The sequence below is a fragment of the Photorhabdus aegyptia genome (assembly GCF_000612035.1).
In the GTDB taxonomy this organism is placed as follows: Bacteria; Pseudomonadota; Gammaproteobacteria; order Enterobacterales; family Enterobacteriaceae; genus Photorhabdus; species Photorhabdus akhurstii.
This window is the reverse complement of record NZ_JFGV01000037.1, coordinates 1-51,485: the sequence shown is the minus strand read 5'-3', so window position 1 is coordinate 51,485 and position 51,485 is coordinate 1. Positions and strand designations below refer to the sequence as shown.

Annotated in this window: 42 protein-coding genes, 4 tRNA genes and 1 pseudogene; 17 read left to right on the top strand and 30 right to left on the bottom strand. The window is 42.1% G+C overall.

What is annotated here, in order from left to right:
- Both BA1DRAFT_RS22640 and BA1DRAFT_RS21315 read left to right on the top strand, forming a co-directional pair.
- Nucleotides 1-295: pseudogene (locus tag BA1DRAFT_RS22640) on the top strand (transposase); the annotation flags it as partial.
- Between the two features lie 53 nt (nucleotides 296-348).
- A complete protein-coding gene (locus BA1DRAFT_RS21315) occupies nucleotides 349-1,644 on the top strand; it encodes a hypothetical protein (protein WP_051560776.1) in 1,296 nt (431 codons plus the stop codon).
- Between the two features lie 578 nt (nucleotides 1,645-2,222).
- Here BA1DRAFT_RS21315 and BA1DRAFT_RS12735 read toward each other — a convergent pair.
- The 20 genes from BA1DRAFT_RS12735 to trxA form a co-directional block, all read right to left on the bottom strand.
- Nucleotides 2,223-2,525, bottom strand: a complete 303-nt coding sequence (locus BA1DRAFT_RS12735) for a TM2 domain-containing protein (protein WP_036779700.1) — start codon at nucleotides 2,523-2,525, stop codon at nucleotides 2,223-2,225.
- 770 nt (nucleotides 2,526-3,295) lie between these two features.
- Nucleotides 3,296-3,372: transfer RNA gene (locus BA1DRAFT_RS12730), tRNA-Pro, on the bottom strand.
- Nucleotides 3,373-3,401: 29 nt separating this feature from the next.
- Nucleotides 3,402-3,488 (bottom strand) — tRNA-Leu (locus BA1DRAFT_RS12725).
- Nucleotides 3,489-3,503: 15 nt separating this feature from the next.
- A tRNA-His gene (locus BA1DRAFT_RS12720) sits at nucleotides 3,504-3,579 on the bottom strand.
- A 75-nt stretch (nucleotides 3,580-3,654) separates the two neighbouring features.
- Nucleotides 3,655-3,731 (bottom strand) — tRNA-Arg (locus BA1DRAFT_RS12715).
- A 157-nt stretch (nucleotides 3,732-3,888) separates the two neighbouring features.
- Nucleotides 3,889-5,265 (bottom strand): bifunctional threonine/serine APC transporter ThrP, encoded by a 1,377-nt coding sequence (gene thrP / locus BA1DRAFT_RS12710; RefSeq protein WP_036779697.1) that lies wholly within the window; start codon nucleotides 5,263-5,265, stop codon nucleotides 3,889-3,891.
- A gap of 258 nt (nucleotides 5,266-5,523) precedes the next feature.
- Nucleotides 5,524-6,261: a lipopolysaccharide N-acetylmannosaminouronosyltransferase gene (wecG, locus tag BA1DRAFT_RS12705; RefSeq protein WP_036779695.1), complete on the bottom strand. Its 738-nt coding sequence runs from the start codon at nucleotides 6,259-6,261 to the stop codon at nucleotides 5,524-5,526.
- Nucleotides 6,252-7,631: an ECA oligosaccharide polymerase gene (wzyE, locus tag BA1DRAFT_RS12700; protein ID WP_036779692.1), complete on the bottom strand. Its 1,380-nt coding sequence runs from the start codon at nucleotides 7,629-7,631 to the stop codon at nucleotides 6,252-6,254. Before wzyE ends, wecG begins: the two co-directional genes overlap by 10 nt.
- The gene (locus BA1DRAFT_RS12695) at nucleotides 7,628-8,713 is read right to left on the bottom strand and encodes a TDP-N-acetylfucosamine:lipid II N-acetylfucosaminyltransferase (RefSeq protein ID WP_036779689.1); all 1,086 of its coding nucleotides are present in this window, start codon (nucleotides 8,711-8,713) and stop codon (nucleotides 7,628-7,630) included. The genes wzyE and BA1DRAFT_RS12695 overlap by 4 nt, the downstream gene beginning before the upstream one ends.
- Nucleotides 8,710-9,960 carry a lipid III flippase WzxE gene (wzxE, locus tag BA1DRAFT_RS12690; protein ID WP_036779687.1) on the bottom strand — a complete coding sequence of 417 codons (1,251 nt, stop codon included), beginning with the start codon at nucleotides 9,958-9,960 and terminating at the stop codon, nucleotides 8,710-8,712. The genes BA1DRAFT_RS12695 and wzxE overlap by 4 nt, the downstream gene beginning before the upstream one ends.
- Nucleotide 9,961: 1 nt before the next feature.
- On the bottom strand, nucleotides 9,962-11,092 hold the full coding sequence (gene rffA, locus BA1DRAFT_RS12685; RefSeq protein ID WP_036779684.1) for a dTDP-4-amino-4,6-dideoxygalactose transaminase: 1,131 nt from the start codon (nucleotides 11,090-11,092) through the stop codon (nucleotides 9,962-9,964).
- Between the two features lies 1 nt (nucleotide 11,093).
- Nucleotides 11,094-11,804 (bottom strand): dTDP-4-amino-4,6-dideoxy-D-galactose acyltransferase, encoded by a 711-nt coding sequence (gene rffC, locus BA1DRAFT_RS12680; protein WP_036779681.1) that lies wholly within the window; start codon nucleotides 11,802-11,804, stop codon nucleotides 11,094-11,096.
- The gene (rfbA, locus tag BA1DRAFT_RS12675; protein ID WP_036779708.1) at nucleotides 11,782-12,663 is read right to left on the bottom strand and encodes a glucose-1-phosphate thymidylyltransferase RfbA; all 882 of its coding nucleotides are present in this window, start codon (nucleotides 12,661-12,663) and stop codon (nucleotides 11,782-11,784) included. The genes rffC and rfbA overlap by 23 nt, the downstream gene beginning before the upstream one ends.
- 21 nt (nucleotides 12,664-12,684) lie before the next feature.
- A complete protein-coding gene (rffG, locus tag BA1DRAFT_RS12670; protein ID WP_036779678.1) occupies nucleotides 12,685-13,755 on the bottom strand; it encodes a dTDP-glucose 4,6-dehydratase in 1,071 nt (356 codons plus the stop codon).
- On the bottom strand, nucleotides 13,752-15,014 hold the full coding sequence (gene wecC / locus BA1DRAFT_RS12665; RefSeq protein WP_036779705.1) for a UDP-N-acetyl-D-mannosamine dehydrogenase: 1,263 nt from the start codon (nucleotides 15,012-15,014) through the stop codon (nucleotides 13,752-13,754). The genes rffG and wecC overlap by 4 nt, the downstream gene beginning before the upstream one ends.
- A gap of 19 nt (nucleotides 15,015-15,033) precedes the next feature.
- Nucleotides 15,034-16,155: a non-hydrolyzing UDP-N-acetylglucosamine 2-epimerase gene (gene wecB / locus BA1DRAFT_RS12660; protein WP_036779676.1), complete on the bottom strand. Its 1,122-nt coding sequence runs from the start codon at nucleotides 16,153-16,155 to the stop codon at nucleotides 15,034-15,036.
- A gap of 127 nt (nucleotides 16,156-16,282) precedes the next feature.
- The gene (gene wzzE, locus BA1DRAFT_RS12655; protein WP_036779674.1) at nucleotides 16,283-17,335 is read right to left on the bottom strand and encodes an ECA polysaccharide chain length modulation protein; all 1,053 of its coding nucleotides are present in this window, start codon (nucleotides 17,333-17,335) and stop codon (nucleotides 16,283-16,285) included.
- Nucleotides 17,336-17,364: 29 nt separating this feature from the next.
- A complete protein-coding gene (wecA, locus tag BA1DRAFT_RS12650; RefSeq protein WP_036779672.1) occupies nucleotides 17,365-18,450 on the bottom strand; it encodes a UDP-N-acetylglucosamine--undecaprenyl-phosphate N-acetylglucosaminephosphotransferase in 1,086 nt (361 codons plus the stop codon).
- A gap of 296 nt (nucleotides 18,451-18,746) precedes the next feature.
- A complete protein-coding gene (gene rho, locus BA1DRAFT_RS12645) occupies nucleotides 18,747-20,006 on the bottom strand; it encodes a transcription termination factor Rho (protein WP_011148733.1) in 1,260 nt (419 codons plus the stop codon).
- Nucleotides 20,007-20,483: 477 nt separating this feature from the next.
- Nucleotides 20,484-20,810, bottom strand: a complete 327-nt coding sequence (gene trxA, locus BA1DRAFT_RS12640; RefSeq protein WP_036779669.1) for a thioredoxin TrxA — start codon at nucleotides 20,808-20,810, stop codon at nucleotides 20,484-20,486.
- Between the two features lie 118 nt (nucleotides 20,811-20,928).
- Between trxA and rhlB the strand changes: the two genes are divergently transcribed.
- Together rhlB and gppA are read left to right on the top strand one after the other, a co-directional pair.
- A complete protein-coding gene (rhlB, locus tag BA1DRAFT_RS12635) occupies nucleotides 20,929-22,215 on the top strand; it encodes an ATP-dependent RNA helicase RhlB (protein WP_036779666.1) in 1,287 nt (428 codons plus the stop codon).
- A gap of 6 nt (nucleotides 22,216-22,221) precedes the next feature.
- Nucleotides 22,222-23,724 carry a guanosine-5'-triphosphate,3'-diphosphate diphosphatase gene (gppA, locus tag BA1DRAFT_RS12630; RefSeq protein WP_036779702.1) on the top strand — a complete coding sequence of 501 codons (1,503 nt, stop codon included), beginning with the start codon at nucleotides 22,222-22,224 and terminating at the stop codon, nucleotides 23,722-23,724.
- Between the two features lie 50 nt (nucleotides 23,725-23,774).
- On the opposite strand, the gene rep is transcribed toward gppA, so the two are convergent.
- Nucleotides 23,775-25,802, bottom strand: coding sequence for a DNA helicase Rep (rep, locus tag BA1DRAFT_RS12625; protein ID WP_036779663.1), 2,028 nt, complete (start codon nucleotides 25,800-25,802; stop codon nucleotides 23,775-23,777).
- Between the two features lie 157 nt (nucleotides 25,803-25,959).
- Nucleotides 25,960-27,438, bottom strand: coding sequence for a ketol-acid reductoisomerase (gene ilvC / locus BA1DRAFT_RS12620; RefSeq protein ID WP_036779661.1), 1,479 nt, complete (start codon nucleotides 27,436-27,438; stop codon nucleotides 25,960-25,962).
- A 188-nt stretch (nucleotides 27,439-27,626) separates the two neighbouring features.
- On the opposite strand from ilvC, the gene ilvY reads away from it, so the two are divergent.
- Both ilvY and BA1DRAFT_RS12610 read left to right on the top strand, forming a co-directional pair.
- Entirely contained in the window at nucleotides 27,627-28,508 is an 882-nt protein-coding gene (ilvY, locus tag BA1DRAFT_RS12615) for an HTH-type transcriptional activator IlvY (protein ID WP_036779659.1), read from the top strand.
- 579 nt (nucleotides 28,509-29,087) lie between these two features.
- Nucleotides 29,088-29,942 (top strand): AraC family transcriptional regulator, encoded by an 855-nt coding sequence (locus BA1DRAFT_RS12610; protein ID WP_036779656.1) that lies wholly within the window; start codon nucleotides 29,088-29,090, stop codon nucleotides 29,940-29,942.
- 225 nt (nucleotides 29,943-30,167) lie between these two features.
- Here BA1DRAFT_RS12610 and BA1DRAFT_RS12605 read toward each other — a convergent pair whose 3' ends face one another.
- The gene (locus tag BA1DRAFT_RS12605) at nucleotides 30,168-31,253 is read right to left on the bottom strand and encodes a flavin-containing monooxygenase (RefSeq protein WP_036779653.1); all 1,086 of its coding nucleotides are present in this window, start codon (nucleotides 31,251-31,253) and stop codon (nucleotides 30,168-30,170) included.
- A gap of 394 nt (nucleotides 31,254-31,647) precedes the next feature.
- Between BA1DRAFT_RS12605 and BA1DRAFT_RS12600 the strand changes: the two genes are divergently transcribed.
- The 9 genes from BA1DRAFT_RS12600 (at nucleotide 31,648) to BA1DRAFT_RS12560 (ending at nucleotide 40,791) form a co-directional block, all read left to right on the top strand.
- The gene (locus BA1DRAFT_RS12600) at nucleotides 31,648-32,826 is read left to right on the top strand and encodes a LuxE/PaaK family acyltransferase (RefSeq protein ID WP_036779650.1); all 1,179 of its coding nucleotides are present in this window, start codon (nucleotides 31,648-31,650) and stop codon (nucleotides 32,824-32,826) included.
- Between the two features lie 16 nt (nucleotides 32,827-32,842).
- On the top strand, nucleotides 32,843-33,199 hold the full coding sequence (locus tag BA1DRAFT_RS12595) for an iron-sulfur cluster assembly scaffold protein (protein ID WP_036779647.1): 357 nt from the start codon (nucleotides 32,843-32,845) through the stop codon (nucleotides 33,197-33,199).
- Entirely contained in the window at nucleotides 33,196-34,386 is a 1,191-nt protein-coding gene (locus tag BA1DRAFT_RS12590; RefSeq protein WP_036779645.1) for a cysteine desulfurase family protein, read from the top strand. Before BA1DRAFT_RS12595 ends, BA1DRAFT_RS12590 begins: the two co-directional genes overlap by 4 nt.
- A 115-nt stretch (nucleotides 34,387-34,501) precedes the next feature.
- Nucleotides 34,502-34,738 (top strand): acyl carrier protein, encoded by a 237-nt coding sequence (locus BA1DRAFT_RS12585; RefSeq protein WP_011148745.1) that lies wholly within the window; start codon nucleotides 34,502-34,504, stop codon nucleotides 34,736-34,738.
- Between the two features lie 155 nt (nucleotides 34,739-34,893).
- The gene (locus tag BA1DRAFT_RS12580) at nucleotides 34,894-36,159 is read left to right on the top strand and encodes a beta-ketoacyl-[acyl-carrier-protein] synthase family protein (RefSeq protein ID WP_036779640.1); all 1,266 of its coding nucleotides are present in this window, start codon (nucleotides 34,894-34,896) and stop codon (nucleotides 36,157-36,159) included.
- A complete protein-coding gene (locus BA1DRAFT_RS12575; RefSeq protein WP_036779638.1) occupies nucleotides 36,156-36,971 on the top strand; it encodes a MaoC/PaaZ C-terminal domain-containing protein in 816 nt (271 codons plus the stop codon). The genes BA1DRAFT_RS12580 and BA1DRAFT_RS12575 overlap by 4 nt, the downstream gene beginning before the upstream one ends.
- A gap of 56 nt (nucleotides 36,972-37,027) precedes the next feature.
- Nucleotides 37,028-37,771 carry a 3-oxoacyl-ACP reductase FabG gene (gene fabG, locus BA1DRAFT_RS12570; RefSeq protein WP_036779636.1) on the top strand — a complete coding sequence of 248 codons (744 nt, stop codon included), beginning with the start codon at nucleotides 37,028-37,030 and terminating at the stop codon, nucleotides 37,769-37,771.
- 322 nt (nucleotides 37,772-38,093) lie between these two features.
- A complete protein-coding gene (emrA, locus tag BA1DRAFT_RS12565; protein WP_036779634.1) occupies nucleotides 38,094-39,266 on the top strand; it encodes a multidrug efflux MFS transporter periplasmic adaptor subunit EmrA in 1,173 nt (390 codons plus the stop codon).
- A 7-nt stretch (nucleotides 39,267-39,273) separates the two neighbouring features.
- Nucleotides 39,274-40,791: a DHA2 family efflux MFS transporter permease subunit gene (locus BA1DRAFT_RS12560; protein ID WP_036779631.1), complete on the top strand. Its 1,518-nt coding sequence runs from the start codon at nucleotides 39,274-39,276 to the stop codon at nucleotides 40,789-40,791.
- A gap of 137 nt (nucleotides 40,792-40,928) precedes the next feature.
- Here the strand turns inward: BA1DRAFT_RS12560 and ilvA are convergent, their stop codons facing one another.
- The 6 genes from ilvA to ilvL form a co-directional block, all read right to left on the bottom strand.
- Nucleotides 40,929-42,503: a threonine ammonia-lyase, biosynthetic gene (gene ilvA, locus BA1DRAFT_RS12555; protein WP_036779628.1), complete on the bottom strand. Its 1,575-nt coding sequence runs from the start codon at nucleotides 42,501-42,503 to the stop codon at nucleotides 40,929-40,931.
- Between the two features lie 4 nt (nucleotides 42,504-42,507).
- Nucleotides 42,508-44,358, bottom strand: a complete 1,851-nt coding sequence (gene ilvD, locus BA1DRAFT_RS12550) for a dihydroxy-acid dehydratase (RefSeq protein ID WP_036779625.1) — start codon at nucleotides 44,356-44,358, stop codon at nucleotides 42,508-42,510.
- An 84-nt stretch (nucleotides 44,359-44,442) separates the two neighbouring features.
- Nucleotides 44,443-45,369, bottom strand: a complete 927-nt coding sequence (locus BA1DRAFT_RS12545; protein ID WP_036779622.1) for a branched-chain amino acid transaminase — start codon at nucleotides 45,367-45,369, stop codon at nucleotides 44,443-44,445.
- 23 nt (nucleotides 45,370-45,392) lie between these two features.
- Nucleotides 45,393-45,650 carry an acetolactate synthase 2 small subunit gene (ilvM, locus tag BA1DRAFT_RS12540; RefSeq protein WP_036779619.1) on the bottom strand — a complete coding sequence of 86 codons (258 nt, stop codon included), beginning with the start codon at nucleotides 45,648-45,650 and terminating at the stop codon, nucleotides 45,393-45,395.
- Entirely contained in the window at nucleotides 45,647-47,293 is a 1,647-nt protein-coding gene (gene ilvG, locus BA1DRAFT_RS12535; RefSeq protein ID WP_036779616.1) for an acetolactate synthase 2 catalytic subunit, read from the bottom strand. The genes ilvM and ilvG overlap by 4 nt, the downstream gene beginning before the upstream one ends.
- A gap of 138 nt (nucleotides 47,294-47,431) precedes the next feature.
- Complete coding sequence (gene ilvL / locus BA1DRAFT_RS22025) at nucleotides 47,432-47,530, bottom strand: ilv operon leader peptide (RefSeq protein WP_071647081.1); 99 nt, start codon at nucleotides 47,528-47,530, stop codon at nucleotides 47,432-47,434.
- 641 nt (nucleotides 47,531-48,171) lie between these two features.
- On the opposite strand from ilvL, the gene BA1DRAFT_RS12530 reads away from it, so the two are divergent.
- On the top strand, nucleotides 48,172-49,695 hold the full coding sequence (locus BA1DRAFT_RS12530; RefSeq protein ID WP_036779613.1) for a YifB family Mg chelatase-like AAA ATPase: 1,524 nt from the start codon (nucleotides 48,172-48,174) through the stop codon (nucleotides 49,693-49,695).
- 46 nt (nucleotides 49,696-49,741) lie between these two features.
- On the opposite strand, the gene BA1DRAFT_RS12525 is transcribed toward BA1DRAFT_RS12530, so the two are convergent.
- Nucleotides 49,742-50,080: a MaoP family protein gene (locus tag BA1DRAFT_RS12525; protein WP_036779611.1), complete on the bottom strand. Its 339-nt coding sequence runs from the start codon at nucleotides 50,078-50,080 to the stop codon at nucleotides 49,742-49,744.
- 125 nt (nucleotides 50,081-50,205) lie between these two features.
- Between BA1DRAFT_RS12525 and hdfR the strand changes: the two genes are divergently transcribed.
- The gene (gene hdfR, locus BA1DRAFT_RS12520) at nucleotides 50,206-51,042 is read left to right on the top strand and encodes an HTH-type transcriptional regulator HdfR (RefSeq protein WP_036779608.1); all 837 of its coding nucleotides are present in this window, start codon (nucleotides 50,206-50,208) and stop codon (nucleotides 51,040-51,042) included.
- The last annotated feature ends 443 nt before the right edge of the window (nucleotides 51,043-51,485 follow it).

Below are 51,485 nucleotides of genomic sequence, written 5' to 3'. Positions count from 1 at the left end.
GAAGTCGAGATAGACGAAAGCTATTTCGGGGGTAAACGTAAGGGAAAACGCGGGAGAGGTTCAGCCGGAAAAGTCCCTGTTTTCGGGCTTCTCAATAGACGCTAAAAATGGTCAAAACCATATCAATGGGATAGAGAATTTTTGGAACCAAGCCAAACGTCATATGCGTAAATTTAATGGCATACCAAAGGAACACTTTGAGCTCTTTCTCAAGGAATATGAGTGGAGATTTAACACACCGGGGGTAAAAGACCAATTACATATTATAAAACAAATAGTTAAGGGGAAAATATGATCGTTATCTAGGACAACCCCTTATTTTAAATCATATTCTATAAGGAACATATTATGAGATTTCCTATCTATGACGTTAATGGCAATCGTCTATATGATGAACATGGAAACATTGTGATTACCATCACTAGTGGAGTCGAAATACCAAAGAATCTAGGTACATTAATCGATATACCACCTAATTGGGGAGCAAACTTAATTAATGGAATTGATAATAGCTTTAATATTCCCTTCACCAAGTTTGATGATTTTAAGGTAAATGTTGATTCGATAAGCTCTTCCAGCATTATTAATGGTATTTCTGGTTTAAATCAGGAACAAAAAGATAAACTAGAACACATTATTAATGAACAAAAAAAACTAGCTGACGAAGATCTTCAAGCAGCTAGCAGAAATTTTATGGGTATGACGCATGAAGAACTTGTTTTATATCAAAGTTATATTTCAGAACTTCAAAAAACCAGATCTAAAAAATTAATTGAGTTAATTAACAAAATGATTGGTATTATTAACAACACACCGGAAGGAAGAACGCTAAGTGATGTCAATAAATACCCTTACGAGAAAACGCATCGGGTAGATGTGGGTATCATTCAATATACAATCCGTATGAGAATTGGCAATGAAAAAGAATTAAATGAATTGTTAAATAACAAACCAAGGACATCTTTTAACAGTAATTCTGTTCCTCTTGATAAGATGGTTCATTCTAAACTTTATGGATCAGTTAGTAATCTATTTTTATATTATCAAGACCTGAAAGATAAGTTAAATAACGCATTGGACAAAGAGTTAGAAAAAATAGAATATCTTGAACAATTATTAACTACAGATAATAAAATGAATGGACTTGACATGTTTTCTCATTTTACAGGAAAATCAGGCCAGGCACTCACACTCTCTGGAATCGGTGTACATGATAAAGTTCGCGAATTAATGCATAAACCAGGGGCATTTGGCAAACCAGAGGGCAGCATTCAATCTCGTTTTATTTCACAAATTCAAAGTGGCGAACGAATTTATTTTGAAAATAATTATGATTTCGCTAAGGAAGCAAAAATACAAGTTGTCGATCCTCTGTGGGCTATTGGAGATGCAACAGTAAGCGGAACTTTGAAAGATACTAAGGCTGAAAATATTGGCGATAAATATAATATATCTGGCGTAATAAATTATAAATTTTATGACGAATTTACAGACCCGTACGATATGAAAGATTTAATTGGTAAAGAGTGGAATCCTAATGGAACTCCGTTTGATATCACAGGGGAGTGGAAAGAAAATGTAAATTTTCAGGTCGATAAAGATGTTTATGAAAACAAAGTCAAACCATTGATTGAAAAGCAATAGCATTAATATCCACCATCGAAGGTCGCACATTTAATGTGCGACCTTATACAATAAAACAATTAAAAAAACCATTGATACATAATCATAGGAGAAACATGGCTGAATATTGCAATAATAGTCATTAATAACGATACTAATATGGTTTTTTTTAAATTTCTTCCTAATATAAAATAATTAGCTACCATAGATAGCATAAAAAAAATCACAAATATCGACAAAAAAAGAGCAATTAATAACATAACACAATCCATTATTGAAGAAATTGTCTGTAATATTACATCAAATGAGGATCAATTTTTAGTGGGAAAAATTGAGACTTATGTCACGTCTATTGATATTTCAGATAAATTTTTCTGGCCTATTAGCGGCAGTGGCCAAGGCCAATTTTCACCACATCAGTAATACCAAAAACGACCGCTCGTCAAGTGAGAGCGTTTCTGGTGGGAAAGTCTGAGGAGGAAGTGTTCTTAACATAGCAGCAAGCTCCATTTAGTGAACGGGACTTAATTAAAACAAAGTGCCGGATAAAAAACCAGCACTTTGTCAATAATCTGAAATGCCCCGCACGGGGCATTTTTCTAACCATACTTCTTGGCAAAATCTTCATCGGAAGTGCAAAGATAAATAATAAATTCAATAAATGCGATAAGTGCAGGGATTAATGTCCAGCAAAATAGCAGATATAAAATCCCCATACCGATTTTGCCCAGATAAAATTTATGAGCGCCAATGTAACCAAGAAAAAACGCCAACAGTGCAGCAACAATTCGGTTTTTACTACCAGAAGAATAAGTCTTTATCATCGCGCCACAATGTGGACATGATTGTGCAGACTCATGCAATATTCGACCACAACCAAAGCATCCAATCATTTTTGACATCAATATCCCCCTTAAGATAAGTTTAGGAACGAAATAACTAAATTAATTTTATAGCAAAAAAACTAACCATCATATTTTCAGTTCTGTTTATATTAGATAGTCATATCTAAACAGTATATAAACCTACCAGATATATCTCTTAGGAATAAAAAAAACACCTACCTTAAAAACAAAGATAGGTGTACAAATACAATCAGGTCTACAGACGGATAGTGCCTCACTCAACGTTAAGTCCGGTCGGCGATGAAAAAATGGTTATATCTTACTCATCTGTGACATGGACAATAGGCACCGATAATCGGCTCTGCATCATCCCTGGGTTTATGAAGCGTATGCAATCATAAGAAATAGGATGAGCATCTACGTTTATAATAATGCATTTAGTGTGCCAACTTTTATGCAAACGAAAGCTGCCTCGCTTCATCAGCTATTTCCCTATTTATTACAACAACAAATCGAATCATCACAAAATTCATTTTATGCATTGTCTCTTATTTGAGACAAAACATAAGGTATTTAATATTTTCATTATAATTCAATTTGTTATAAGTCTCTTATTTGAGACAGCTAATATATCAATTGTCGTCAAAATACAAAAAATAAGAAATTTACATATAAAACAAATAGTTACTTTAAAAAAAACAATCCACTAAATTTGCATCAGCAGAGCGCAACTTGAAGGTAAATGGACAGGAAAGGAAACAAAAAGTCAGGGGGACAAAAAGGGATAAAACGCAAAAAACCCTGCATTGCAGGGTTCTTTTAGAATTTGGTCGGCGAGAGAGGATTCGAACCTCCGACCCACTGGTCCCAAACCAGTTGCGCTACCAAGCTGCGCTACTCGCCGAAATTTTTCATTCTTTACTCTCTTTTTTATGGTGCGAAAGGGGGGACTTGAACCCCCACGTCCGTAAGGACACTAACACCTGAAGCTAGCGCGTCTACCAATTCCGCCACCCTCGCGTGTCATAAAAAAGATGGGGTGGCTAATGGGACTCGAACCCACGACAACTGGAATCACAATCCAGGGCTCTACCAACTGAGCTATAGCCACCATAACAGCTATTTACTTCTAAACACTTAACTACCAACAGCGTAATGCATCACCGCAGCTCTTGCACGCAAATAATGGCGCGCCCGACAGGATTCGAACCTGAGACCTCTGCCTCCGGAGGGCAGCGCTCTATCCAGCTGAGCTACGGGCGCTTAACGCCGTTGCGGATGGGGATAGTACGGATTTAATGATCTACTGTCCAGCGCTTTTTTAAAGAAATGATGCGTTTGATTACACCTTGTTCATTTCATAGATAAAGCCAGCCCTTAATTTCCCTACTCACTACCACTGTGACAGTAAATCAGTCGATCAGACCTTGAGTTTTTTACCGTTAAAAAACGTCACCAACCAATAAATCAGCGACACCATCAACAAAAATCCCCCACCTACCAGCAATGAGAAACGGGTATCCGGGTTAATTGCCATACCGATCAACACACAACATAAAAATGCCAATGTCAGATAATTGACATAGGGGAACAGGATAGATTTAAAACCATGTTGTTTCAGTGCTTGTTGATGGTGCTGACGAAAACGCAATTGGCTCATCAGAATAACAAACCACGGCACCATTCCCGGTAACACACTGGCACTGTACACATAAACAAAAACCGCCTGCGGATTTGGGATCAAGTAATTCAAACTAGAGCCTACTATCAGGCACAGGATTGTAATAGCAATACAGATTACCGGTACCCCATTCTTTGACAATTTCGTCAGTGATGAAGGCAACTGACGGTTTTGCGCCAGCGCATAGAGCATCCTTCCACCACTGTACATGCCGCTGTTACAGCCGGAAAGCGCAGCCGTCAATACAACAAAGTTAATCACGGCTGCCGCTGAGGTGATCCCGACTTTGGTAAATGTCATTACAAACGGGCTGCCCTGTGAACCCACTTCTGTCCACGGAAATAATGTAACGACAATAAAGATCGCGCCCACGTAGAAAATCAGGATACGCCAGAGAATATTGTTAATCGCTTTCTTCAATGTCACCTGAGGGTTCTTCGCTTCCCCCGCAGTGATACCAACCAACTCCACCCCCTGATAAGAGGCAACCACAATACAGAGCGCAAACAAAAACCCTTGCCAATCACCCGCAAAGAAACCGCCATGCGCAGTCAGATTATCTAACCCAATAGGCTGCCATTGATTACCAATACCGAAAAATATCAATCCCAAACCAATCAGGATCATGACGATAATTGTGGTCACCTTAATCATCGCAAACCAAAATTCCAGCTCACCATAAAGACGTACCGCCGCAAGGTTAGCCAAGGCGACTAATGCCACCGCAATCAATGCCGATACCCACTGGGGCAGTTCAGGGAACCAGAACTCGGCATAAACCCCGATAGCCGTTATTTCTGATATTCCTACTGCCACCCACATAAACCAATAGCCCCAAGCGGTGAGGCATCCCCAATATGGGCTGAGATATTTATGACCAAAAGAAGCGAAAGAACCCGTGACAGGTTCAAGAAACAGCATTTCTCCCATCGATCGCATAATGAAAAAAACAAAAATTCCGGCAATAATATAAGCCAGCAAAACGGAAGGGCCAGCCCATTTCAGTGTACTGGCCGAGCCCATAAACAGACCGACACCAATTGTGCCGCCTAATGCGATCAGCTCTATATGACGGGCTTCTAAGCCCCGTTGCAAGCTATGTTGTTGATCTGCCATAAATTCCCTGTCCATTGTTATATGTTGTAATGTGTAATAATAAAAACGCACAAGACTGATGTTAATCAGCCATAAAAAGGTCAGGGATCAAAACATGTTTTTCCACTGAGTGGAATAAAAAATTATCCAATAATTAACTACAAATAGTGAAAACCCGGCAGGATCAAACTGTTAGATAAATATTGTGGAATAAATTCATTGTATCGACTGATGAAAGCATCACCTGTCGAAAATTCACACAACAGGCAAGGAGCGGATTTACAGACGACCACTGTAATAATATCCAAGAAATTTCAGTAACTTAAACTGGCGACGAATACGGCTCGGTTGTGATAACAAGCGATAAAGCCATTCAAGCCCCAAATTCTGCCATGCTTTTGGCGCACGTTTTACATGGCCGGTAAATACGTCATAAGTACCGCCAACTCCCATATACAACGCATCCGAATGAATTTTTCGACAGTCACGCATAAAAACTTCCTGTTTAGGCGATCCCATTGCAACTGTCACAATCGCCGCACCGCTGGCATGAATCCGTTCAAAAACAGCATTACGTTCTTCTGGCGTGAAATAACCGTTCTGGCTGCCAACAATATTGACGTTCCACTGAGCTAGCAGTTTACTTTCCGTCTGTTCCAATATCTCTGGTTTACCTCCAACCAGAAAAATAGGTGTGCTTTCTTTACCGGCACGCTCCATGATGGCTTCCCATAAATCAGCACCCGCTACACGAGAAATTTCAGCACCCGGGTATTTACGGCGAATAGCACGTACAATACTGATACCATCAGCATACAGATATTCTGCGTCACTCAGCAGTGTACTTAAAGCTTGATCTTCCTCTGCCGTCAGAACTTTTTCCGCATTAATCGCAACTAAAGTACCCGTTTTTACCTGTCCGCGTTGAAAAATATGGTCAAGAAAGTGCGCCATATCGCGGAAGCCCCAAATATTCAAACCACGAATACTGTATTTAGGAATATTGTTTAGCTCCATTTTCTTTCCTCACATTGCAGCGGACGTTTTTGTGATACAACCAGGTTACTAGTCAGATACTTTTTAATCAGCCCCGCGCTCTCAAATAGCCAGTACAACAACTTAGCAATTACCAGACATAAGCCAAAAATAATACAGAAAAACACCACACGGGAAACAAATGAATCCACTCCTTCGCGAGCTAACACAATCATGTTGAAGATCGCGCCAAAGCAAAATGCCTGCAAGATAGCGGCCTTATAACGATTAGTCTCCTGTTTTCCTAATTCATAAATCCAGTCAAACCACTTAATTATCAATCCAACAACAATCGCACCAACCGGAATAAACAGCACGCCCCCCATCACAACCAGAGAACCGATCAAAGTTGGAGAAATTGCCAGACCAGAGTGGTTATCCAGTACTTCCCAGGTAAAATAATTCGCAGAATTCAACACAGCATCAGGGCGTCCTGGCCAAAGCCAGCTTGGAATAAAGACATAGAAATCACGGATAATAGGCGCTAACCCCTGAAACTCAATTTTGTCGTAGTTATTCAGCAGTAACGCAAAATTTTCCCACGGTGAGAAAGTATCCCTTGTCAGGTAGAGGAAAGTATAAAACGCTTCTGCACCACTGACATCCAAACTATAACGTTTGAGCGCCAACCAAAACATGCCAACAATCCCTATTGCTCCCGCCGTTACCAACATCCACAAGGTTATCCAGCCACGCACAATACCAATAAACAGAAACAACGCGAACGCAATAATAATATTAGCCCGTGTTCCGCCAACAATGACATAAGTTAGTATCCCAAAAGCCACTGTGCTCATCAGAAAAAACAGCCAACGTAACTGTGTCGGCTTCAAGAAATAGACCACCAACATGGCAGGAATAAAGAAGTAAAAGAACCGCTTCAGGGCAACACCGGAAACCTGACTGGAAAAAATTTGACTGTACGACTGTAACTTAAACAGTAGAAAACCGTTTTGCATAAAGAACAGCCCCACTGTCACCACCGCAACTGATGCCAGTAGTAACCATGTAAAGTTAGTTTCTACCCGGTTCATGGTAAATACCGGTGCTTTAGGCTGCATAGACGGCTTTCTTAGCCGGGTTTTATAACTGACGTAATAAATACCATAAAAACAGGTCGAAGCCAGTAGAGCATGTAGTAAGGCATCTACAGGCACCACTTCAACATCAAATTGGAAAACCAGCAAACACGTCAGTGGAAAGCCAAAATAGAATGTCAGCAAATAAAGCAATGAGAAGAATATATTAAAATTAAAACGTACACGCCGGAATTCCTGATAGGTCAACGTCAGGATGAAAACCAGCGATATCAGGTAAACAGCAAATAATCCGCCAAACTGCGTTAAAGTCATTGCTGTTCTCCCGCCGCTTTTGCCAGCGCCTGCCGCCAGCCATCAATAAAGTTCGGGCTAAAGAAAGCTATCTCATTTCTATCCAAGGAGAGCATCTGCCGTTGTGCTTCCGCAATCAGTTGGCTATCTAAAGGATCTCCAGAGAAAAATACCGGCACTTGCTGTTCTGTCAAATCCTGCCAAAAAAGATTCTGACGACTGAGTACAAATGGCACACCAAATTGTATCAACAGACAAATTGTTCCAATTCCCTGCTGGCGATTAAACATGAAATACCCTAAATCACAACGGCGCAGTAATGCCAGATAATCATCAAACGCCATATTTTGCTTAATAATGTTCAAATGTTCTGGCCGGAACAGCGATAAAGCAGCCTGTTCAACCTGATTAATATAAACCTGATTGTTTTCAGGATAACCCATTGGGATAATGATTCGCACCTTATCGCCAAACTGCTGATGAATAGTTTTCAATGCCGTAATATGGCGGTTCGATCGATCACCGGAATTCCCCAACAAAATTGTCATCTTGCCATCTTCAACAGGCACTCTTTCTGCAATTGTCAAAGCAGGTTCCATTCTGGTTGGAAAATAGAGCAATGATGTCGGTACGTTTGGATGATGCTGGGAATAAAAATAGAGATCTCCACGAACCGCAAACACATGCCCTACCCGGCGCTGTGCCAGGCGACGCAAGAAATAGAATAGACGGAATTTTAACTGACTGGAGTCTTCATACAGATCAGCTCCCCAGGCATGCCACCAAAACTGATTACGTTTGATTTTTCCTGACAACAGCGCCAACCACAAACTCACATTAAATTGGCCGTGAAAAAAAAACCGACAATCTCTATCTGAACAGGCTTGAGCAATAACAGCCTGCGCCAGAGATTTTTTACTGTCGAAGAATGCCATATCCAATGCCGGACAATCATCCAATAAAGCGCGATTCCTGGTCACCACCATAAATTTCGGTTTGGCTAAAAAACCAATTTCTTGTGCTAAGACGTCATTAAAAAAGCGTAATATTGTTCGATTGTGATGTGGGATATCAGATCCCAAAACGTGAATTAGGGTTGTCATGCTCGCCTACGATAAATAAGAAATGCACCACAACAAAGGGTGAAATAAATAATGTAAGTTGCCATATAGGCTTGCGCTGCACCTAACGCTCCGTTTACAGGGATAAGCCAGTGGGCAAAACCAGTAAGCAGTAAAAACTGACTAACTTCTGTCAACACATAAAAACGCAACGCAGCCTTGGCAATCACCAGATAGCCAAAAACATAAGCGCCCACTTTCAGAACATCACCCACCAACTGCCAGGCAAATAAATCACGCATAGCAGTAAATTTGTCAGAAAACAGTAGCCAAATGGCAAAATCACGCAGCAGCCATACAGTAAAACTTACAACAGCCACCGCAGGCAAAACAAATTTCAGCGCCTTAATTATCTCATTTGATATTTCTCTCTTACCCTGCAATCGTGAAAGCGTTGGCAACAGATAAACAGTAAAAGATGCTGTGATAAATTGCAGGTAAGCATCGGAAATACTGCTTACACCTTGCCAGATACCCACATCGTGCCAACTATAATGCGCTGCCAACAGATTTCGCATCATCACGTAGGCAACCGGTAAGGTAATAGAAGTCAGCAGAGCCATAAGGGTAAACTTGCCAAGCTGACCTGCCAGCACTTTATCCCACATGGGCTTAAAACTTGAAATTGATACCGCTTTGAGACGCCAAACCATCAATCCCGCAGGAAATATGATTAATGCTGGCACTAAAGCCAAACCCGCCAAAGCGCCTTCATACCCACCAAGGATAAAACAGAGATAATAGGCCATCACGCCAATCACGCTACCAAAAATAATCGCCAGCGCATTCCTCTGTGCATCTCGGTATCCTTTCAAAATCGCCAAAAAATAGTTGGCAAAAGCAATCCCCATTTGAATAAAGGCGAGTGCCTGCACAACTGGCTCATAATCTTGATGACCAAATAACCCAATACTAATAGATCCGCTAAACAGCAAAAAAATCACTGCCAACAGCGTGGAAAACCCAAGGATAATGGCAGAAGAGGTTCCCAGTACCGCACGCAATCTTTCCGGCTGCTGCTGATACTCAGCAACATATTTAGTCACACCGTTAAAAATACCGGCGCCAGCCAATACCCCAAGCACAGTGATAAGCTGACGGAAATTACCCGCCTGTCCAACCCCACTGGGGCCAAAAGCAACCGCCAGTAATTTAACGATCAAAAGCCCCACACCGATTTTTATCAGTGTGGAGCCCGCGGTCCATATTGATGCTTTAGCCAACGACATATTAGGCGAAGTATTCCCGAATATGTTTGATGACAATCTGCTGTTCAGCGTCTGTTATGTTGTAAAACATCGGCAAGCGCACTAGACGATCACTTTCACAAGTAGTAAAGCGATCCTCCCCGTGAAAACGGCCAAATTTTTCACCGCCGGGGCTGGTGTGCAGAGAAACATAATGGAATACCGTTAGTACACCCGCGTCCTTCATATAGCTATTGAACGCTGAGCGTTCTTCAACATCTTTCAGCTTGATATAGAACATATGAGCATTATGTTCCAACCCTTCAGGTATGACGGCCAATGTCAGGAGACCAGCATCAGCTAGCGGTTTTAATGCTTGATAATAGGTATTCCACAAGGCAAGGCGACGCTCATTGATTTTTTCAGCTTCTTCCAATTGCGCCCACAAATAAGCAGCCTGAAGCTCCGACATCAGATAACTCGAACCGATATCGCGCCAAGTATATTTATCAACTTGACCACGGAAAAACTGACTACGATTAGTCCCTTTTTCGCGAACAATTTCCGCACGGGAAATCAGTGATTGATCATTGATAAGCGCTGCACCACCTTCACCACCAGAAGAGTAGTTTTTGGTTTCGTGGAAACTGTAACAACCAATATGTCCAATAGTTCCCAGTGCACGCCCTTTATAAGTAGACATTACCCCCTGTGCAGCATCTTCCACGACAAACAGGTTATATTTCTCTGCCAGCGCCATAATGGTATCCATTTCACAGGCCACGCCAGCGTAATGCACCGGAACAATCACGCGGGTTTTAGCTGTAATTGCTGCCTCGATTTTGGTCTCATCAATATTCATGGTATCCGGGCGGATATCGACGAATACAATGGTTGCACCACGCAGTACAAACGCGTTAGAACTGGAAACGAAAGTGAAACTCGGCATGATAACTTCATCACCGGGTTGGACATTTAGCAAAATAGCCGCCATTTCCAGTGCAGCGGTACAGGATGGTGTTAATAGAACTTTCGGACAATTGAAATGTTGTTCCATCCACTCTTCACAACGTTTGGTGAAACCACCATCCCCGCAAAGCTTACCGCTCTCCATTGCTTGCTTCATGTAATCTAATTCAGTGCCAACTACTGGTGGTTTGTTAAATGGAATCATTTCATCCCCTATATAACCAATACGCGGTGCTTTCAACAAACGCACCACTGCGTGTATAAAGGCGCAAAGCAGCGATGTTGCTGGTTTGTGTCGCAATCCTTAACTGCCGTATTTGGTGGCGTTGACACCACTGCTGCGCCGCCAACATCAATTTTGAGCCAATACCACAACCAATATTTTCTGGGAATACGGCCAACAAACCCATACGAGCCTCTCCAGCCCCAATATTTCGTAAAGTAACAAATCCTGCGGGTTGCCCACTATCTCCGTTTACCAGTAAACATTGATGATCAAATGTCCCCAATACCGCTTTTTCAACCCAAGTCGCGTAAAAACGACCACTATCCTGTGGTTGATACCACGGGGTTCGAAAACGACTCAAAGGAAATACGTTGGAAGCTATCTCTTTCAACATCGGGATATCTCGCCGCTCAGCCGAAAGCAACCTACTCTCAGAATTGTCCTTAGCATTTTCTATGCCAATTATTAAGGAAAGGTCTACTTCCCCTTCCACTAACGAAAAACCCAACGCGAATAATCCATCAATAAGATCCAATCGCTGCGCAGGTACTTTAGCTTGCACTAAAGCATACTGATCTAACTGAGATGAGGTTAGCAGACCGGCATCAGGCGTGAAATCAAGGCGAGCGGTGGACAACCCAAAATAGTGGCTATCCCACTCTAGTGGCTCAATATTGGCGCGCACGGACATGGAGCAGATCCAGCAGATATTGGCCATAGCCAGTTTTTGACAAGGATTTTACTGTTTCTCTTAGCTGTGCATCATCCAGCCAACCATTACGCCAGGCGATCTCTTCAAGACAGGCGATTTTAAAACCTTGACGCTTCTCAACGGTCTGCACAAAAGTACTGGCCTCAATCAAGCTGTCATGAGTGCCAGTATCCAACCAGGCAAAACCACGCCCTAACAACTCAATATTTAGTTCGCCACGTTCCAAATACATCTGGTTAATACTGGTAATCTCTAGTTCACCTCTGGCAGAAGGCTTAACCTGCTTAGCAAAATCTACTACTTGATTATCGTAGAAATAGAGACCCGTTACCGCCCAGTTGGATTTTGGCTTTTCTGGTTTTTCCTCAATAGAAAGAACACGGAACGCATCATCAAATTCCACCACCCCAAATCGCTCAGGATCCATCACTTGATAACCAAAAACAGTCGCCCCTTTTCCACGAGAAACAACATTTCTCAGTTTTGGGCTGAATCCTTGTCCAAAGTAAATATTGTCTCCCAATACCAAGCAGCAAGGCCCATCGTTGATAAACTCCTCACCAATCAAAAATGCCTGAGCTAGACCATCCGGTGATGGCTGTTCTTTATAGCTTAAGTGAATACCAAACCTGTCGCCATCACCTAACAGCCGGCGGAAAGAAGGTAAATCTTCCGGTGTAGAGATAATCAGAATATCACGTATCCCTGCCAACATGAGTACTGACAAAGGATAGTAAATCATTGGCTTATCATAAATTGGCAGTAATTGTTTGGAAACACCCTGTGTTATCGGATGCAATCGGGTTCCTGATCCACCTGCCAGAATGATCCCTTTCATATTTACTGCCCCCATCGTCATTCAGTTTTTACCTAATCCAAGGCGTTCACCGGCATAAGAGCCGTCTTGAACTTTACGCCACCAGTTTTCATTTTCCAAATACCATTGAACTGTTTTACGAATACCTGATTCAAATGTCTCTTGAGGTCTCCAGCCTAGCTCACGCTCAACTTTAGCTGCATCAATGGCATAACGCATATCATGGCCTGGACGATCCGCAACATAAGTAATTAAGTCTCGATAATACGCAATACCCGCGGGTTTCTCAGGACAAAATTCTTCCATCAGTTCACAAATCGCACAAACCACATCAATATTTTGGCGTTCATTATGACCACCAATATTGTAGGTTTTGCCCGGCTCAGCTTTTGTCACAACCAAATAGAGTGCTCTGGCATGGTCTTCCACATACAACCAATCGCGAATTTGTTTCCCTTCACCATATACCGGTAAAGATTTTCCTGCTAATGCATTTAAGATCATCAGTGGGATCAGTTTTTCCGGGAAATGATAAGGACCATAGTTATTAGAACAATTGGTGATAATGACCGGTAAACCATAAGTCCGGTACCATGCTCTTACCAGATGATCGCTGGACGCTTTGGACGCCGAATATGGGCTACTTGGCGCATAAGGTGTTGTTTCGGTAAAGAAGCCCTCTTCATCATGTAAATCACCATACACTTCATCTGTTGAAATGTGGTGAAAACGGAAAACAGCCTGTTTCTCTTCGCTGAGTTTCTGCCAGAAAGCACGCGCAGCTTCCAACAAAGTATAAGTACCTACAATGTTGGTTTCGATAAATGCCGCCGGGCCATCAATAGAGCGATCCACATGGCTTTCTGCCGCCAGATGCATCACACAATCCGGCTGATATTGCTCAAAAACTCGATCCAGCGCTCCACGTTGACAAATATCAACCTGTTCAAACGCATAACGAGAGCTATCTGCAACTGGGGCAAGAGACGCCAGATTACCGGCGTAAGTCAGACTATCAACCACAACCACGCTGTCTTCTGTATTATCAATGATATGCCGCACAACCGCGGAACCAATAAAACCCGCACCACCTGTGATTAGAATACGTCTCAACGCCAGACTCCTTTTGTATCCACAATCCACTTCTGTTTAATTTCATGACTGTTTACAGCTTTAAACTGATTATGATCCACCAGCATCAACAGGATATCCGCTTCTTCCAGCGCCTTTTCCAGATTAACTAATCGAGTTATTTCCTTCAAGGAAGCAGGTAATTCATGAACATGAGGTTCTACAGCCAGCGTTTCACCTGCATGCCATTGCGCAATCATATCGGTGATATGCACCGCTGGGCTCTCACGCAAATCGTCAATATTTGGTTTAAACGCCAAACCAAAACAGGCAATTTTCACTTCGCTTGCGCGTTTTCCACTTTCAGCTAAACAATCCGCAACAGCCGCTTTCACTTGATCCACAACCCACAATGGTTTGTCATCATTAACCATACGTGCGGTATGAATAAGACGTGATTGTTTCGGGTTTTGAGAAACAATAAACCACGGATCAACTGCAATACAATGACCACCCACGCCAGGACCTGGTTGGAGAATATTTACACGCGGGTGACGATTTGCCAAGCTGATCAGTTCCCACACGTTGATCCCTTGATCAGCACAAATCAGGGAAAGTTCATTGGCGAATGCAATGTTTACATCTCGGAAACTGTTTTCTGTCAGCTTACACATTTCTGCCGTTCTTGAATTAGTGACAACACATTCACCTTCAAGGAAAATTTTATACAGCTCGCTAGCTCTGGCCGAAGATTTTGACGTCATACCGCCAACAACACGGTCGTTCTTAATTAATTCAACCATAACTTGTCCTGGTAACACACGTTCAGGACAGTAAGCGATATCAATATCAGACTCCTCTCCAACCTGTTGTGGGAAAGTTAAATCAGGACGCGCTGCTGCCAGCCATTCCGCCATCTGCTCCGTCGCGCCTACTGGTGAGGTAGATTCCAGAATAACCAGATCACCTTTTTTCAGCACCGGAGCTACAGATTCGGCTGCGGAACGGACATACGTCATATCCGGCTCGTGATCGCCTTTAAAAGGTGTCGGAACAGCTATCAGAAAAGCATCTGCTGGTAACGGAGCAATCACGGCTTTCAGGTAACCGCCTTCTACGGCAACTTTCACCACTTTGTCTAGATCCGGTTCTACAATATGAATTGCACCACGGTTGATGGTTTCTACTGCATGCTGATTCACATCCACGCCAATGACTTTCTTATTGCGGGATGCAAACGCTGCCGCCGTTGGCAAACCAATATAACCAAGACCAATAACAGAAATAGTTTCAAAGCTCACAGTTTCAAAGCCCATAGTGTCACCTGATTTTTTTCAAAGCGTCGAGAATACGTTGACAGGCATCGCCATCCCCGTAAGGATTATGAGCGCGGCTCATTTGTTGATAGGCAGCATCGTCTGTCAACAATCGAGTCACCTCTTCCACGATAGTTTTTGTTTCTGTTCCTACCAAACGTACCGTTCCAGCATCAACCGCCTCTGGTCGTTCAGTCGTGTTACGCATCACTAACACCGGTTTTCCTAAAGAAGGAGCTTCTTCCTGAATACCACCAGAATCTGTCAGGATCATATAGGCATGGTTCATTAGATAAACAAATGGCAAATAATCCTGGGGTTTGATGAGAATAATGTTATCAATATCATGCAAAATGCGCTTTACTGGCTCACTGACATTCGGGTTTAGATGAACCGGATAGACGACTTGCACATCTGGATGAGCGCGGGCTATCTGTGCCAAAGCTTCACAAATTCGCTCAAATCCGCCACCAAAACTCTCACGACGATGCCCCGTCACTAGGATCATTTTTTTATTAGTATCAATAAACGGGTAGTGCTTCGCTAGCTTACTTCGCATTGCCTCATCATTCATTATTCGATCACGTACCCACAGCAATGCATCAATCACTGTATTTCCGGTAACAAAAACTCGATTATCTGTAATTGATTCTTTCTGTAAATTCTTACGAGAGTTTTCCGTCGGAGCAAAATGATACATTGCCAGATGTCCAGCAATCTTACGGTTCGCCTCTTCCGGCCAAGGGGAATAAAGATCACCCGTTCTTAATCCAGCTTCAATGTGACCAACAGGGATACGTTGGTAGAACGCAGCCAAACTGGTTGCCATCGTTGTTGTCGTATCTCCGTGAACCAATACAACATCAGGCTTAAATTCTGCTAAAACAGGCTTTAATCCTGCCAAAATACGACAAGTAATATCCGTTAGATCTTGCCCTGATTTCATAATATTGAGATCAAAATCGGGAGTGATCTCAAAAAGGTGTAACACCTGATCCAACATTTCCCGATGTTGGGCGGTGACACATACTTTCGCTTCGAAGGCTTCATCCTTTGCCAATGCGTGTACTAGCGGAGCCATCTTAATGGCCTCCGGCCGAGTACCAAACACAGTCAACACTTTCACAGTGACTCTCTTATAGTCAGTAACTTGCAGATTTTCCTGCAAACAATACTCTTAATGCTATTTACTCCTGCTGCTGGAGTTGCAGAAGATATCCCTTCAGAAATAGTTATTTCTAATAATTATCTGATTATTTACGCGAACATTTAACCAACGCCACGCCGGCACCCACTAAAGCACCAACTGCCCCCCACATGATCATCAAGAACATTCTACGAGGACTATCTCTGGTAATCGGCTCCTCTGGTGTTCTCAAATAGCGGTAAGCCTGGAATTGATCCTGTGTCGGAAGAACATCCAATGCTGCTAACATTGCAATATTCTGGTCATAGTCCACATCATACTTAGGCCCTGTGGCTTCCAAAGTCTCAAGTTGAGCCTGTAACAACGGCATCCCTAACATAAACATTTTTGAATCGGGCAACTGCTCCACCGGCGTATCCGTTTGATTGCGCCGAATTCCTTGTTTTTCCGCAATTTTCAGGGACTGCTGCAATACATTCATTTCGCGGTTATAAACCGCTTTAGCTACCATTTCCTGTCGCTTAACCAGTGCATCCATAGATTGGGCGCGGGTAATCCATGCGCCTTTTAATTCATCATTTAAATGAGTACTAGCACGACTATTAGCAAAAGCAATGTACTGGCGCAGGAGTTGATTTGCTTGTTCAGAAGACTCCGCAGTCAGTTTAATGCTGTCATTCAGCACTTTTTTATCATCATGAGGAATAAACTGAATATTATTGACTAATTCATCTAATAAGGCCGCATCAGCTCTGGCATCTCCCTCCTGCCGCTGCTTGTAATAATCAGATTTCAACCAGAATTCACGGCGAGTATCATATGCTGCAACCTGAGTGATGAACTCCTTATAGGCTTCTTCTGGAATAGATGGTAACTGAGTTTCCGGTGAAATGTTAATGTGCGTATCCAGATTGCGCAAAAACTGCTGCTGAGAGTAATAACTTCCCAATTGATTAATCGTAGGCAAATCCGTGATTGCTGTGGCACTCCATTTTTGTTGCATCAGATAAGATGCCCCTAACGCCGTGGTTGCGAAAATGATTGCCAGTACAACAATCCATATCTTTCCACGCCATAACGCACTGCACAAGGCTCTGATATCCAGCTCATGCTCCAAAGCTTGTTCATTCTGAATAGATTTCGTTTCTGATTTTATCACTGCACAGAACCTCTGCTGATAATAGATGTTTAATGGTTAGCTGAACGGCGCATACGACGCTTTTGCCGTTTAATGAAACGGGCCACCTTCCAAACACGCTTGAGGCAATAGCCATACAACACAAATGCAAGCAAGAACAGTGCCAACATTACCCACTCAGGCACAAATTCCAGCCATTCTCCGGTAATACCGATAGCGGCTAATAAAGCGGCAGCAACAGTGATTAAAATAAAAGCCTGACGTGATGAGAATCCAGACCGCATAATTAGGTGGTGAATATGTTGCCTGTCAGGAGAAAATGGACTCATCCCTTTCCGTAACCGGCGGTACATAATAGCAACCATATCCATTAATGGAATGGCAACAACCCACAACGCAGTAACTGGATTAACCGGATGTTCATTCCCCTGAGTAGATTCAATAAGCAGCCAGATAATGGTAAAACCAATCAGCGTACTGCCCGCATCTCCCATAAACACTTTGAAGCGTTGGCTTAATAAACCAAGATTAAGAACAATATAAGGGAGAATGGCAGCAATAAATGCAAAACACCATAATGCTAGTGCCGTATTACCACTTTGATACAGCAAGATCCCCAAAGCACCGAAGGAGACACAGGATAATCCGCCTAATAATCCATCTATCCCATCAACCATATTGAATGCATTGATGGCAGCCCAGACAGCAAATAGCGTCACAACATAACTAAACGGCCCAAGTGTCATGTCCCAAGGGCCAAAAGCATAACCAAGACTATCCAATTTTAGGCCAGCAAAATACATCATCGCAATACCAACCAGAGCTTGGATGGCTGCCCGGATCTTAACGCTGATATCAAAACGGTCATCCAATGCGCCGATAAATACCAACACACCAGCACAAACCAAATATAACCACTTGTGAGGAATGAATTCTTTTGTGATAACAAAAGTAAAACAAATCCCAACAAATATTGATATTCCTCCAACCAGAGGCACTAGCCCTTGATGACACTTACGATAATTGGGCTTATCAACAAGGCCAACTTTCTTTGCTATTTTACGTGCCATAAACAAAAACGCAAAAGAAAACAGAAAAACATAAAAAATTTCAATATTCATACTGAGAATATTCACGATGATAACTCTCTGTAAAAAGTAAACACACCCTGGTCATTTATCAACCGATAACATATGATTTTCTAGCCAGACTCTACCCTCATGAGCATTCCAGCTTACGAAAACACTGCTTATTATGAAAAAATTAATGGCCTTTATACTCTTACATCATTTTTTTAATGCTTATTTCAAATATATGGCAGCATATACAGCTTGCAAGATACATGCCATATCTAGTGCTATAACAGTACAGTGGATACAAAAAACGCCACGAAACTGTGGCGCTGTTAAAATGATCATGAACTGAGTTAAAACTATGAACGTTTCATCATGTCAAAGAAATCGTCGTTTGTTTTGCTCATAGCCAGTTTGTTGATAAGGAATTCCATCGCATCAATTTCTCCCATCGGATGAATAATTTTGCGCAGAATCCACATTTTCTGTAGCTCTTCAGAGGTGGTGAGTAGCTCTTCTTTTCGTGTACCAGAACGGTTGTAATCGATAGCTGGGAAAACGCGTTTTTCAGCAATTTTACGGGAGAGATGCAGCTCCATGTTACCAGTGCCTTTAAACTCCTCGTAAATTACTTCATCCATCTTGGAACCTGTATCCACCAACGCAGTCGCAATAATGGTCAGGCTTCCGCCCTCTTCCACATTACGCGCAGCACCGAAGAAACGTTTCGGACGATGTAACGCGTTAGCATCCACACCACCAGTCAATACCTTACCGGATGCAGGAACAACAGTGTTATAAGCACGTGCTAAGCGAGTAATAGAGTCAAGCAGAATAATCACGTCTTTTTTGTGTTCAACCAGACGTTTTGCTTTCTCAATAACCATCTCTGCCACCTGAACGTGACGAGAAGCAGGCTCATCAAAAGTAGAAGCAATAACCTCACCTTTTACCAGACGTTGCATTTCAGTAACTTCTTCTGGACGTTCATCAATCAGAAGTACCATCAATACACAATCTGGATGATTGTGAGCAATATTAGCAGCAATATTTTGCAGCAACATCGTCTTACCCGCTTTTGGTGGCGCGACGATTAGACCACGTTGTCCACGGCCAATCGGTGCTGCCAGATCCAGAACACGGGCAGTCAAATCCTCAGTGGAACCATTACCACGCTCCATACGCAAGCGGCTATTAGCATGCAGCGGTGTCAAGTTTTCAAAAAGAATTTTACTGCGAGCATTTTCTGGTTTGTCAAAATTAACTTCGTTAACCTTCAACAGGGCAAAATAGCGTTCACCCTCTTTAGGTGGACGAATTTTACCTGAAATTGTGTCACCGGTACGGAGGTTAAAACGACGGATTTGGCTAGGAGAAACGTAGATATCATCGGGGCCGGCAAGGTAGGAGCTGTCTGCTGAACGGAGGAATCCAAATCCATCCTGCAATATCTCCAGCACGCCATCACCGAAGATATCTTCTCCGCTTTTCGCATGCTGCTTAAGGATAGAGAAGATAATATCTTGTTTACGCATACGGGCTAGATTTTCCAGCCCCATATTTTCGCCGAGTGTAATCAATTCAGATACCGGCGTATTCTTTAATTCGGTAAGATTCATAATGGTGGGTTCTTAAACTCGGGGTATATCTCGAACTATGAACGTGAATAGTATGGCAGCGTCATCGATCGGTGCCTGTTTATTTTGTACAAAAAACAAATCAGACCTTTAATACGTTATTCATATAAAAAGGTAATAATTTGAAGTACTAAGATTGAGCTCAAATAAGACTGACAGGCTGTCAAAAACGCTGTTGAGATAATGCTGAAACATTACTGATTTCGATAAAAACTATCTCAACGTAACGAGCTATACGCCAGATTATTCCCGTATAACCCATTGGATATTTTAGACTATCCAGAGATAACAGACTTATCAGACACTACAGATTATTCAGTATGCAACATACTTCTAACATGATGTATGTGATACAAGCAGTGGCGCTAACTTATCACGCTTCTTTACGGACGTCTAGCGGTCAATGAAAGAAATAATAATATACGCTAAACGCCCGGTATTAATGTGAGCTCACTTCAATCAGAGATTAGTATCCAAAAATTCTTTCAATTGAGTCTTTGACAATGCTCCCACTTTAGTAGCAGCAACCTGACCATCTTTGAACAGCAACAGTGTAGGAATACCACGGATACCATACTTAGGAGCCGTTGCCGGGTTGTCATCAATGTTCAATTTAGCAATAGTCAGTTTGCCTAAATATTCTGGGGCAATTTCATCCAAGATAGGGGCAATCATTTTACATGGCCCACACCAGGCAGCCCAAAAATCGACAAGAACTGGACCTTCTGCGTTAAGAACATCAGTATCAAAGCTAGCGTCACTCAAATGAATAATTTTTTCGCTCATTTTTTACTCCAAAGAATAATTTTTTACCATGCTAGTGTAACATTACTGATATAAGGTTGCCTTTATTTCAGTGGATACACTTTCGTAAGACAATGGTTAACTGATATTCTACCACACTATGAGTAAAACACACTTGACAGAAAAGAAGTTTTCCGACTTCGCCTTGCACCCCAAGGTTATAGAAGCTCTTGATAATAAGGGTTTTTCTAATTGTACACCGATACAAGCATTGACATTGCCTTTCACTGTCGAAGGTCGTGATGTCGCGGGGCAAGCGCAAACCGGTACGGGGAAGACGCTAGCATTTTTAGCGTCTGCTTTTCATTATTTACTGACTCATCCCGCAGCGGAGGAGCGTCAAACCAATCAGCCAAGAGCGCTGATTATGGCTCCTACCCGCGAACTTGCTGTACAGATTTACTCAGATGCAGAAAATCTGGCACAGGTAACGGGTTTAAAGATGGGTCTTGCCTACGGCGGCGATGGTTACGACAAGCAGCTAAAAGTGCTGGAATCTGGTGTTGACATTGTTATCGGCACTACCGGACGTCTGATCGACTATACCAAACAAGGGTACATTAATCTGAATGCGGTTCAAGTCGTGGTTCTTGATGAAGCTGATCGCATGTACGATCTCGGTTTTATCAAAGATATCCGCTGGTTATTCCGCCGGATGCCACCAGCAAACGAACGTATGAACCTACTGTTTTCTGCCACACTCTCTTACCGAGTCCGAGAATTGGCATTTGAGCAAATGAATCATGCAGAGTATGTCGAGGTGGAACCGCTACAGAAAACGGGACACCGTATCCGCGAAGAGCTGTTTTATCCTTCTAATGAAGAAAAGATGCGCCTGCTGCAAACGTTATTGGAAGAAGAGTGGCCTGATCGCTGCATCATTTTCGCCAATACAAAACATCGTTGTGAAGATATCTGGGCGCATCTGGCTGCTGACGGACATCGAGTTGGGTTACTAACCGGTGATGTAGCACAAAAAAAACGGTTACGCATTCTAGAAGAATTCAGCAACGGCAATATTGATGTTCTAGTTGCCACTGATGTCGCAGCCCGTGGATTACATATTCCGTCAGTCACTCACGTATTTAATTATGACTTACCCGATGATTGTGAGGATTATGTTCACCGCATTGGCCGTACTGGCCGAGCAGGTGAAAGCGGACACTCGATCAGCCTGGCCTGTGAAGAATACGCTCTAAACCTGCCAGCGATTGAAAGTTATATTCAGCACGCTATCCCAGTCAGCAAATATAACAGCCAAGCCTTGCTGCAAGACTTACCGGCTCCTAAACGCCGCTATCGTTCACGTTCAGGAAACCATCAGCGCCGTAACAATTTGTCGCATCGTAATAATACACCACGTAATAACCGTAAACGTTCAGGCTGAATAATGATGCTGAGTTCTTCTTCGCTCTATGCGGCTATCGACCTGGGTTCAAACAGTTTTCATATGCTGGTTGTGCGCGAAGTATCCGGCAGTATGCAGATACTGGCACGAATCAAACGTAAAGTCAGGCTGGCCGCCGGATTAGATAAAAATAACCGTTTATCTCAACAGGCGATGGAGAGAGGCTGGCAATGTCTCAGGGTTTTTTCTGAACGCTTACAGGATATACCACCATCACAAATCCGTGTTGTTGCTACGGCAACTTTACGCATCGCTGAAAATTCAGACGAATTTGTGAAAAAAGCAGCAAAAATCCTTAATTGTCCGGTTAAGGTAATCAGTGGCGAAGATGAAGCTCGGCTTATTTATCAAGGTGTTGCCCATACAACTGGCGGCCCTGAAAAACGTCTGGTTGTCGATATTGGCGGCGCAAGTACAGAACTGGTTACGGGGAATGGGGCAAAAGCCACTCAGTTATCCAGCCTAAGTATGGGTTGTGTTACCTGGCTTGAAGGCTATTTTAATGACCGTAGCCTGACGGAAGAAAATTTCGCCAAAGCCGAAGCTGCCGCACATGAAACGTTGAAACCCATTGCACCAAAGCTTACCGAACAAGGTTGGCAGATTTGTGTAGGCGCTTCCGGCACCGTTCAGGCTCTACAAGAAATCATGATTGCTCAGGGTATGGACGAGCTGATCACTTTGCCGAAACTTCAAGAGCTCAAACATAAAGCGATTGAATGCGGTAAACTGGAAGAATTGGAAATAGAAGGGTTGACGCTGGAACGGGCTTTGGTTTTCCCAAGTGGTCTGGCTATCCTGATAGCGATTTTCCAGGCATTAAATATTGAAAGTATGATCCTTGCGGGCGGCGCCTTACGGGAAGGTCTTGTTTACGGCATGTTGGATTTACCAATAGAACCCGATATTCGTACCAGAACACTACGTAATATACAGCGCCGTTTTCAGTTAGACGTTGAACAATCTCAACGAGTCAAACAATTGGCTGAACACTTCCTACCACAAATTGCGAAACCTTGGGAGCTGGATAGCCGATGTCATGAATTATTACAAAGTGCCTGTCTGATACATGAAATTGGCCTGAGTATTGATTTCCACCAAGCTCCATCACATGCAGCCTATCTTATCAATTATCTCACTCTCCCCGGCTATACGCCCGCACAGAAAAAACTCTTAGCCACATTACTAAAGAACCAAAGTGGCCCCATTGATTTGTTTTCCTTCAATCAACAAAACGCCTTACCTCTGATACAGGCTCAACGTTTATGTCGTCTGTTGCGGTTAGCTATCATCTTCGCCAACCGCCGTCGAGATGACACTTTCCCTGCACTACGTTTAAAAGTGAGTGGTGAAGCGTTAACAATAACGTTACCTCATGGCTGGCTAATGCAACACCCTCTGAGGGCAGAGTCTTTACAGCAGGAAATTCAGTGGCAAAGCCATGTTCAATGGCCACTTGTTTTAGGCGAGTCGGATACTCAAACCTGAATAAAATCGTTTTCCCTGTATCTCTGTGATACAGGGAGTCTTCAATATATTTACGACTTATTTTTCTGCCCAAGCCCTAAACGCGATTTGATATCCGCGATACGCGATTGCCCTTTTTGCATTCTTTCTTCGGCAGTCACTATTTTTTTATCTTGCGGCCAATGTAAGTCATCTTGTGGCAACTCGTACAAAAAACGACTGGGTTCTGGGCGGATTAACTCGCCATATTGACGACGCTCTTTACATAAAGTAAAGAATAGCTCCCGTTGAGCACGGGTGATCCCAACATAAGCCAATCGTCGCTCTTCATCAATATTCTCTTCATCAATACTGCTCTGATGAGGCAATAACCCTTCTTCCATGCCGACCAGAAAGACATAGGGAAACTCCAACCCTTTGGAAGCATGTAGAGTCATCAATTGCACCTGATCAAACTCCTCACCATCCTCGTCTCGCTCCAACATATCCCGTAATGTGAAACGCGCGACCACCTGAGATAAAGTCATTGGTTCGTTCAGTTCATCACCTTCCAGCATTTCACTCATCCAAGTGAACAACTGATTAATATTTTTCATCCGCATCTCAGCTGCTTTTGGACTCGGTGATGTTTCGTACAGCCAACTTTCATAATCCATACCGTGTAGTAGATCACGTACAGCTAGCAAAGGATCTCGTTCAACCTGGCGAGTTATCTCATCCATCCAGTGAGTAAAACGCTGTAGTGCCGCCAAACCGCGGCCGGTTAGATTTTGGGCCAAACCAAGATCAAAACTAGCCTGATAGAGACTTTTATCGCGCTGATTCGCCCATTCACCCAGTTTTTGAATGGTAACCGCACCAATTTCACGTCTTGGTGTATTGACAATTCTTAGGAATGCGCTGTCATCCTCAGGATTAGTCAGCACCCTCAGATAAGCTAGCAAGTCCTTAATTTCAGGGCGGGCAAAGAAAGAAGTGCCACCAGAAATCCGATAAGGAATGCGGTTTTGCATCAACATCTTTTCAAACACGCGGGATTGATGATTTCCTCGGTAGAGAATGGCGTAATCTTTATATTCGGTCTTATTGATAAAGTGATGCGCCATCAGCTCCCCAATAACCCTTTCCGCTTCATGCTCTTCATTATTAGCGGTAATCACTTTTAACGGATCACCATACCCCAGTTCAGAAAAAAGCCGTTTTTCAAACACATGGGGGTTATTAGCGATTAAAATATTAGCCGCTTTCAGAATACAGCCAGAGGAACGATAGTTCTGTTCCAGTTTGATCACATTAAGCTTCGGGAAATCCTCTTTCAGGAGCACCAAATTTTGAGGTCTTGCGCCGCGCCATGAATAAATAGACTGGTCATCATCACCCACCACCGTAAAACGAGCCCTTTGTCCCACCAACAATTTTACCAGTTGATATTGACTGGTATTGGTGTCCTGATATTCATCTACCAACAGATAACGGATACGGTTCTGCCAACGCTCCCTGACTTCTTCATCACGCTGCATTAGCAAAGTCGGTTTGGTAATCAAATCGTCAAAATCCAATACATTACAGCTCGCTAGATGTAAATCATAACGACGATAACATTCAGCAAACTGCTGCTCCTGAGCTGAACGGGCCAATGCCAAAACTTGCTGTGGAGAAAGCAGATCATTTTTCCAGTTTGAAATGGCAGATATCAATTTTTGTAATAGATCTTTATCTTCTTCCAGTAAATCGGCTGTTAAATCTTTCAACAGAGCCATCTGGTCCTGATCATCAAACAACGAGAAATTGCTTTTCATTCCTAACGCTTTGTATTCGCGCTTAATAATTTCCAATCCTAATGTGTGGAAAGTAGAAATCATCAGCCCCTTAGCCTCTTTGCGCCCCAGAGTTTGTGCTACACGCTCTTTCATTTCCCGCGCAGCTTTATTAGTAAACGTCACAGCGGCGATATGACGAGGCTGATAGCCACAAGTACGGATAAGATGAGCAATTTTATTGGTGATCACTCTAGTTTTGCCAGAACCCGCTCCCGCCAGGACCAGACAAGGACCAGTAACAAATTCGACAGCTTGTTGTTGGCTAGGATTTAATCGCATGATGTTTAATAAGTTATATCAGGACAGTATCTTAGGGGATAGAATTGTAGCAGAAAGGGGGGAAAGGAAACTCGGTTTTCTTTGTGAAGGAAAAGGACTCTACTGGTTGATAAATATTAAATGCAAAGAGGGAGAATTTCTCCCCCCTTATCTTTAATCAACCGCCAACAGCAATACGTTTCATATCTGTCATGTAACCACGTAATACGCGGCCAACAACTTCAATTGGGTGGTTACGGATAGCTTCGTTTACATCGCGTAACTGGGCGTTATCGATACCGTTATCTACAACCGGCTTACCTAAATCACCCGCCTGTAGCGAACCCATAAACTTCTCTTTCAGCAGTGGGACCGCAACATGAGAGAACAAATAGTTACCATACTCTGCTGTATCAGAAATAACGACATTCATTTCGTACAAGCGTTTACGAGAGATAGTATTCGCAATCAGCGGTAATTCATGCAGAGATTCATAATAGGCAGACTCAGCAATAATACCGGTATCAACCATAACTTCGAATGCCAGTTCAACTCCGGCTTTCACCATCGCAACCATTAAAACGCCGTGATCAAAGTATTCCTGTTCACTGATTTTGCCATCATATTCAGGTGAATTCTCAAACGGAGTGTTACCCGTTTCCTCACGCCAACCTAACAGTTTCTTATCATCATTGGCCCAGTCAGCCATCATAGCGGAAGAAAATTCACCGGAAATGATATCATCCATATGTTTCTGGAACAGCGGCGTCATCATTTCTTTTAACTGTTCAGACAGAGCATACGCTCGCAGTTTTGCCGGGTTAGACAGACGGTCCATCATCAGCGTGATGCCACCTTGTTTCAATGCTTCTGTGATGGTCTCCCAGCCAAACTGGATCAATTTTCCTGCATAACCCGGCTCAGCGCCATCTGCCACCAGTTTGTCATAACACAGCAGTGAGCCAGCCTGTAGCATACCGCACAGAATAGTTTGCTCTCCCATCAGGTCAGATTTCACTTCAGCCACGAAAGAAGATTCCAGAACACCGGCGCGATGCGCTCCCGTTGCCGCAGCCCATGCTTTAGCGATCGCCATACCTTCACCTTTCGGATCGTTTTCCGGGTGAACTGCGATCAAAGTAGGCACACCAAAACCCCGTTTGTATTCTTCACGCACTTCGGTACCGGGACACTTAGGCGCTACCATCACCACAGTGATGTCTTTACGGATTTGTTCACCGACTTCAACAATGTTTAAACCGTGAGAATAACCCAGTGCAGCCCCTTCTTTCATCAACGGTTGAACTGCGCGAACAACAGAAGAGTGTTGCTTATCTGGCGTCAGGTTAATTACCAAATCAGCCCGCGGTATCAACTCCTCATAAGTGCCGACTTGAAAACCACTTTCCGTCGCTTTACGCCATGAAGCACGTTTTTCTTCAATGGCCTCTTTACGCAGGGCATAGGCGATATCCAGACCGGAGTCACGCATATTCAGGCCCTGATTCAGCCCTTGCGCTCCGCAACCGACGATAACCACTTTTTTGCCTTTTAAATATCCTGCCTCATCAACAAACTCTTCCCGCGCCATAAAACGACATTTACCTAACTGCGCCAACTGCTGACGCAAATTCAGCGTATTAAAATAATTAGCCATTAGTGACTCCGTATCATGTTGTGCTCAGCAATGAAGTGCTGCGACTGTTTTTTAGATTTCCTCACCCTGTGAGGGTTTATATATTTTCAATATATGACATGAAAGCCATTGCTTAAATTGATATATTAACAATACTACATTGCACTTTATGCAATACAGATTATTGGACAGGAAAAGGAGAATAGGCTATGGATATACGCGACCTCAAACTGTTTCTACATCTGGCTGAAAGCTGTCATTTTGGTCGTACAGCAAAAGCAATGCATGTCAGTCCATCCACATTATCTCGCCAGATTCAGCGTATTGAAGATATTTTGGGGCATCCACTATTTTTACGGGATAATCGCACCGTAAAATTGACCTTTGCCGGCGAGCAATTTAAACAATTCGCCCAACAAACACTGCTACAATACCAGCAATTAAAACACTCACTGAATCAACAAAGCCCATCTTTATGTGGCGAGTTACGTCTATTTTGTTCAGTCACAGCGGCCTATAGTCACTTACCACAGATCCTAGACCGTTTTCGCGCAGAACATCCTATGGTTGAAATCAAACTCACCACGGGTGATGCCGCAGATGCGGTCAATAAGATACAGTCTAATGATGCCGATTTAGGTATTGCCGGTAAGCCGGAAAAACTACCAGATAATGTTAGCTTCACCAAAATCGGTGAAGTCCCACTGGTACTGATTGCACCTTCCCTTCCCTGTTCTGTACGCGCACTCGTCATACAAGACTACCCTAACTGGAATAATATTCCCTTTATTTTGCCGGAGCACGGCCCTTCACGTAAACGCATTGAGTACTGGTTCCGCCACCATAAAATTAACAATCCATTGATTTATGCAACCGTGTCCGGCCACGAAGCCATCGTTTCTATGGTTGCATTAGGTTGTGGAGTGGCATTAATTCCCAATGTCGTTGTAGAAAATAGCCCTGAACCGGTACGCAATCGCATATCTTTACTGGACAACATCTCTCTAGTAGAACCGTTCGAATTGGGTATATGTGTACAGAGAAAACGGCTTAATGAACCCCTGATTAAAGCATTTTGGGGATTGTTATAACAAACTGCCCTAACAGGTCTTTTTATTCATTACAAGCCTGATGCAACTTATTTCCGGTATTATGCCAATACACTTATAACTTATGTGGCCTAATTCACAAAGAACATAAAAATATAACCATATTGTTCTCATGATAATATGTTTAATATAAGTTATAACCAATTAAAATAATCATATAAAAATATTGGCTCCACATTAAATTTTTGGTCATTAATTATGTTACGAAAGAAAATACTTTTAATTATATCAAGCAGATAATAGCTATTTAACGTTTAGCAATTCAGATATTGTTAATATTGGCTAGCAAAAATTAAATATTCCACCCGCGAAAAACAGGTGGAGAATAATTCTTTACGCCATATCATAACGATATTTTACAATAGTGAAATTATTTTCACCTAGATACCAGAGGAGGCAACCTCATAATAACCACTTAATAGTTTTTTGATGACATAGTAACTAATAACAATTATTTAACTAGTTAATATAATTTAATTAAAAAATAACACCTAGGATTTATAATAATTATATTGAATAATTAATTCAAACACACACAATAATTTAATAAAGGACACCATCATGTTACACAAAATAGACAAATCACCGTATTTTATTAAATTCTATAAATTCCATCTACAAGATCTGGTTTTCTCTTATAATATGCAAACAGAATGGCATCATCATCCTTGTATCCAATTGAGTGTATCACCACATAATTCACTGATGAGGATTGATACCGAAAATGAATCGAGACAAGCACATGGATTCATTATTTCTTCTAATATTAAACACAAATTACACTCGGAAGGGCAACTCTGTTTTAATTTACTGATAGACCTAGCCAATCCACTATGTCATTTATTACTACATCAAATGAGAGGTTCAGATATCATATATTTAAATCAAGAATCATCCAGTTTAATAGCAAATTATTTTATTAGTTGTTTACAATCAGAAACCTCTCCAGATATTTTCATCTTAAACAACCTTTTAGGTAAAATAGAAGATTGCCATTGTTATCAGGATAAACGAATCATGAAAGCGGCCTCTCTTATTACTGAATTACCGGTTAAATGTATATCTTCTCGTGAAATATCAAATCAACTCTATTTATCCGAGAGTCGATTCTTGCACCTATTTAGAGAAAAAATGGGAACTAATTTCCGTAGTTATCTATTATGGAAACGTCTGCATCATGCTATTGATGAGATACATTCATCAGATTCACTGACTTTACTAGCTTGTAATAGCGGATTTTCCGATGGCGCACATTTCAGCCGTACCTGCATGACACTATATGGATTAAGACCTTCTGAATTAAAACATGCCAGTAAGAACAGGATACAACAAACACCACAAAAATATTTCAATTTATCATCAACATTAACAAATCTAAATTTTACCAAGCAAAATATCTATGTTATGAATAAATAATATTTTTGATAAATCAGCTAAAATAAATAATTTCTATTTATAACCGTTATTATCAAAGCCAGTATATTAGAGATTCTGTATCATTTTATTCCTAATAGCACATTTACTATATTATGCACTCTTAGTAATGATACAGAATTCAGAGCAACAATATTATCCAATAAACCGTCAATCCACGACAAATAAAATATACAGAGTAAAATATCACTATTCTGTATTAATCATTCATTTTAATGATACCCGCTCTTTCAGATAATTTTCTACCCATTTAGCGACCCGGCAGGTGTCTTTATAAGCCCCTAACATCAGTTCAGAACCACGGCTACTCAACCACTTCCGCCCAACGATAAATAACCCAGGATAAGGGGTTTTCCCACCTTCCGCATGGCCATTTTCACAAACGAATCCATTAGCATCCGCAGCACCGGGAAGCGTTAACCATGCCGTATTATCTTTATACCCCAAACACCAAATAACCGTATCTACCTCATATTGATTGCCAGACAAATCACATAATTTATTGTCTTTTATATCAACTAACCTATTCGCTATTTTTATATCCAAAGCAGCTAATCGGTGGTTTTTCAGATCTCCACAAGGGATAGGATTACGCCGCCGCATAATTTTTCCGACCAAACTGTAATAATTGGCAAATAACAGACCACTTTTACTTAACCACCAAAAGATATCTTTGCCCAGTATTCTATTAGGTAAGAGCGGACGGGAAGAACCGCAAAATAACGTCACCTTCGTCGTTGCTGCCAAATCTTTAGCAATCTGGCGGCCACTCGCCCCATCACCAACGACAGCGACTCGGCTGCCTGCTTTAATTTGTTTTGGCTCCCGATATTGATCTGCTCCGATTTGCTGTATATCAGTAGAAAGTTGTTCGGCAAGCGCTGGAATATCAGCTAATTGATTAGCGCCTGTTGCATTAACCAAACAAGGCGCGTGAAATACTTTTCCATCTTTTGTTTTAACACGATAGCCATTTTTATCATGCTTCACTTCAACCACTTCAGTTTGAGTATGTATAGCAAGGTTATGATGTGAAGCATAACGTTCAAGGTAATCAGCAACTTCATTTTTATCTGGATAACCCTCTTTAATTCCAGGAAATGGTAAGCCATGAAGCTGAGTCATACCACGTGAAGTGAATAACAGCATATTATCAGGACGCCTGCGCCACACATCACCAATACGCGCTTCTCGCTCTAATATGCAGACATTAATATTCTTAGCCGCAAGAATAGCCGCTAAACTTAGTCCGGCTTGACCGGCACCCACAATTAAGCAATCCATTTTCATCATGCGTACTCATTTTCTAATTTGGTATTTATCTATATTTTGTTTTTATCATTATCGGAATCTTAGGACAATGAAAAACTTGCCAAAAGAACACTCAATAGATCAAAAAACAACGAACTTCACAAAAATATAAAAGACAATTAAAAAATTTACTTGAATTAACTGGTCATATTCGTACTAAAGTGAATATTTTGAATAAACCAGCTATTTTTAGCATAATTTTAACAATATTGATAAATCCATATAATAATCCAAGCAATAATATAGCCAATTTATTCAATAAAAATAAATTATTAATGACTATCCTTTTTGCCTACGTAATTTATGCTTTATTGCTATAACTTATAATAAACAAAGATTAATTTATCTACTCTTTACCCTACCGGAGATGAAAAAAATGGAAAATATCAAAAATATATATGACGGTATAAAATCTCGTGGCGGAAATCCGCTGAAATGGTTAATAGCCGATGTTGACCTGCTCTATAAGCTGTCAAAAGAAGAGCAACAAGAATTAAAAACCTGTTTGCTTAAGGACGCTTTTCATTTCCATTATCATAATAACCCTTACTATAGAGATATTTGTGAAAAACAAGGTGTTAAGCCAGAAGACATCCAGAGTTATAATGATTTAGTTCGCATCCCACTGATACCTGTTGCAACTTATAAATCAGCCGAAAGCCACCGTTTATTAAGCAAGCCATTATCTGAAATCGAACATGAAATGCGCTCAACGGGTACCAGTGGAATTCCTAGCGTTTATCGTCGTTGCCACGATACGATGGATCATACAGTATTGGCTGTCTATTCTAATTATCGCAGTATGTTCAAAGTATCTGGCGGCGCCGGCCTATGTTTATGCCCATCAACAGAAGATATTCCAGAAATGGCGCTGGTTAAAATCTTTAATTTCCTGACAGGTCTGTTAGATACTCGACGCTATATGATTAATCAGGACCGCTTTTCTCCAGAAGATTCACTGAATCAATTAATCCAGTGGAAAGGCAAATTCACCCGGCATTTAATTGGTCCTCCATTCATGATCCATCGTTTTATTACGTTCCTAAAAGAGAATAATACCAAGCTCACTTTAGATCGCGATAGCATGGTAATTACTATGGGCGGCTGGAAACGTTTTACCGGGGATATGATCTCCCGCAGCGAATTGAATGCAGATATTGAAGAATGGCTGGGCATTCCAGCTTCCCGGACACGTGATATGTATGGTCTGGTTGAAGCAAACCTTCTTGCCATCGAAGATGAATATAACCATAAACATGTTCCTCCTTATATTCATTTCTCCGTTCGTGATCCTAATGATTTAACACGTGAGCTACCTGATGGTGAAACCGGACAATTAGTGATCTTAGATCCACTTTCTGTTTCCACCCCCGGCATGTTATTGACAGAAGATTTGGTCTACTTGCGTACCGATCCTAATAAATCCTGGCGTAATTCTCAGCGAGTTCAGTTTGTTATGCGTACCGCTGCTGCTAAAGAGTTTGGTTGCTGTGCAGTCAACCTTGAGAGAAAAATGTCAGACGATGAAGGTACCCCAGCTACACCCGCGGTATAAATAGCAAGGTGGAATTATGTTTAACAACATCATTATTGACAATTTTTGCAATCCTGACTGCCAGGGGACGTTATCCGATCCCACCATTAAACTGGTATTAGGGAACCCTGTATGCGGTGACAAGGTTGATATCGACCTGACACTGGATAACCAAGGGAGGGTAGATAATGCCTGCTTTCGTGCATGGGGATGTACCGCCTCCCTGGCAATGTCTAATCAATTTTGCCGCCATGCTAAAGGTAAAACTCTCGAAGAATTGAACGCATTATCACCTGAGGGCATTGATGCGTTATTAGGCGAGTTAGAACCAGCACAGCAACACTGCCTTGATATGCTGCATAAGCTATTTGAGCAGCTAAAGGGAAAAATATGACAAGCCTATACTTCGACTACAACGCCACAACACCGCTAAGTGTTAAAGCGCAGTTGGCGATTAAAGATGCAATGTCTATTTTTGCTAATCCGTCCAGCCACTACAGCTTAAGCGGCATGGCTAAAAAGTTGCTCACTGACGCTAGAAGATCGATGGCTTCATTAATGGGCACCGTCCCAGAGCAAATCCTGTTTACATCAGGAGGAACTGAAAGTAATAACCAAGCCTTATCCAGCTTGTTAGCAACGCTTCCCGGTTCGGATCTGTCTGCCCATCATGTTATTAGCTCTTCCATTGAGCATCCTTCTGTTCTGGCGCCATTACTCTGGTATCAGCAACGCGGGCTTCAGCTAACGCTGATCAACCCCGACAATCAAGGGCGGATAAGTGTACAAAGTATCCAGGAAAACCTACGGCCACAAACTCGCCTGATCACATTGATGGCAATTAACAACGAAACCGGTGTGATCCAGCCCTATGAAGCTGTCGCCTCTTTAGCAAAAGAGGCCGGTGTTTACCTGCATATCGATGCAGTACAGGCTATTGGTAAGCTCTCTTTTAGTTGTGACACACTTTCTGGCGTAACGACCGTCTCTTTCTCCGGCCATAAGTTTAACGGCCCGAAAGGTATTGGCGGGCTCTACCATGCACCGGGGATTCAATTAAATCCCTTGCTGCATGGTGGAGGACAAGAACAAGGAGTACGCAGCGGCACTGAGAACACCCTGGGCCTCGCAGGACTCACGGCAGCAGCTAAAGAATCACTGAACGGATTGCAAGAACGTTTCAATACTTACAAAACGCTCAGAGAAACTTTACTCTCTCTGTTAGAACAGCATCGTGTTAACTACCTGATTAATGGCAATACCAATCCAGCGTTTCAGGCACCTTGGACACTCAATTTAAGTTTCCCGGGTATTCGTGCTGAATCATTAGCCAGCAGGCTAGATTTACGTCACGGCATCTCTTTATCTCTAGGATCAGCCTGTAGCAATAACAAATCAACCCAACGTTCTCACGTTCTGGCTGCTATGGGGTTGCCCGATGATCGTATTGATAGCGCGGTACGCATCAGCTTCGGATATACCACAAGTCAAGATGATATTGAGATATTGGCTAACGCCATCAAACAAGAAACGTATAACTTACTTAAAATTTCAGGGCAATCTTTAATCACCCAGGAATAATAGCAAAACGACAGTTAAAAAACGGTGTGGCCGGAATAACGCATTGATTCATTAATACCTATATTCTGGCACCTAAGCTCCGCCAACATTTTTTAAATTTTTAGGGGACATTAATATGAAACTGTTTGAATTACTTCAATCTCAAATTACTGAATTAACTGATATCGAACCAGAAGATATCACTCTCGATACTCTCCTTGATGATATTCATTTAGTGAGTCTGGATTTCGTTTCTATTCAGGTTGCTTTAAAAAGAGAAATGGGAATTCAACTGAATTTCGATAAGTTCCAGCGAGACAACACGACGACAATCGGTGATTTTGTCAATTATGTCAGTGAATTAGCAAAATAATCATCACTAATACACTGGGATGTTAGCTGTCTATGACAACATCACAACACAGCTAACATTCATTTTTATGATGCTTTTATCTACCAATCCTATTATTTGGTTGTATTAGAAAATAAAGCATATCACCAGGAAATGAATTTTGGAGATAATGTTTCATGAATATTCAAACAGGCTATCGTCGCGTTGCCGTCACAGGTTATGGTTCTATCTGTTCTCTTGGGCAAAATACCCAAGAAATTTGGGATGCAATCCTAAATTATCGGGTAGGCTATAAAAAGGAAGAACACCCAGACGCTTCTGTTGTAGCAAAATTTTTCGGCAATATTCCTTTCTCTCCTGATGTATCACGGTTTTCCAAAAAATTATTAAAGAACCTACCCAAATTCAGCAAACTTGGGCTAATTGCGGCGGATGAAGCAATCAAGATGGCATTTGGTAACGATAAAGCCGCTCTTGACGAAAATTATTCCCCTTTTGAACGCGGCGTCATTTTTGGTACTGGCTGGGGTGGAGAAGATGCAACCGTTGAAAACAGCCATTCTTATGCTGATCAAGGCATTGCCTCACCGATGACCAATATCATGTCTATGCACAGCGTAGGGACAGCAGCGATTTCAATGAACTGGAATTTACGGGGATACCAAAATACCCCGGTTGCAGCTTGTGCAACCGGCAGTATGGCGATAGGAGATGCGTTTGAACTTATCCGCAGTGGACGCACTAAGATGATGCTGGCAGGTGGCGGTGAAAGCATCAGAGATCCATTCATCGTCTGGAGTATCGACATTCTTGGGGCATTGAGTAAAGAACAGGAATCTGTCGAAAAAGCCTGTTGTCCATTCAGCCAAGATCGTAGTGGTTTCGTTATGTCAGAAGGGGCAGCAATATTATGTCTTGAAGACTATGACAGCGCTGTTGCCAGAGGTGCCAAAATATTGGCAGAAGTGATTGGCTATGGCAATTACTCTGATGCGTCAGATATGACTGCCCCAGCACCTGATTGCAAAGGACGAGTCATGGCGATTCAGATGGCACTGGAACAGGCCAAACTCTCTACCTCAGATATTCACTATATTAATGCTCATGGGACATCAACCCCACTCAACGACATTAACGAAACCGATGTTCTAAAAATGAGCCTGGGCGAACACGCTTATCGTATTCCTATTTCCAGTACAAAATCCTATACAGGCCATCTTATTGCCGGAGCCGGAGCAATTGAATCTATTTTTTGTATTAAAGCAATAGAGACAGCAACGATCCCCGCAACTATGCACCTAAATAATCCTGATCCGCTATGCGATCTGGATTATGTCCCTAATATCCACCGGACTCACCAAGTTATCGACACTACTTTAAATGTTAACTATGGCTTCGGTGGTACAAACTGTGCACTTATTTTTAGGAAAGCCGACAGATGAACGTTCAATTCAGCAAAAAAGATCTCAGTCAATGGGCTAAATTCTCTGGCGACTACAATCCTATCCATTTTGATGAAAAAATCGCAAGAGAAGTCGGGTTGGGTGGTATTGCAGTACACGGCATGCTGGCAATGATCCCGCTCAAAAGCGGATACGATTATCTGTCACAACCAAATAGGGAAATGGGCAGACAGTGGCACGTTAATTTGCGCAATCCCGTCCCTCTGGATGCCTGTTATTGTGTTAAAACTAAGCACACTGACCGAAATGGGAAAACGACCTTTAATCTGCAAGATGAAACAACTAACCTGAAACCTCTAGTTGGTCACTATAGTTGTTTTGATTTTTCACAAAAAACTAGATTTCCTGAAAAACCACGTTGCCAAGTTCCCATACAAGAGACGATAAAAAAATCCCTTGAATTCAAACATACTTTTCCGGAAGTCAATGAATTCTGGATCTTTCTCGATGCTCTGATGTTTTATCTTTTCATGCAGCAAAGTGCCAAAACCGCACTAGCAACAGAATTTAAAACCTATTTTGGCAAACAAGAACATGATGAAACATGCCTCAAAGACCTTATTGTCTTGCATGTCATGCACACCGTGAGTTTTTCTCCCGCGCTGCTCAATCGCCAAATCCCAGATGAAATGCCGAATATCGAATATACGATCCTGCCAAAAGATACATTCGATGTTGATGGCTCGTTATACGGTACGTTGGAAATCCCGATCTGGCTGAATGGAGAAATCTCTTTAGTTGTTGAGATGAGCCTGATGGGAACAACAAAAAGAAAGCAAATTGCCAACTAAGATTTGATGAATGCGGTATTGGCAGACGGATGGCAAAAATTTAGAGGAATAACTTAATGAGTATCAGCACACCTTGGGTTTTTATTTCAGGAGGATCACGTGGTATCGGCAAAGGCATAGTAAAAATGCTGGCTGCTCAGAACTATCACGTGGTTTTTACCTATAAATCAAGCACAAATGAAGCTCAAACATTGTGTCAGGAAATTGAACAGCAAGGTTATCGCTGTGAGGGCTATCAATGTGATGTCTCAAACGCCGAAGAAGTCAAAATATTGTCAACAGAGCTTATCTCACGATATGGCTCTCCCTATGCCATCATCAATAATGCCGGAATTACACAAGATGCATTGCTAATAAATATGAAAGAAGAAGAGTGGCACAATGTGATTTCTACCAATCTTTCTTCTGTTTATTTAGTCAATCACGCTTTTCTCCCTGAAATGATTACTGCGGGAGAAGGCTGCATTATCCACATGAGCTCAGTCACTGCGTTTAAAGCCAACTCAGGGCAAGTTAATTACGCTGCAACCAAAGCCGCTATGATCGGTATTACCCGCTCATTAGCAGTTGAAGTTGGCCGATTTAATGTTCGGGTCAATACCGTTGCGCCAGGCTTGATTGATACTGAGATGTTGGATCATATTCCTGCATCACACAGGAAAAAACTATTATCTAACATCCCATTAGGCCGTTTAGGTTCAGTGGAAGATATTGCTCTGACAATCAATTTCCTGCTCAGCTCCGGCGGACGCTACATCACCGGGCAAACATTCGTTATTGATGGAGGAATGACTGCCTGAGTCAGTTAACTAATTAACATCAATGGCTTCGTATCCCTATTCTGTGATTATTTGTACCCAGATAAATGTTCTGGGTACTAGCACAAAATACCGTTAATCATTGCCAGATAGACAATCCAGCCTATCTGATAAATGTTAATAACGATAATAAACAATTTTAATATTAAATCATGCTTTTTGCGTTAAGTGCTAAATACTAGCAATTTTCATTTTATCAAATGAGAAGGGCTTGACCTTGTAGTCGACTCCAAGGTGTTTAATCAAATATAAGTACATTAATTAAGACAAATTTACTTTTAATCACTGTGATGGGAGAGAACACATGGCCGGAGAAATACAATCACCTCCGCTTAATGAGAAAAAGTCAAAGCGTAAATTAGCACTGATCCTCGCAGCTCTCTTATTTGTTTTTGCCGGGTTGGGTTACTTCGCCTATTGGCTTATTTCACTACGTCATTATCAAGCGACTGATGATGCTTACGTTGTTGGTAATCAGGTACAAGTGATGGCCCAAATCACCGGTAGCGTAACCGCTATTTATGCCGATAATACTGACTTCGTTCAGCAAGGCGATATTTTGCTACGTTTGGACTCTATTGATGCAGAACATGCTTTTGAACGAGCGAAAAATACATTGGCTAATAATGTCAGGCAAACCCACCAAACCATTATTGATAATGAAAAACTATTGGCTAACATTGAGCTCAAACAAACGGTATTACAACAGGCTCAAGATGATTTAAAACGACGTGAACATCTGGGACTCACCGGTGCTATCGCCAAAGAAAACCTGATTCATTCCCGCAATAGCGTGCAAATGGCAAAATCTGAGCTGAATGTTGCCCGACAACAATATTATGCCAACCAAGCATTAGTTATAGACACTCCATTAGATCAACAACCTAAGATTAAACTGGCTGCTTCCCAGCTTCGCGATGCATGGTTAACCTTACAGCGTACCCAGATTGTAGCGCCGGTAACCGGCTACGTTTCACGCCGCAGTGTTCAAGTAGGCTCACAAATAAAAAGCGGCGCTCCCCTAATGGTTATCGTACCCGCAGATCAACTTTGGGTCGAAGCTAACTTCAAAGAAGTTCAACTCGCCAATGTCCGTATCGGTCAACCTGTAACACTGGTGAGTGATTTCTATGGTAGTGATGTCATTTATAAAGGTCAGATCGTTGGTCTTGATATGGGAACAGGCAGTGCATTTTCTTTATTACCGGCACAAAACGCCACCGGCAACTGGATCAAAGTGGTTCAACGTTTGCCTGTTCGTGTTGAATTGGAAGCACAGCAGCTTATTGATCATCCTTTACGCATTGGTTTATCCATGCACGCCACAGTTGATACCCGAAATCGGGATGGTCTGGTGCTTGCCAATACACCTCGCAACAGCATTGTTTATGAAACCAACGTCTTGACTTACAACACCGGAGAAATTGATCAGCTAATTAACGAAATCATTCAAGTTAATACCAGTCAAAATAAGTGAGGTTAACATGCTAAAAGAGCCATTATCAGGAGCCAAACTTGGCTGGCTAACCCTGGCTTTAGCATTAGCCGCTTTTTTACAAATATTAGATCTGACTATTGCTAACGTTGCAATATCAACAATTGCTGGAGATCTGGGTTCATCAGTATCACAAGGTACTTGGGTAATTACTTCATTTGCTGTTGCAAACGCGATCTCTATCCCATTAACTGGCTGGTTAGCAAAACGGTTCGGGGAAGTCCGGGTTTTCTTAATTTCAATGATCTTGTTTGTGATCACTTCCTGGTTATGTGGTATTGCTAATAGCCTGGAAATGTTGATCATTTCCCGCGTTCTACAAGGTATCTCAGCCGGGCCAATTATGCCCCTTTCGCAAAGTTTGTTACTCAACAACTATCCTCCGCTAAAACGCAATATGGCTCTGGCAATGTGGTCAATGACTATCGTTGTCGCTCCGGTTTGTGGCCCCATACTTGGTGGTTGGATCAGTGACAACTATCATTGGGGATGGATCTTCCTCATCAACGTTCCGGTTGGCTTTGTTGCCATTGCTATCACCTGGATATTGTTAAAAGACCGGGAAACTGAAACAACGGCTAGGTCAATTGATGTCATAGGGCTAATTTTATTGGTCATCGGTGTTGGTTGTTTTCAACTATTACTCGATAGAGGAAAAGAGCTTGATTGGTTCAATTCAACAGAAATTATTGTATTAGCCATTACCGCCGTCATTGCCATCACTTTCCTAATTATTTGGGAACTCACCGATGATGATCCGATCATTGATTTATCACTATTTAAATCTCGTAATTTTACTATCGGTACCTTATGTATCAGTTTGGCTTTCCTACTCCACATAGGCACGCTGGTTTTGCAACCTCAATTATTACAAATGGTGTTTGGTTACACAGCAACCTGGGCAGGATTAGTAATGGCTCCATTAGGAATAGTGCCGATAATGCTCGTTCCACTCATTGGTCGTTTTAGTTCAAAAATTGATATGCGTTATTTAGTTATGTTCAGCTTTATCATTTTTGCACTCTGTTTCTTTTGGAGAACAAATACCTTTGAGCTATCAATGGACTTTGCCACCGCTGCCTGGCCACAATTTATTCAGGGCTTTGCTATCGCCTGTTTAATTATGCCACTAACAGCCATTATACTATCTGACGTTGAACCCGCTAAAATCGCCTCTGCCGGTAGCTTGTTCAACTTTTTACGCACTCTGGCAACATCCGTAGGGACTTCAATTACCACCACCATGTGGTCCCGTCGCGAAGCTGTCCACCACGTTCAGTTAACTGAATCGATAACTCCCCATAATCCTATTGCCCAACAAGCCTATGAAAAAATGGGACAATTAGGGATGTCGCAAGCCCAAACCAGCCATTCTCTGGCACGTGAAATCACGAATCAGGGCTTGATTATTGCCGCTAACGAGATTTATTGGCTATTTGGCTTTATTTTTCTGATCTTGCTGATCTTTATCTGGTTGGCAAAACCCACTGTTGGAGAAAAGAAATAGCACAATGATCAAAGAATTTGTTATAGAGTTCTTTCCAATGGAACCTCGGTGAATATTAAATCTTGTCAAAATAGCCCCTTAACAAGGCGCTATTTTGTCGTTTTATAGAATACATTTTTTCATTACCAAGACACCGATCAACCTCCGGCTGCTTCAGACGCTTGGCACATTAAAAAGAATTTAAACGCGGGGGTATCCGTCTCATCGTGATACGCATAGCCTAATGCATCAAGATGACGCTTAAAACGCACTTCCGCTTCTGACAATTCAAATGCGGCTAACACCCGGCCATAATCGGTACCATAATTGCGATAATGGAATAACGTAATATTCCAATGAGTTCCCAAAGTTTGTAAGAACTTGAGCAACGCCCCCGGCGATTCAGGAAATTCAAAACTAAACAAGCGCTCTTTCAATGGCTTAGATGGGCGACCGCCGATCATATAACGAACATGTAATTTCGCCATTTCATCATCTGAAAGATCAGCAACCTGATATCCTGCGGTACGCAATTCCTCGATAATTTCCTGTCGCTCCATTTCACCACGACTCAAGCGAACACCAACGAAAAGACAAGCCTGATCAGGATCTGCATCCGTATAACGATAATTAAATTCTGTTACCACCCTATCGCCCAACTTCTGGCAAAAACTCAGGAAACTCCCTTTATGTTCAGGAATAGTCACTGCCAGCAATGCTTCCCTCTGCTCGCCCAATTCACAACGCTCAGAGACATAACGCAACCCGTGAAAGCTCACATTAGCGCCAGAAAGAATATGCGCCAGTCGTTCACCTTTAAGCTGATACTGCTGAACATACTTTTTCAATCCAGCTAGTGCCAATGCACCGGATGGCTCAGCAATCGCACGTACATCTTCAAACAGATCTTTTACCGCCGCACAAATAGCATCACTGTCTACCGTGATAACACCATCCACATATTGCTGACACAAACGAAATGTTTCATCACCGATACGCTTAACAGCAACACCTTCAGCAAACAAGCCAACTCGTGGTAAATCTACCGGATGTCCAGCTTCCATTGCCGCTTTCAGGCAAGCTGAATCCTCCGCTTCCACCCCAATGATTTTGATTTCTGGCATCAGTTGCTTAATCAACACTGCCACTCCAGCAATCAAACCACCACCACCAACAGGTACAAAGATGCGATCCAAGCGCACATCCTGTTGTAAAAGTTCCATCGCCAGTGTTGCCTGACCCGCGATTACAGCGGGATGATCAAACGGAGGAATAAAGGTATAACCCTCCTGTTGTGCCATTTCTATTGCTTTAGCTTTAGCCTCATCAAAATTAGCGCCATACAACAGAGCCTTACCGCCGAAACGACGGACTGCATCAACTTTAATATCCGCAGTAGTAACCGGCATAACAATCAGAGATTTAATTCCCAAACGATTGGCAGAAAGCGCCACCCCCTGAGCATGATTACCGGCTGACGCAGTAATCACTCCTCGGTTTTTTTGTTCCTCAGTCAAACCTGCAATCATGGCATACGCACCACGGAGCTTAAAACTGTGAACAGGTTGTCGATCTTCCCGCTTTACCAAAATAGTATTTCCCAAGCGGGCAGAAATTTTCTCCATTTCCTGCAAAGGAGTCACCTGAGCAACTTCATAAACCGGCGCGCTTAATGCCGCCTTCAAATACTCTGCACCATTTGGTGTGGAAGTTAAGGGAAGAAATGCAGCCATGCGATTATCCCCCTAACTTAGATTTATCACGGACAGCGCCTTTATCCGCACTAGTCGCCAATGAAGCATAGGCTTTCAGGGCAAACGATACCTGACGTTCACGAGCTTTCGGTGTCCACGCTTTATCTCCGCGAGCAAATTCAGCTTCTTGACGGGTAGCAAGTACCCTTTCATCTACATCAAGTCGAATTTTCCGCAGTGGAATATCAATATCAATAATATCGCCATCTTGAACCAATCCGATTAACCCACCATTAGCCGCTTCCGGAGAAACATGGCCGATCGACAAACCCGAGGTACCACCAGAAAAACGCCCGTCGGTAATCAATGCACAGCTTTTACCTAACCCCATAGATTTTAGATAAGTCGTCGGATACAACATTTCCTGCATACCGGGTCCGCCTTTTGGTCCTTCATAACGAATGACCACCACATCACCAGCAACAACTTTTCCACCCAAGATCGCATCAACCGCATCTTCCTGACTTTCATAAACTTTGGCTGGCCCACGGAACATCAGACTACCCTTATCAACCCCCGCAGTTTTTACAATACAACCATCTACAGCCAAATTACCAAATAGAACAGCGAGACCACCATCCCGGCTATAGGCGTGTTCAATGTCGCGAATACACCCTTCTACACGGTCAGTATCCAACGAAGGCCAACGACAATCTTGTGAAAATGCTTGAGTAGTACGGATACCCGCAGGGCCTGCCGAATACATTTCCTTTACTGATTCATCCGCCGTTTGCACCACATCGTACTGATTAAGCGTCTGTAACAAATCCAGACCCAAAACATTTTTAACCTGATGATTCAACAGACCCGCTCTATCCAGCTCACCTAAAATACCGATCACACCACCAGCACGATGAACATCTTCCATATGGTACTTTTGTGTACTTGGTGCAACCTTACATAGATGAGGGATCTGACGAGACAAACGATCAATATCCGCCATAGTGAAATCAACTTCTCCCTCCTGCGCTGCCGCCAGTAAGTGAAGCACGGTATTAGTTGAGCCACCCATTGCAATATCCAACATCATCGCATTTTCAAATGCGGCTTTCGTTGCAATACTACGCGGCAGAACACTATTATCATTTTGTTCATAATAGCGCTTAGTCAGCTCAACAATGCGTTTGCCTGCATTCAGAAACAACACCTTGCGATCTGCATGAGTAGCCAGTAATGAACCGTTCCCCGGTTGAGACAAGCCCAACGCTTCTGTCAAACAATTCATAGAGTTAGCGGTAAACATGCCTGAGCAGGAACCACAGGTTGGGCAAGCTGAGCGCTCAATCTGGCTACTATCCTCATCACTGACATTCGGGTTCGCACCTTGGATCATGGCATCGATCAGATCCAATTTGATAATCTGATCTGACAATTTAGTTTTACCCGCCTCCATAGGACCACCGGAAACAAAAATCACCGGAATGTTCAGGCGCAATGCCGCCATCAGCATACCTGGGGTAATTTTGTCACAATTGGAAATACACACCATCGCGTCCGCACAATGTGCATTCACCATATATTCAACAGAATCAGCAATTAATTCACGTGACGGCAGAGAATAGAGCATACCACCATGCCCCATTGCGATACCGTCATCCACCGCTATGGTATTGAACTCTTTTGCAACACCGCCTGATGCTTCAATCTGTTCAGCAACCAGTTTACCTAAGTCCCGCAAATGAACATGCCCGGGAACAAACTGAGTAAATGAGTTAACTACTGCAATAATCGGTTTACCAAAATCTGCATCGGTCATCCCTGTCGCGCGCCATAAAGCGCGAGCTCCAGCCATATTGCGACCATGAGTCGTAGTGGCAGAACGGTACTTAGGCATTATTTTCACTCCCGTGTCATCAAAACAGGCGGGGAACGAACCGCCCGTTAAATTATTTATAGTTCTACTAAAGGTATAGTTCTATTAAGGATTGACCGGATCTAACCAGCCCCATTTATCGTCTGTCGTGCCATCAAACAAACCAAAGAAAGCTTGTTGAATTTTCTTAGTAACAGGCCCGCACTTACCGATACCAACCTGAATATCATCAACACTACGAACAGGTGTGATTTCAGCCGCTGTACCTGACATAAAAATTTCATCAGCCAGGTACAAAGATTCGCGCGACAATACCTGTTCACGCACTTCCAGCCCCAAATCTTTCGCTAATTTGATAATGGCATCACGAGTAATTCCTGGTAATGCAGATGAAGTAAATGGTGGAGTGAACAATATGCCCTCTTTTACTTCAAACAGATTTTCACCCGCACCTTCAGAGATATAACCATGAACATCCAATGCGATACCTTCTTGATATCCACGACGACGAGCTTCACTACCTACCAAAAGTGAAGATAGGTAGTTACCACCTGCTTTGGCCGCAGTTGGTATTGTATTTGGCGCTGCACGATTCCATGAAGAAACCATCGCATCAATCCCTTGATCCAGTGCTTCTTCTCCCAGATAAGCTCCCCAAGGAAAAGCGGCAATAATAACATCCGTTTTATAGCCAGCCGGTGGATTAACCCCCATGCCAACATCACCGATAAAGACGAGTGGGCGTATATAAGCACTGACTAAATTATTTTTACGAAGAGTTGCCCGACATGCTTCCATTAATTCATCGACACTTTGGCTCAACGGCATGCGATAAATCTTTGCAGAATCATGTAAACGCTGCATATGCTCACGATGACGGAAAACCACGGGCCCTTTATGAGAGTCATAGCAGCGAATTCCCTCAAAAACAGAGGTGCCATAATGTAAAGCATGGGACATGACGTGAACTTTAGCATCTGCCCAAGGAACCATCTCACCATTGAACCAAATGTAATCGGATTGCTTCGTCATTCTCTTATTCCTTTATTTCTACGTTATGCACGTATGAGTTGTGATTTTTGTTGCAGGATCTTGACGCCAGCGACATCCACTAATTTAGCCAGTTGTGAAGACAACAAATTAACCGGTTTTTGGCTGGCGACAATTAATTCGATATTAACATTATCGCCATCCATTGTTTGATCCATATTCATGGAACAGATCTGAAATCCACGATGACGCGTTACCCGTAAGATACGCTCTAATATTTCAGGACGGAAACGAGCATGGATTGCAAGTTGATGCTGCATCATAGTGATTTCTCCAACATAGTTTCATTGCTTGCACCGGGAGGGACCAACGGCCAAACGTTCTCTAATTCCTCAATAGATACCTGTAATAAATAGGGGCCTTGACTAGTGAATAATGCATTCAGCGCTTCATTAATCTGTGATTTATCCGTGATATGTTGCCCCGGAATATCAAAAGCTTTCGCTAATGTGACAAAATCAGGGTTATCTGTTAATGTCGTTTCGCTATATCGCTTATCAAAAAACAGCTCCTGCCATTGCCGCACCATTCCCAACCGCTGGTTATCCAACAATAAAATTTTTACTGGTAATTGTTTGCGTTTAATTGTCCCCAATTCCTGAACATTCATCATGAAAGAACCATCACCAGATACACAGATCACCATATCTTCCGGTCGAGCAATCTGAGCGCCAATCGCAGCAGGGATACCAAATCCCATCGAGCCCAACCCACTAGATGTAATAAAATTTTCAGGCCCATCAAAAGTCATATGCTGAGCTGTCCACATTTGATGCTGTCCAACATCGGTAGTAATAACCGTATTACATGCTTTACGATCTGAAACCTGCTTCAATAACCAAGGCGCATAGATACTCTCCCCCTGATGGTCATAACACCAAGGATATTCAGCTTTCAGAGATTTCACTTCCTGTTGCCAGGGCATAATTGACAATGGTTGTTGCAAACGGGGCAATAATGCCTTCACATCCCCCAGTAACGACACATGAGCCTGACGTAATTTACCCAACTCTGCCGGATCGATATCCAGATGAATAACTTTTGCACGTGGAGCAAAAGTATTAAGTTTGCCAGTCACACGATCGTCAAAACGAGCACCCACAGCAATCAACAAATCACATGACTGAACGGCAAGATTGGCCGCTTTCGAACCATGCATCCCAAGCATGCCCAGATAACATGGATGTTCTGAATCAGCAGCTCCCAAACCTTTCAACGTAGAAACAACCGGCATACCTGTTTCCACAACAAAATCTCGCAGAACAGAAACTGCTTGAGACATCCCGACTCCACCGCCGACATACAATACTGGCTTTACAGCCGCCGCAATCATCTTCCGAGCTTGTTCTAATTCACTTTCCGAACAGGGCGCTTTTTGCTCAACGGGTACCAAATGTGGAACCAAATTCCCCTCTTTCAGCTGAATATCTTTAGGAATATCAATCAAAACTGGGCCAGGTCGACCACTAGTGGCAATAGAAAAGGCTTCCGCCATAATTTGAGGTAAATTTTCCAGTGAATCCACTAAGAAACTGTGTTTGGTACAAGCAAGGGAGAGACCTAAAACATCAACTTCTTGAAAGGCATCAGTTCCAATCAATTCAGAACCAACCTGACCAGTGATAGCAACAACAGGAACAGAATCTAACAACGCATCGGCTAATCCAGTGATTAAGTTTGTTGCTCCCGGTCCCGATGTAGCGATACAAACTCCCGGCTTACCACTGGCTCTCGCATAACCGATTGCAGCCATAACCGCCCCCTGTTCATGCCGACAAAGCAAATGCTCCACACCACCATCGTACAAAGCATCATAAACCGGCATGATCGCACCACCAGGGTAGCCGAAAACCTTATCAATCCCCTGCGTTCGTAATGCTTTTACAACCCACTGCGCCCCGTTCATTTTTCATATCCCCTGTGTTTACCCTGTGAGACAAGATTTTGTTCTGTTGTATGTTTCCGTCTCTATCTGATTTTGCTTGTCGAAAAAAAACCCCCGCGCCTTTCGGTGCGGGGGTCTTCGAGAGATCTGGCTGTTTTTCTAAGCCTTTCTTCGTCCAAGTGCTGCCCCGCACGGTGGGATAATAATCACCACCACGCTGACAATAATTAGGCTAATCACTAGGACAAATGTGTTCATAATCTTGGTCGTTTAATTCGTTTGTTTAATCTATATTTAAGAGTTATCACGTTCTTTATAGCTTGACAACATTTATTTTGTTTTATTACTCGACATAAAAAAATATCGTTTATTTTCAATAAAATACTTACTATTTAGATTATTTGTCCAGTAAATACTCCAATTTAAGTTATAAAAACTAACTGATTAGATATAAACAAAACAATACACAAAGCGGTAACATAAAAAACAAATCATTCAACTATAACCAAAAGTAAAGATCTTATTATTAATCACCTAAGTGATAAAAACTTCTCATTAAAAATAAATCAGAATGATATAACACACTAAATTTATTCACTGTGAAAAATATATAAATTTGAATTTCAAATAAACTATTTCAATAAAACCAATCTAAAAACATGACTTAAATAAAACCCCATAATATGAATATAAAAATAATTAATTTTATAATCCAAATTAAAAAATAAACCATAAAAATCAATAAAATGAAATAAAAATCACTTAATGATAAGTTTAAAAAAATCTTTCGCGCTGCTTCACAAAATATTTATTAGAGCCGCTTCGCAAAAAAATAATAGAAAACTATTTATTATCTAATTTCAGTCCATCATATGTCCTTTCTTACGAAGGAGAATAGGATGGCCCTCGCTGTTATTTATACCAGAGCGACTATAGGTATTCATGCCCCAATTGTTACTGTTGAAGCGCATATTAGTAATGGCTTGCCTGGATTAACTCTGGTTGGTTTACCTGAAACAGCCGTAAAAGAAGCAAGAGATCGTGTCAGAAGTGCGTTGATCAACAGCGGGTTTACCTATCCGTCTAAAAGAATCACCGTCAATCTTGCGCCCGCAGATCTTCCCAAAGAAGGTGGTCGTTATGATTTACCGATCGCTATCGCTATTCTAGCCGCTTCAGAACAAATACCTACCAATACACTAAATCATTATGAATTTCTTGGTGAACTCGCTCTATCCGGTGGTTTACGAAAAGTTAACGGCGCAATTTCAGCTGCACTCAGCGCAGGAGAAGCAGGAAGGCAACTTATTCTACCAACAGAAAACGCAATAGAGCTGGCAATCTTATCTCAGAATGAAACGTTAATGGCAGAACACCTCTTACACATCTGCCACTTTCTTCAGGGAGAAAAACAACTACTGACAACAACGATCCAACATAAACCCTCAATAGAGCCATCACAGCCAGATCTTCAGGATATTATTGGTCAGGAACAAGCAAAACGCGCACTGGAAATCACAGCAGCAGGCGGACATAATCTTTTACTACTTGGCCCACCAGGGACAGGAAAAACAATGTTGGCAAGCCGCCTATGTAGTTTATTACCGCCATTAACAAACAAAGAAGCCCTTGAGGTCGCCGCCATCAATAGTCTGGTGGATACCTACCTTCCACCTGAACAGTGGCATACACGCCCATTCAGAGCGCCTCATCATAGTTCTTCAATGGCAGCACTGGTTGGCGGTGGCGGACTTCCAAAACCTGGTGAAATTTCACTTGCTCACAATGGCGTACTATTTCTAGATGAACTACCTGAATTTGAACGCAGAGTCCTTGATGCTCTCAGAGAACCACTGGAATCAGGGGAAATAATTATCTCCCGAGCCAGAGCAAAAGTTTGTTTTCCTGCTCAAGTTCAATTGATCGCAGCAATGAATCCTAGCCCGACAGGCTACCATCAGGGAATTCACAATCGAAGTAACCCCCAGCAAATACTTCGATACCTAGCTAAACTTTCTGGACCTTTTTTGGATCGTTTTGATCTCTCAATTGAAGTGCCTCTGTTACCGATTGGAACATTGAGTAGCCCTAATAGATCAAGCGAAAGCAGTAAAAATGTAAGATTAAGAGTGCTGGCAGCGCGAGAAATACAACTGAAACGCTGTGGAAAAATTAATGCTCATCTGAATAGCAAAGAGACAGAGGCATTTTGTAAGCTCAAACCTAACGATGCTGTATTTCTTGAACAAACGTTAATAAAACTAGGGCTTTCAATCCGAGCATGGCACCGAATTCTGAAAACATCCCGGACACTTGCTGATTTAGAAGAAAAAAAAGAGATAGAAAAACCACATATCATGGAAGCTTTAAGCTACCGCAGTATGGACAGGCTATTAATACAATTACAAAAACAATCGGGTTAGAAATGAAAAAGGGGCAAAGCCCCTATATTCACAATTTGTGATGATATTAATCATCAGTGTCGGTATAGTCATCAGAAGCATCGATCTGAGGCTTACCGCCTGAAAGAGTATGAAAACGTTTTGGACGACTAATCCTTGCAAGATATTTGGTCCATACTTTTTCTTCCATTGTCACAGGCTGCCGTTCACCCCGGCAAACAGCAACAAACAGCTCTTCTACTTCTGTTTGAGGCTCGCGTTTACCAAGATCTAACTCATTAAACGCATAACCGTGGCGCTCTAGCAATTGCGCCTCTTTAATGGTGAAATCCCCATGACGGGAGAACCCACGAGGGTAATTTTTGTTATCAAAAAAACGATTAGTCGTGATGAAGCTTTCGGCCATCTGACACACTCCTAATTCTAGTACTGTTACTATCATGCCAATTATGGCGCGGAGTATTAGATAGGCCTGGCGTTCTGTAAAACAAAAAATTTAAATCTTAACGATAAATATTATTGGAGATATATGTGGACACTGAATTACTGAAAACCTTCTTGGAAGTCAGTAAAACTCGTCACTTTGGGAGAGCAGCCGAATCATTGTACCTGACGCAATCAGCAGTTAGCTTTCGCATACGCCAGCTAGAAAATCAATTAGGTACCCATCTTTTCACACGGCACCGCAATAACATCCGTCTTACAGCAGCAGGAGAGCGCCTTGTTCCCTATGCTGAATCACTGATGAGTACTTGGCAGTTGGCTAAAAAGGAGATCATGCACGCTTCTCAACATACTGAATTAACAATTGGTGCCACCGCATCACTATGGGAAGCATATTTAACCCCCTGGTTACAAGATTTCTATAAAAAACATCAGGAATTAAGATTAGAATCTCGGGTTTCTACACGACAATCCCTTGTTAAACAACTTCATTCTCGTGAATTAGATCTGTTAATCACTACCGAACCACCTAAAATGGATGAGTTCCAAAGCCTATTATTAGGGAATATTTGCTTGAAATTATTAACAACAGAAGAAAATCTGAAATGCCAAATTAAAAATTACATCAAACTAGAATGGGGAGCTGATTTCCATCATCAGGAACAACGGATCTTAAAAAGTGAGCAGCTACCCATCATCACAACCACCTCAGCACATATAGCCCGCCAACTACTCAATAGCGTAAGAGGAGCCGCCTTCTTACCAATACACTGGCAAAATGAACATCCAGAACTGGTTTCTTATCCAAACACTGAACTAATTGAACGTCCATTATATGCTATATGGCTACAAAAAAATGATCAGCAAGCATTCATTCAACAGCTATTAAAAATACCTATCATACATACTTCTGCAAGAGGTTAAGAAGTTTTCATATAAATCATTCAATCAGTAAGTATGTGTTCTGCAAAACTTATGGATAGCAATACTATACGAAAACAGGAATGAAAATAGTAAGGGAGAAAGAAGTTTCAGATAGAGCATAAAGTGGGATTACTTTTTTATCTTCCCACATATAGCTCCTTATTTACCAAATAATCCTTACGTATAGTTTGAAATTATGACTTGAATCAGACATAGTGTTCCTACCTTATCGTTTTAGGTATCCTTTCCTTCAATTCAAGCCTTTCTTAAGAAAAAAACTTCGTAATCAAAATATTAGATAAAATTCTTTCGCATATATCCTCCAGACACTTAGTTCAGAAGAGCTTTTACTAGGTAGTGTCCCTTAATTATATAATCTCCGGCAAAAGAGTCGAATACAGCCTAATTTCACCATCGACAGATAGTTTCGTGCTGTTTTTTCA

Bases quoted from the DNA above. Each gene is read 5' to 3' on its own strand.
- BA1DRAFT_RS21315 (WP_051560776.1), top strand. From the start codon at position 349: ATGAGATTTCCTATCTATGACGTTAATGGCAATCGTCTATATGATGAA.
- BA1DRAFT_RS12735 (WP_036779700.1), bottom strand. From the start codon at position 2,525: ATGTCAAAAATGATTGGATGCTTTGGTTGTGGTCGAATATTGCATGAG.
- thrP (WP_036779697.1), bottom strand. From the start codon at position 5,265: ATGGCAGATCAACAACATAGCTTGCAACGGGGCTTAGAAGCCCGTCAT.
- wecG (WP_036779695.1), bottom strand. From the start codon at position 6,261: ATGGAGCTAAACAATATTCCTAAATACAGTATTCGTGGTTTGAATATT.
- wzyE (WP_036779692.1), bottom strand. From the start codon at position 7,631: ATGACTTTAACGCAGTTTGGCGGATTATTTGCTGTTTACCTGATATCG.
- BA1DRAFT_RS12695 (WP_036779689.1), bottom strand. From the start codon at position 8,713: ATGACAACCCTAATTCACGTTTTGGGATCTGATATCCCACATCACAAT.
- wzxE (WP_036779687.1), bottom strand. From the start codon at position 9,960: ATGTCGTTGGCTAAAGCATCAATATGGACCGCGGGCTCCACACTGATA.
- rffA (WP_036779684.1), bottom strand. From the start codon at position 11,092: ATGATTCCATTTAACAAACCACCAGTAGTTGGCACTGAATTAGATTAC.
- rffC (WP_036779681.1), bottom strand. From the start codon at position 11,804: ATGTCCGTGCGCGCCAATATTGAGCCACTAGAGTGGGATAGCCACTAT.
- rfbA (WP_036779708.1), bottom strand. From the start codon at position 12,663: ATGAAAGGGATCATTCTGGCAGGTGGATCAGGAACCCGATTGCATCCG.
- rho (WP_011148733.1), bottom strand. From the start codon at position 20,006: ATGAATCTTACCGAATTAAAGAATACGCCGGTATCTGAATTGATTACA.
- trxA (WP_036779669.1), bottom strand. From the start codon at position 20,810: ATGAGCGAAAAAATTATTCATTTGAGTGACGCTAGCTTTGATACTGAT.
- rhlB (WP_036779666.1), top strand. From the start codon at position 20,929: ATGAGTAAAACACACTTGACAGAAAAGAAGTTTTCCGACTTCGCCTTG.
- gppA (WP_036779702.1), top strand. From the start codon at position 22,222: ATGCTGAGTTCTTCTTCGCTCTATGCGGCTATCGACCTGGGTTCAAAC.
- rep (WP_036779663.1), bottom strand. From the start codon at position 25,802: ATGCGATTAAATCCTAGCCAACAACAAGCTGTCGAATTTGTTACTGGT.
- ilvC (WP_036779661.1), bottom strand. From the start codon at position 27,438: ATGGCTAATTATTTTAATACGCTGAATTTGCGTCAGCAGTTGGCGCAG.
- ilvY (WP_036779659.1), top strand. From the start codon at position 27,627: ATGGATATACGCGACCTCAAACTGTTTCTACATCTGGCTGAAAGCTGT.
- BA1DRAFT_RS12610 (WP_036779656.1), top strand. From the start codon at position 29,088: ATGTTACACAAAATAGACAAATCACCGTATTTTATTAAATTCTATAAA.
- BA1DRAFT_RS12605 (WP_036779653.1), bottom strand. From the start codon at position 31,253: ATGATGAAAATGGATTGCTTAATTGTGGGTGCCGGTCAAGCCGGACTA.
- BA1DRAFT_RS12600 (WP_036779650.1), top strand. From the start codon at position 31,648: ATGGAAAATATCAAAAATATATATGACGGTATAAAATCTCGTGGCGGA.
- BA1DRAFT_RS12595 (WP_036779647.1), top strand. From the start codon at position 32,843: ATGTTTAACAACATCATTATTGACAATTTTTGCAATCCTGACTGCCAG.
- BA1DRAFT_RS12590 (WP_036779645.1), top strand. From the start codon at position 33,196: ATGACAAGCCTATACTTCGACTACAACGCCACAACACCGCTAAGTGTT.
- BA1DRAFT_RS12585 (WP_011148745.1), top strand. From the start codon at position 34,502: ATGAAACTGTTTGAATTACTTCAATCTCAAATTACTGAATTAACTGAT.
- BA1DRAFT_RS12580 (WP_036779640.1), top strand. From the start codon at position 34,894: ATGAATATTCAAACAGGCTATCGTCGCGTTGCCGTCACAGGTTATGGT.
- BA1DRAFT_RS12575 (WP_036779638.1), top strand. From the start codon at position 36,156: ATGAACGTTCAATTCAGCAAAAAAGATCTCAGTCAATGGGCTAAATTC.
- fabG (WP_036779636.1), top strand. From the start codon at position 37,028: ATGAGTATCAGCACACCTTGGGTTTTTATTTCAGGAGGATCACGTGGT.
- emrA (WP_036779634.1), top strand. From the start codon at position 38,094: ATGGCCGGAGAAATACAATCACCTCCGCTTAATGAGAAAAAGTCAAAG.
- BA1DRAFT_RS12560 (WP_036779631.1), top strand. From the start codon at position 39,274: ATGCTAAAAGAGCCATTATCAGGAGCCAAACTTGGCTGGCTAACCCTG.
- ilvA (WP_036779628.1), bottom strand. From the start codon at position 42,503: ATGGCTGCATTTCTTCCCTTAACTTCCACACCAAATGGTGCAGAGTAT.
- ilvD (WP_036779625.1), bottom strand. From the start codon at position 44,358: ATGCCTAAGTACCGTTCTGCCACTACGACTCATGGTCGCAATATGGCT.
- BA1DRAFT_RS12545 (WP_036779622.1), bottom strand. From the start codon at position 45,369: ATGACGAAGCAATCCGATTACATTTGGTTCAATGGTGAGATGGTTCCT.
- ilvM (WP_036779619.1), bottom strand. From the start codon at position 45,650: ATGATGCAGCATCAACTTGCAATCCATGCTCGTTTCCGTCCTGAAATA.
- ilvG (WP_036779616.1), bottom strand. From the start codon at position 47,293: ATGAACGGGGCGCAGTGGGTTGTAAAAGCATTACGAACGCAGGGGATT.
- ilvL (WP_071647081.1), bottom strand. From the start codon at position 47,530: ATGAACACATTTGTCCTAGTGATTAGCCTAATTATTGTCAGCGTGGTG.
- BA1DRAFT_RS12530 (WP_036779613.1), top strand. From the start codon at position 48,172: ATGGCCCTCGCTGTTATTTATACCAGAGCGACTATAGGTATTCATGCC.
- BA1DRAFT_RS12525 (WP_036779611.1), bottom strand. From the start codon at position 50,080: ATGGCCGAAAGCTTCATCACGACTAATCGTTTTTTTGATAACAAAAAT.